This is a genomic window from Flavisolibacter ginsengiterrae DSM 18136, assembly GCF_059568575.1.
In genome coordinates this window covers 1-57,671 of the sequence record NZ_JCANTR010000002.1, presented here as the reverse complement: position 1 = coordinate 57,671, position 57,671 = coordinate 1, and the positions used below count along the sequence as shown (strand labels likewise).

Below are 57,671 nucleotides of genomic sequence, written 5' to 3'. Positions count from 1 at the left end.
CATTTCTGCACTCGCCATTGCTATAGGTATTTGCATTAGTTTCATCGCTAAGTTCCTGGTGTACCTTATAAACCTGATCACCAACCTGTCTTTTCACCACCAGTTTTCCTTTGCGGCTTCCAGCCCTGCAACCAATACCTATGGTTTGTTTGTGATCCTTGTACCTGCAATCGGGGGTGTTATTGTTGGATTGATGGCCCTCTATGGCTCTAAGGCCATCAGGGGTCATGGCATACCGGAGGCTATGGAACAGATCCTTACCAATCAAAGCAAGATCAGGCCATCCATTACCTATCTCAAGCCCATTTCATCTGCTGTTTCAATTGGTACGGGCGGTCCCTTTGGTGCAGAGGGGCCGATCATTGCTACAGGTGGTGCCCTGGGCTCCACGCTTGGACAACTTTTAAAGATCACGCATTACGAACGAAAGGTTTTGTTGGCTGCAGGTGCCACGGCAGGTATGTCAGCTATTTTTGGCAGCCCCATTGCTGCCATCTTCCTTGCCATTGAATTACTGTTGTTCGAATTTTCACCTCGTTCCATACTGCCAGTAGCATTGGCCTGCATCACGGGTTCAGCTGGACATCACCTGTTATTTGAAGCAGGCCCTGTATTTCCCATGCCCCACCTTGACATGCCGGGGAATATGGCGCTGGCAGCATATAGTGTGATCGGTATCGTAATAGGGCTGGTAGCTGCAGCGGTAACTAAGATCGTTTATTTTATTGAAGATGCTTTTGAGAAGTTGCCTGTGCACTGGATGTGGTGGCCCGCTATTGGAGGTGTTGTTGTGGGACTGGTAGGATACTTTGCGCCCCGCACCTTAGGAGTGGGTTATGACAATATCACTGATATTTTGTCTGGCAGGATGGCATTTAAGATCGTGGCTTCCCTCTGCTTTATGAAATTCATTTCCTGGGCTGTTGCCCTGGGTAGTGGAACCTCGGGCGGTACGCTGGCGCCCTTGCTCACTATTGGTGGTGCAACAGGTGCATTATTGGGTACGTTGATCATCTACCTGTTTCCTGCTTCGGGTGTAACACTTCCTATGGCAGCATTGATAGGTATGTCGGCCATGTTCGCCGGGGCTTCTCGTGCCCTGCTCACCTCCATCATATTCGCTATTGAAACCACCGGTCAGTCCAATGCCTTGCTGCCGCTTCTGGCTGCCTGTATAGCTGCCTACTTTGTTTCATTCCTGCTCATGGAAAACACGATCATGACGGAGAAGATCGCAAGAAGAGGTGTGAAGACACCGCATTACTATGAGCCGGATATCCTGGACAAGATGATCGTGCAGCAAGTGACCAAAGAGAACGGCACGGTACTGAGCGCAGATGCTACCATTGATGAAGTGCGGCAATGGCTCCAGTTGCGTAAAGATCAGCAACGCAACTATTATATTGTTGTCAATAAAGATGGCGTTTTCAATGGCATCATCAGTTCTTCCAGCCTTTTCAGCATGCACCATCCTGAAAGCAATTCCATTGGATCACTTATCAAGCGCAAGCCAGTTGCCATCACCAATGCCGATACTTTAAAAGCCGCGGTAGAAATGATGGCAAAGGAGAATGTGGATGTATTGCCGGTGGTAGGCCAGGATGATAATAAAATAACAGGTGTATTGTCATACAAGGATATTTTATCGGCCTACCGGCACCGCATGAACGATCATGAAGAAGGTGTTTCCATATCCTTAAAAAGAAGAACACTCAAAGTATTGGTTCATGGAAAGAAAAGACTGGCGGAGATAAAGGTGAAGGGGAGGAGTTGAGTCGGGAGTCTGGAACCTGGAGACTTTGGAAAATATTTCCGGCTGCAATAGGCTTTTTAATGCTGTGCATTGCCGGAAAACCGGATAATGTTGATACCTCAAAAATCCTTTTAGGTTTCTAATACAGGATCGCAATAATGTGCACTTACGACTAACCACTTCGAAATTCCTGGTTCCCTTTTCAATATTTAATATTCATTCATCTCTGTGATCCTCTGTGTCCCGCTGTCATCGTAATTCTGTATTACTTCCTGATCCTCCCGCTATACACCAGCTTCCCGATCTTGCCATTGGTACCGGCCAGGTAAACGGTGGTGCCTAATTTGGCAATGCGCACCACGTGAAAGCTCTCCGATGAAACCGGTATCCAGGTATTACCCCCATCGAAAGTGTAATCAACTCCGGTAAGTCCGCAAGTCACCAGTTGTTTTTTAGCAAGGAACTCTACGCAACTGCGGTATCCTTTAGGTGGGGTCTTTGAAGCTTTCCATGTTTTTCCCCTGTCATTGCTGTAAAAGCAATTTTTAAGCGATGAAGAGTCAGTGGAAAAATCACCACCTACGATCACTAATTTATCGCCACCTTTTTTATGGTACCTGTCCCAGACGGCAATAGAGTTGGGGCCAGTAGTTTCATTTCCCTGTATCATGGGCAGTTGGATCTTTTGATCCCTGATGAATATATGAGAGGTCAATCCCCCGGTTACAAATACCGCTTCATCATTGCTTAAAGCACGGATATTGGTGCCGCTGGCGGCGAAGCAGGCTTCCCCGCTATCAGCTACAGGCTTGTATTGGTCGGGGATCTCTTTCCAGGTATTGCCGCCATCGAAGCTGCGGGCTATAAAAAATTTGCCATTCAGTGGATCCCCGATCACAATGCCTGCGTCACGGTTCCAGAATTCCATGGCATCGAGGAACATGCCTTTTGTCTTGTTCTCATATACTACTTTCCAGATATCGCCCCCATCCACCGTTCTTAAAATATAGGCTGGATCGCCCACACCCATGATGATGGCAGTGCTGCCATCAAATGCTTCTATATCGCGGAAGTCTGTTTTTTCAAAACCCTTTACTTTCAGCCAGCGCCAGTCCTTGCCGCCATTGGTGGATCGGCCCACAGTACCATTGCTGCCACTGACCCAAACTACATTATCATTGACAACACTTAATCCGCGTAAGGAAGTTTTGGTTCCCTGTGTAAGCACGGTTAATGTGGGTAGGCCTTTTTGTGCACGGCATATAAAAAATGCGGAAGCGAGAACTGTAAATAGTAATAGTTTTTTCATCGATACCAGTTAATGATTGGCCCGACAATATACTATAGACAAAATCATTTTAAAAATCAGTGCGGAGATGAGCATTAGTGATAGAGGCAAAAGGAGGAACGAACCTACGCAGTATTATCATTTTTAAACAGGACAAAAAACTAAGGTCAAAATAAAACCCTGTAAACAGGGCTTTATAATATGCTTAGTTGTTACTCTTTAGTTTTTTAGAAAAGACCTTTTCAAACTTTTCCAGTTTGGGTCGGATAACCACCGAGCAATAAGGATTGGTATTCTTATTCAGCTCGTAGTATTCCTGGTGATAATTCTCAGCTGGATAAAATTTGGAGAAGGCAGCGATCTCAGTTACAATAGGCTTATTGTAGGCGCCGCTTTTATCCAGCTCTTTTTTATAGAACTCAGCTTTCTCTTTTTGTTCCGCATTGTGGTAAAAAATAGCGCTTCGGTATTGCGTACCCACATCAGCGCCTTGGCGGTTCAGACTTGTTGGATCATGCACCTGGAAGAATACTTCCAGCAGTTCTTCGTAAGATATCTTGGCCGGCTCGTACACCACCTGCACACATTCCGCATGTCCTGTTTCTCCCGTGCATACTTCCTTGTAGGTGGGCTTTACCACGGTTCCTCCCGAATATCCCGAAGTAACACTCAACACGCCATTGAGTTGTTCAAATACAGCTTCCGTGCACCAGAAGCAACCAGTGCCAAAAGTGGCGGTATCTGTATCTGTTCTTTCTACTGAATTGATCAAGGAAGAGCTCATCGCGGTATAGCTTTTTTCGGAGTTACACGCAAATAACGTGCAGAAACTAAGAACTGAAAAAATGGTTTTAGATATCATACAATTACTTGGGAGAACAAATTTCCATCTGAAAGTATATAATGAAATCCCAACAAAAAAGTTTTAACACAAGCTTGGAAGCGCTTTAACCCAATTTTAGAACAAATAGAGCCTTTACCTTTGACAAAACCTGATTATTAGCGTATTTGCATGAAACTATATCCAGAATCGGCATCGGTACAGTTGGAGTTTGACAAGATAAGATCATTGCTGCATGAGAAATGCCGTTTTGAATATTCCAAATCCAAGGCAGATGACCTGCGCATACATACCCGGAAGGAATTCATTGATCGGGAGCTGAGGCAATCTCATGAGTTTCGCCAGTTGTTACAAAATGGCATTTATTTTCCGAACGATTATATATTAAATCTCTCTAGAGAGATACGCCTGTTACAGATAGAAGGTGCTGTACTTGCCGGTGAACAACTGGTGGCCCTGCGCAAACTGGCGCTGACCATGGAAAGTATTTTTCGCTGGTTCGATCCCGAAAGACGGGAAGCCTACCCCGGTCTTTTGGAAGTAATATCCGGCACCTATTACGAAAAGGCCATCCTGAAGATGATCGATGATGTGATAGATGAAACAGGTACGGTGAAGGATAATGCAAGTGATGAACTTTCCTCCATTCGTATGGGCCTATACCGCAAGCGCAATGAATTGCGCAAGGCCTTTGAAAAGATCATTGGTAAATTGAACAAACAGGGCTACCTGGCCGATATAGAAGAAAGCTTTATGAGTGGCCGCCGCGTGGTAGCTGTCTTTGCCGAACAAAAAAGAATGGTGAAAGGCATCCTTCATGGTGAAAGTGACAGCCGTCGTACGGCTTTTATAGAGCCTGAAGAAACCATTGACCTGAACAACCAGCTGCACGAGCTGGAAAATGCCGAACGAAAGGAAGTGTATCGCATATTGAAGCAGTTAACCAAACATTTATCTGCGTATGCGGCATTGCTTTCTGTTTACCATACTGTGGCAGGAGAATATGATTTTATCAGGGCCAAGGCCGCATTTGCCATTGACATCCGGGGCGAATATCCACTGGTGAGCGATAAGGCCCTCGTGCACCTGGTGAAGGCTTATCATCCCTTATTGTATTTGTATAACCTCAGGACCGGCAAGCCCACTATTCCCGTTGACCTGACGCTTGATGAAAAGAACAGGGTACTGGTCATCTCGGGACCTAATGCCGGCGGTAAAACGGTGACCATGAAAACTGTAGGCTTACTACAGATGATGGTGCAGAGCGGCCTGCTGGTGCCGGTGAACCCCTCCTCCCAGTTTGGCATCTTCAAGCAGCTGATGATACATATAGGCGACACGCAAAGTATCGAATTTGAACTGAGTACTTATAGCAGCCATTTGCTCAGTATGAAACATTTCATGGAGAATGCCAATGGCAGAACATTGTTCTTTATTGACGAACTGGGAAGTGGTAGTGATCCCAACCTGGGAGGTGCATTTGCGGAAGTGATCATGGAGGAGCTGGCACGCAAACATGCCATTGGTATTGTAACCACCCACTACCTGAACCTGAAAGTGATGGCTAACAAGACGCCAGGTATTTTGAATGGCGCCATGGCATTTGATGAAAAGAATTTATTGCCTTTATATAAACTAACCATTGGCAAACCGGGAAGCTCTTATACCTTTTCCATTGCGGAAAGGATAGGGCTTGACAGGAAATTGATACAGAAAGCCAGGGCTTTGGTGGATGAAGAACATTTTAGGCTGGACAAATTATTGAACAGGACCGAGCAGGATCTGCAGGTGGTGCAGCAAAAAGAAAGGGAGTTGCAGCGGTTGTTGAAAGAAAATGAAAGGGTGAAAAAAGAAATGCAAACGGTAATGGACCAGGAGCGTCACCGCCAGCAGGTGGAGGTATTGAAGCAGCAGAATAAGGTGACTGAGGATCGCATTGCCTACTTAAAGGATATGGAACGCAAACTGCGACAGATTGTGATTGAGTGGAAAAAGACCGAAGACAAGAATAAGGTGGTACGTGAGATGGCCTCGCTGTTGTTTAAAAAGAATGAGCAGAAAGTGGTGAGTAAAAAGCAGAAGCAGCTTGATTCAAAATACGAAGAGGTGAATGGTGATATCAAGGTGGGGGATAAGGTGAAGATGAAAAAGAATTTGCAGGTAGGCGAGGTGCTGGAACTACGTGGAAAAAAGGCTGTGGTCAAGATCGGCATGTTGCCGATGCAGATAGATCTGGGAAGTTTGGTTTTGATCAAAGAGAAAGACGTTGAAGAAAAAAAATAGCCAACTATTGAAAATGATTTTGTTGGTTTCCGCCTGCCATCTATATTTGCGCCGGAGAGATGGCAGAGCGGTCGAATGCGGCGGTCTTGAAAACCGTTGACTGTAACAGGTCCGGGGGTTCGAATCCCTCTCTCTCCGCTTTTAAATATTTAAAACCCGCTACCAATAAAGGTTTCAGCGGGTTTTTCTATTTTAAGGAGCAAAAAAGGGAGCAATTATCTATTTATGAATCTTTAGTCTGAAGCAGACATTTTAAAACAACTTCCTTAATTTGTTTGGCAGCTCGTATTACCGCCGTGTGCTTAGTTTAGAAAGCATTACTCTCCCAATTTATGTCCTTCTGCTTTTTTACATCCCAGTTTAAAAGCAACAATCCAAGCCTGTTAATTGATGCAGTCTCAGCTAAGATGGTAAACTCAGATTTATGTCCAGTCGCTATATCACCAAAGCTATAAACTATGACTTTAAGTAAAGTATGTGCTGATGCGTCCTAACTTAACGCTTGAATATTTAAGTAGTAAGCCCATTTGGGGTCATCTTCACCAATTACAAACGACTCAATGTCATTTATTGTTGGAGGGAATTGATTGGCTTAACCTTGCTCCAAACTCTATGAACTGATCTGGATTGTCATAAAAATCTATTCCAATAGTACACAGTCAATTAAGAAAGTACAATTTCTAGGAGAACTTCAACCTCTTCTTGCTCTAAAACTGAAAACTTTATAAATCCATTGCATTCCGTGTTCCGTCAGTTTAAATTTATTACTAAAGTTCAGTATTAATACAATCCTTCAGCACTTATACATCAGTCACCATAATTGCAAAACCGATGTTAGTAGCGCACGAATTATAGTGTTCGATTGAAGTCATCAAACGAAAATCTCACTTTATGTTCTTCTCCACTCTTCTTTTCATTTGAGGTTAAATTCAGATGTAGCTTTTGATATTCTCCAAATTCTTCAAAATGGGAGTTATCAATGAGCAGCGGAAAAATTGGAAGATCAACATTTTTTCCTTGGAGGTGTTTGTCACTGTCTGCAAAAGGCAATGTCATTTGAAAACAGTAATTAGAATGGTATAAAATAACTTGTCTTTGTGGACACAGTCTATCTATATTATCTTTCCTTTTATATAATTGCATAAATGGCTTAGGAAACTTTGGTGGTCCTGGAATGAAATATCCAAATATTTTTAACAAGTTGCTGTCTTTAAATTGGGCATCTTTTTCACTTTGCATAATGAATTTTCTAGCATATTCATAATCTGAAACATCAGACTCCGAAAGCATACAAAGTCCTATTTTAATTATAGTTTTAGGAATATGAATGGGAATATATCCAGGTCTCTCTGTACTAACAGTCAGATACTTATTTTCCGCATCGATTTCAACCACCTCTTTTCCTTCAATCGTAGATATTTGGATACCTGTATCGGTTAGAAATACTTCAAGTCCTGTTTTGGGGTCTTTGAACTTCGGTACTTTGTTACTTTGTCCCTTAATTTGGGCGAATGTTCTTGTGATGCCAAAAAAGCTTGCAAATGAATCCTCGTATTTGCTAAATAATGCATTACAAGAATCACATTCAAAATAGGACAAAAGGTTCCTGTTTCCCATAAACTGAGGCATTACATGCGCCTCCATATAAAAAGTTACTTCTGGACTGGCTTTCTTGCAAAACCTACAAACTCTCGGTTCTTTTTGTCCTAAAAAATACTTTTTATCAGAGTCACCAATAATAGTTTCAAAATCATAAGTGTCAAAAAAGTTCTTAGCACGTTCAAGGTTTAGCTTGTCGAGATTTAAATTAAGATCTATTGTTTTGGCTGTGTCCATATAGTGAGTGTCAGATATTTGCTGCTAACGTCTATCGGCTTTCTGCTGTGCTGCACTTCTGCGTTCGGACAGCCGATATTAAAGCCGAAAGATGATTTTTTGTACAAGATAAATTCTTTTGGTGAAAGATGTTTCGTCTGACGGAACAGGCTGCTGATAGTAGCATTAAAGGTGATATTTTTCCCGTCAGCCAGCATGGCAGAAAACCACTTTTGCCTGCAGTTAAGTTTTTTCAGGGTCTACTTCTGTAGTAGTATCCAAATTTTCTGCTGGTGGTGTATGAGCTTTTAACAGTTCTTCAAACATAAATTGTGTAACCTTATCTGAGCTATCGAGACTTTCCAACTCTTGGCTTAATTTATCTACGATTTGCTTGGATACTATTTCTGAGCGTTCTCTAATGTTCTTTTTGAATTCCTCAGTCTTTTCAGAATTTTCTCGAGCTTTAAACCTTTCTGCTCGGGCAGTTTCTGCATGAATATGTGCTAAAACGCCCAAAACTGTATTATTGAAAATCTGTCTGTTGGTTGCTGAACCATTATCAAAAAAGTGCTCTTTTAAATTGTCTATTCGACTACTTATAGCTGGGGTCGTGAAATCGATTGGTTTATAATCATGACCAAATTCATTTCTAATCCTACGAATAAGGTCGAAGTCTTTTGAAATTTGCTCACTAATCAAGCCAAGGGCATAAGCCATTTTTATTTTGGAAGAGAAGGTTCCGATTGGTCCGTTAAACTCAAACATTTCATCTATCTGAGATTTAGTACCTATTAGTTTCAATCTAATAAGGCTTTCAAGCTCATTCTCAAGGAAGGCTGCTGCCATCAATGCGCAACCTCTGTCGGTCTCTTTACTGAGAGTTCTACGAAACGTAAAAACAACCTCCATATTCCTCTTTAGAAAATCATCCATATCGTTGAAGGATTAATTGCAGGCAACACGCTAATTTACTCTACTGGTCTCAGGAATGCAACCTGGTTTAAAAATGAGCTTACTTCAACATTATCAAGAAGATGCAATTGCGTTTTTTATGTTTTCAGATTAGTATAAAGCTCATCTTTAGTGTCAATCCAGAAATATAAAAAACGCAATAGTTTTAATGCCATTTTTATAGCAAGTTCACAAGCTTTCAAGGGTTAATTTAATAATTTATGGGTTTGCAGGTATATCTTTTTAAAACAGCGTCCTTAATTTGTTTGGAAGTGAATTCGCCACAGCTTTTTGCCAACTCCAAATCTATAATTCTTTTGGAACCCAGGTTTGATAATACTTATTATTGAGTTGATCGATTCTTTTTGTATAACATCATAACTTCTTTGCATTCCTCTTAGGTGAAACGATCCATTATTCTTTTCATGAAGTCATCTTATATACATTCAATTTTAATAGCCATTTACTAAACTTAGGAAGCAAGGTAAAGTTGGAGTGGTTAACTAATCTTAATTATCATAAACCTCATCCATAATTAATTATATTACATTAGTATATTATTTTATTTCAATAATGTTATTTATTGTAAAATAATCAACCTATAAGTTGATTTTATGGAATTAGTACCTATCTTTGTAAATGCTAAAACCTTAGAAGGATTGTATGCTATCCGATATGATGGAGAAGTAGATGATGAATATGTTAGGTTATTTGATCTATGGACAGATATCCAATACGTTATGATGTATTTAAGGGAAAATGAAGATTATCTGAAGGCAGATTATTTTAAAAACATCTATCGTGATGATTTAATAAATGAAATATTGGACGAGGCAGAAGAGCTAGAAAAATTAATGAACGAATATTCAAACGATGGGTTTTTTGATTGTGGAAATAATCTTCAAATGCTTTTTAGGCCCCTTAACAAAAACATATCAATCATCCCTCCTCCACACCAAAAAACAAAAGCCAGCATTAGAGATAGGAAGAACTTCCCTAAGGATATTTTAAGAGTCTATGCGTTAAGATTAGGGAAAAATACTTTTGTAATAACTGGGGGTGCAATTAAATTAGTAGATAAAATGATAAAGCACCCTGATACTATAAGAGAACTTGAAAAACTAGATGAAGCAAAAAAATTTTTGAAAAATAAAAACCTCAATACATACGAAGATTTAAATTTTTATTATGATGAGTGATTTTAAAAAAAACATTCAGAAAATTACGAGTGATAAGCCCTCAGATTGGAAAGACAGATCTAATGAACGATTAAACAAACCTTGGCTCAAGCAATATTCTTCTCAAATTGCAAGGCGTATACTTTCTTTAATAGAAGGCGATGAAGAGCTTAGTCAAGTAAAGCTTGCAAAAGCTGTAGGGGTTTCTGCGCAGCAAATTAATAAGATTATTAAAGGTCGAGAAAACATGACGCTTGAAACGATTTTTAAACTGTCTAAGGCCTTGAATTTCGAGCTTATTTCATTCCCGCCTTATAAATATAGTCGGCCTGAAAAATACTCTACATCTTATAATCTTACTATAGACTCAAAAAGTCATTTAATAAGCAAAGAAGAAATGGATAATATCTACAATTATCTAGGAATGCAATCCTTTGCAAAACAGGGATATCAAAAGGCCTCGCGCATTTCATCAGACATTGCAGAATCAAAGATTAATTTAGCATGACCGAAACATTTCAAATAAAATTTACATCAATTGACTTGGTTTCAAAATCATTGGAGCTTCCTAACACAACACAAAATTCTGAAATCGATTTTAATTTTTTGGTAGATTTAAAAGTATCCCCTGAGCTAAAAATTGCTGTTGTAATAACCGACGTAACTCTGAGTAGAGATTCAGGTCGTTCTAGGTTAGCTTTCTTTAAATTAATTTGTGTGTTTGAATTTCCAGAATTCGATCTAGTTTTTCCAAAACTAGATGATGGTAAGTTTGAAATTCCCATAAACATTGAAATATTATTGAAGTCAACTGGGTTATCCACCGTTAGAGGTGTTATATATTCAGAATTGAGGGGAACATATTTGCAAAATGCTATACTACCTTTAATAGATATATCTTCTATTGTTCTTCAAGGTCGCGATAAAAAAGAAGCGGTTAATTCTTGATGTTTCTTAATCTCTTTAATTATTATTATTTCCCTTCGGAGAATATTTCGTTAGTTATCTATTCCTTTCCCCCAGTGTAGGTCCGTCAGGTTTATTTCTTTTTGGGTTAGGCGATGACTTGGGAAATGTTGAACTCCTTGTGTATTTCTTTGGCTTAGTTGGGTTTTCTATCTGATCGATGATTGATTGAAGGGTGCGATCACTTACTCTAGGCCCTTCAACTAACTTCCAATCAATTCGCCTTTTCTTCAATGCTTTTACCTCTCTTATAAATGGCCTATTATTCTCAATAAGCAAATACTTATCAGGATTAACCATAGGAGTAACTTTATAGCGTTCAATATTTTTATCCTTGTGGATCATCTCCCAATTAAGATGATACTTCTTATAGCCCTGGTCAATGATAATCTCAGGCATAACATATTTTTTATTGACTTGGGAATCTTACTTTTTATTGGAATGCACTTACCATTTGTTTTTGTACTTCATCCGAGCTTAAATTATAAAATATAGCTCCTGCGCCTCTACCACTTTTCGCTATATAAGGTTTGTTATTTGCTTTAATCCGTGAACTATGAACAATTTTAGATGATTGGATATCAATAAAAGTCAAGTCTACTACATCTCTTTCTCCCATATGATTTGGAATGCTTCTTTCTTTACTATATTCTTGAACTATAATGGTATTGAGGTCTTTGAGGTTATATGCAATATATTTATCTGGTAGTTGGCAAATGGGTGCTAGATCGATTACATACTTACCATCTCTTTTTACAAACACTATACCCTTTTGCTTTACTGGTTGAGTAATATTCCAGCTTTCAGAAACATGCTTAGGAATTTCTGCTATACTATCAAGGTTGTAATCAAAATAACTTTTATAGGTTTTTATTTTTGACTGTTCTTCGTTTCTCCACCGCAGTTCTTTTTCATTGCTAATTTTCGAATCTTTAAAAATTCTTATTGTAAGAAACGCCCCCCAAAAAAGCATTAAAAGAATGCCGCCTAAACAGCCAATAGGTAATTGTAAATAGTTTGTCTTATTTCCTATTTTTTTTCTCATCAGCTTTATTATTTACATCCAATGTCATACAGCTAAGATCTAAATAATATTTTAAGATATATTATATAATCCAGTATTACATTAGTGTATCATTAAAGCTTAAATATGAGAATTGATAAAACAGATGAATTAAATGAATTACAGAAAAAGAAAGTTAAACTAGAAATTAATGAAATTAAAAAAAGTTGGCTTCTAAAACCTTCAGGATTGTTTCCTTTTTTAACCTTAATTGGCGTAATCATTTCTGGTGTATTTGCCATTAAGTCTGGTGTTTTTGATGCGAAATATCAAAATTTACAAGTAGAGAAAAATATATTAACCTTTCAAATATTAGAATTTACCGCACAAAGGGATTCGTTGCATTTAATTAATGATTCGCTCCAAGGACAATCAAGTTCTTTAAAAGATAGCATAAGAGTATATAATCGTAAATTATTGGATAAAGAAAATGCAATGGCAGTTTTAGATAATAAACAAAAAAGTGAATCTGAAAAAATTCAATCGTTGTTGCAAATAATTAACTCTATACAGTCTAAAAATTCAAAAGTACTTCAAGACACAATTATTAAATTGAGGGCTCAAGTAAGTGATGAGAGAGATAGATATTACAGTTTTCAAATGGCTGGAAATTACCAACAAATAAGTGAATTGAAGCAAAAATTAAAATCTTGTGAATCAGAAATTAATTTCATTAAGGGGAAAGAAAGCAAGAATTAATGATAATTATCTAATAATGTTTGATTTTTTTAAAGAACTTAGTTGTTCTTTCACGCTTTTTACAAATGATTGCAGATAGAACTCAGCAAAGTTTTCTTTGGTACAAGGCGGTGTGATGTTACCATTTTCTTCAACCTGATAATAAAAAGTTTGTTGATGACCTTTTAATACTTCCTCTAAATCAATATATGTACATATCCGAAGTTTCCCTAAGTGATTTGCTATTATAGGGACTTCACCTATTATTTGAAAACCTCTACCTAAGTAACGCCCCTTGATAATTAAATCATCAGAATTTTCCAAATCAAAAAGAGCATTTAGGTTTTTTTCCAAAATAAATTTCTTTATTGAATTCAATAAAGTTCTTGTAGTTTCTTTTAAATTATCATAAGTATCTGATTCATTTATAATTTCAGTAAGGTTCATAATATTTTAAACTTTATCAAGGTATTATATGTCGTTAAAATCAATAGTACAATGAGTATTACATAAATGATTCTGATAGTAATCCTACTTTTAGGATACCTATTATAATGTGATTTATCATATTCTTTAAAGAAGTTCTCAAGCAAACCCATGAAAATCAATTTAACCTCGCATTAAAATATTCAGCCAACCTTCTAGTAGTTTTAAACGGTCTTAGCTTTTGAATACTATTAAGCTCTTTATTATAATATACTTCTACAAAGAAACTTTTCAGCTTATAAAGTAGCACTCTGTATTCACCGTCCTCCCTGAATGCTAAGAAATTGCCATCCCATACAGCATTAGCTTTTGTTGCTTCATCCAGAGCTATAAACTCATAAAGTGTCTTAATAAAAATTCAATTTAATTGATAATTACATATCAAGAAAGTCTTCCTTTTTCACAATGTTTTTATCCGTGTTCATAATTATATAGCCTGTATCTTTTTTTACTGATTGATCCTTTCTTCTTAACTGGTACAACACTACCGCTTGATAACCTGAAACTTTACTAGAATCTGGTTTTTCACTTAGCTTAATTAAAGAATCATGAGCTTTCAAAATATCATCTCCCTTTACCGATAATTCCTTAGCATTCGCCATATACTTTTCATAATCTTCTTTTGCGTTTTCATAAGAACTTTCTGATACACCCCTCGAAACTCTCATCATATGAACTTCCAATTGAGCCATATTATTAGCTTCTTTTAATTCTTCAATAGTTGTAGATAAATCTTTTTGTAAGTTTTTTGCTTTTTCCAACCATAGCATTTTTTGATTTATCGTATCAACCCGAATTAATCTAAAAGAATCCAAAGTGTATGTTGAATCAATATCTTTTAATGAAGTTTCAAGATATTTTTTAAGGTCTTGCATTTTATTATCTGATAGTAACCTTGGAGCGGAATTTTGACAGGAAAATGATACTAATATGATTAAAAAGTAATAAAGTTTCATAGTAGATAGTTTGGTACTACAAGATATATAAAAATGTAACTAATTATATAATTTTATTATATTGTGTCTTACTAAAGCTTGCATAATGAGAATTTTATTATTCCTTTTCTTTCTTTGCCTGGTAGGATGCAAAAACCAATCTAGTGTTTCTGAAGTTAATGCTGATACTACCACATTTACAACGGACATTGATACAAGTACAGCAATTCCCGCCTTTACACAATTCCCAGAAAAGAAAGCAGATTCAAGTAAGCTTAAAGCATTAAAAAATAGGATATACATCAAAAAAGGGGAATTTGATGAACCCACATTTATTTATTCTAAGAATAGGCCTAAATATCACAGTTCAAATGCACTTTATATTTATTACAACAAAGATTTATTATCAGGTGTTAGACTAGTCGCCCAATATTATGCTGATGATTGGTTATTTATAGAAAAAATAAAGTTTTCAATTGACGGTAAAACTTTTACTTATATCCCTACCGATGTTAAAAGAGATAATGATGGGGGTTATATATGGGAATGGATGGATGAGTATATGGGAAGTGAAAACAAAGAATTGATTGAGGCTTTAGCAAATGCAAAATCAGTTAAAATTAGATATGATGGTAGGCAGTATTATGATGATAGAACTGTTTCAGCATCTAATCTTCAATCTATTAAAGATGTATATCAATACTTCAAGGCAAGTGGGGGATCTTTAGATTAATTTTTATTAAAATTATGAATACAGAAACAACAGAAAAAGTAGAAGAGACACAGCTATTTAATGTAAGTAAATTTATAGGATATATACTTTTAGTGCCTCCATCCCTAAGCGTTATATTATTTTTAGCGCAGCTATTCTCTGATGATAAGAAATTAAATAAGTTTCTATTTTCAATTTGGACTGGCGACTATACAGGAAACCCTGGAGGAGGTGGATTCACTTCGGCGTTGCCATTTTATTTTGGCTTAATGGCAATAGCTGGTGCATATCTCATAAAAGACAATAAAAGATGAAATCTATTATTCCTATAATAATTTTATTAAGCACATAAATTAAAACTCCTGGTGTAAAAACACCAGGAGTTTTAACAACTATCTATTCAGAAGAATAGCTGTCTTAGGGTTAATTATCCTAAAATCTTTATCTGCCAAATATAATGATGTATCTAAAAGATTTTCATCTTTGAAGGAGGCCTTTACATAAGCCTTAATCAAATAATAATTCTTTAGGGAAGTATCTACTTTTATCTTTTCTAGAGAATCCAAAGCTTTTCCATAATATTTTGCAGTATCTAAAATGGCTTTTCCTTCTTTTAAGGTTCTCTGAACATCTTCTTTCTTGATATCAGTAACTATATCATTACCGAACATAGATTTGTATAATTTAAACTGGCTTGTCTGCAATTCAATCAATGAAGTATTGTTTTTTGACATTGACAAGTAAGATTCGTACATATTTAAGGCAGCCTCTTTTTGCCAGTTTATAACTTCTAAATAAGAAACTGGTTCAACTTTTACAATCTTTAATTCGTGAAATATTACAGTGTCATTTTTCTTGAAAGCTTCATCAGAATAATATTTTTTTATTGATTTGAGTGCTTTACTTTGATCGCTTTCCATTGAACATGAACAGAATAAAATAAGGAGTAAAATCCATTTCATACTGTTAGAGATTTAATAAGGGGCGAGAATTCCTATAAAATAGCATATGGTGATATAAGTATCTTAACAAAGGCTATTTCTTGATTTCGTCAATTTTAGCTTTAGCTTCATTAAAGGCAGCTTCAATACCATCACTTTTGTCTATAAATAATGAAGTTCCCGAACCGTATCTCTCTAGCTTTATATACCACTTTGATTTTCCTTTTTCAATATAATACCCAACCTCAAACCCATCTTCAGATATAAATTTATTCTCTAAGTAATCTGGATTGGATGTTATATCTTTCCCTTCATCCTCCTGAAGTGATTTTATTGCTTTTATGACTTCAATTAAATCTGAATATTCTATCGATGCTGTTGAATTAGAATATTGCCCTTTTTTTACAATTTGATAGAAATATTGTGATCCACTTCCATTAGTAATTTTTCGTATTCTTGTTTCTGCATTTTCAAATGAAGCTTTTAACTTTGGTAAGTTGAAATCTACAAATTTCATTATTGAACCTGTCTTAGAGGTGAATAAATCCATTTTAGTTTTTATTTCGTCTGTTTCTTTTTTTACTTCCTGAGACCTTGCAATTTGGAGACTAAAAGTGCATAGGATGATAAATAGTAATTGAGATACTTTCATATTATGAGTTTTGGTTGTAAGATGTAATATAAAAAATATATATTATATAAACTCTGTTTAACCATAACTTTTGTGGCTCCAGCCTTTAATTCTCCCACTTTTTAAGGCTTTTAATCTTTTTAGCGTTTATCCTTTGTGAACAGTAAATACTTAATTAGGTTGATAATAAGAAGGAAGGTGATTAACGTCTAATGGTTAAATAGAGCCATTTATTTAAATTTATATTATGAAAAAAAGAAAACAAAAGGTCCAAACGGGCAAACCCCTATCCCTTAGCGACATTGTAGATTTTGGTTTGGGTAACAGGTTGCCAGTAACGGAAAAGGAAAAGGCTTTAGAAGAAGAACTGAAGCAAATGATCAAAGAAGGGAAGAGAATAGAAATTCCCAATGAACTTCCTTCTTAATATACTACCTGGAACATTCCGATGATTTCCTGAAAAATTGGATTACAGCCCTAAGCTTTCTATCCGATTACGGGACCCATTAACCAGGAAGAAAACTTAATAATTTTTGCATATTTAATCTATGTTCTTTTTCTCTTTTCAATATAGTTGCAAAATCTGGAACTGGGAAGAAGGTCATAGCTAAGGAATCTGCTTTATCTGGGCTTCTTTTTATACGCTTTTTTAAATCTTCTTTCTTTTCAATCTTAATCTTACCATCACTCATAAATTCCCATTTTGTTTCTGTTAATTCTTGCGCTAATTCTTCATCATAAGGCAGCATTGCAGTTGAATTATTAGCGGGGTTAAGCCAATCCCTCACACACCAATACATATAAGCGCGCATGTTTAAAAAGTGATGTTGGCCTGTCAAATCATGCAAAGTTTTATTTTCCCATTCAGGCTTTGTAGATCCCTTAACTGAAAAGATTTGATCTAATCTAAATCCTGGAGCCCCCTTAAGGTATCTGATATTTAATGGATTATTTTCCCTATTTGCTGGCGTTCCAGTAACTAATTCTTGTAATCTATCATAAACACCAGCACCTTCTCCAATCGTATCTACAAAGGTTTGTGAATAGGAATTACCTTTTAAGATAGAAGAAATTTTGCCCGCAATTGCCATATGTTTCATTTCTCCATTACTATTTTGAACCTCAAACTTTTCAACATAATTGCCATGTCTATAGCAAAAGCAAGTTGAATCTGTACCCATTCCAGCAACGTCTACAGCAAGTCTTAAGCATGCTTCTAACGGGGTTTTATTAGCCATATAATCATTGTGTCGCTTATTGGCTAATTCAATCCACTCCATAGGAATTAATACATCTGTGGAAACCTTTGGAGCTAATCCCAATACCTTAACCCTGAATAGATCATTAGGTCTGTAACAGTTTCTTTCTTCATTGATATCAAATTCAAAATCTCCCTCCGCTGAATTGAATTCCTTAGGATCAATCTTTACGCACCAGGTCTTAACCTTATCTAATACCCAATCATAATCAACCTGACCTGGTATTACAACTTTCTTTTTTAGAACATTGGGAGCATTGAGGCTGTTTAATCTGAATTTTTTAAACCTGGGAGACCTTTGAGAATTCGCTGCATACCCTGTACCTGTATTATTATTGAAAACAATCAATAGCCTACTATTACCTTGTAAGTTTCCCTCAATAGCACTAAATACAGATTCGCTGATACCTGAGCCTTCTGTAACTATAAACATTGTATTTACAGCGTGAAAACCTGACCATGCCTCATGATTATGTTCATCAGATACAAATCCTGTTAAGAATAGATCCTTATAGTCTGTCCTTATATCATAAGTTTGAAGCCTTGCATTGTTAGGGCATATGCCATTCCTTTTTAGCTTATGGTATAGTTTTGATACTTCAGGCATCATAATGTTCTTCACTTGAGCATCTGTTGGAGCAGTAAGTGCAACCTTTGTGCTTTCTAATTGCCCTTTCTCATCTTCCCCAGGCATCAAGTATAAAAAGCACATAGCTGCTACAGCGGCCACGAGATCTTTGCCCCTGGCTGTTCCAGAGGTAACTGATACCATTTTATTATTTTGGACAGCTCTTAATATATCCTGTTGCTCTTCATCCAGGGTTAATTCCATAGCCTCTTCAGCAAAAAGACACCAATCATTAACCCATCTTTCGATAATTGAATGATCAATTTTGTTCATCATTTTCTTTTAGCTTTTTTCTTATTTTACCAATTGTAGAGGCAAATGCATTATTGAGGCTTTCTCCATCTGTGGTTAAATCTGCGACATCTTTTAGGCCTAGGTCTCTGCTAATGATATTTGCATTCAATAAACCAGCGGCTGCACCTGTGAACTTCTGATTGAATAATACCTGTTCAATTTGCTCAATGACTTCTTTAAATTCATCACGGTGTTTATAATCATTATAGGTACTTTCTCCAATCTTAAGAAAATAACAAAGCCCCTTCATGGTATAAGCTCTCATTCTTTCAACACTTAATTTTTTACCTGTACCAAATGCTTTCTGTTCTGATAAGGGATTACTATCGCACCATTCAAAGAAGGTGCAGGCTTCCTGCCATAATATTTCTGGATTGGAAAAGATTTTATCTCTTCCATGTTTACTTCTTAATTTCCAGAATTGATTTTCTTTTTTTCCCATTTTTAATTTTTTAAGGATACGGTAAAAGGATTAATTAAATGTTTTCAATTGATTCAGCAACTATTGATAATGAGCCGTCATATGCTTCCTGCATACATCCATTATCCCCAATAACTGATAGGGTTGATAATGGATAGGTTGTGGCCTTTAGGAAGGCGACCAGCTTTTTATGACTTGCTTTAACTTCAAGCATAAGGTTATAAAATTCAACTTGCTGTTCAGTTGTAAGCCTTAATTCATACTTGCGTTTTATGGCCTCATAATTTAGACTTGGTTTACCATTTGTAACCTGTATATCTGACCATTCAATGTCTGGATATCCTGCTAAAAGTTGCGATTTATTGCTCATTTCTGCATATACAGCTTGCAATTCTGTATTGACCTTATTCAACCTATCATCTAAGTCCTTAATGGTTAGTTCAATAATGGATTTGCTTTTGAATTTGGACAGGTCCTTATTTATTATTTCAATTTGCTTGTTCCTAATATTCTTAAGCCCATTATTCATTAGGTCATTGAATAATTTTTCATTTAATACTTCCCCAGTTACTTCATAATAAACTTTTGATAGGTTTTGAATTTTGGGAATCAATAGCTTTTCAGCTCTGTGAATTAAAGTATTAAACTGAAGTTCATAGAATTTAACTACATCCCCTAGTTCTGCCCTTTGGAAGGTTGGTTTAATTAATTCTTGTTTGTGGTTCATTTTTTTGTTTGGTTGTTTTAATTTATTAAAATGAATGAAGCATTGATATATTTCCTAGAATCCCTGTCATTGCCATTTGCAGCCTCATTACAGGCCTCCTTTGGTTTAATAAGGGTCAACTATAGAATCAAGGGCTTACCATAATTTACCGCCCCTTTTTCCAAAAGGTTCCAGGGCCTTGTAAATTCTTTTTCATAGTTTTTATAAGGGTTCAAATCACTGTTCCTCTTATATTTATTGATATTTAATATTGATAATCAACATATTATATTTATAGGGGAGTAAGTAGTGGAGCAAATACCTGTGAGAATTCGTGTATTTTTTCATTTCAAGCTCACCGCTCGCAGCATCACCTATATTTTCATTCATTTTCATACTTTAAAACACTTTAATGAGTTCCGAAAAATCATTTTTACTTCTTTTCAAACTATCTAGTGCAAAGTGCAATTCCCCCTATACACCCCCTGCACCTTACACCAGTGCAGGGTAGTGCAAGGTTTGTGTTTACTGCACTAGTGCAACACCATTGCACCACTCCTTATTTACTTGATAATCGAAAGCTATAGGATAGCCTGGTTCAATTAGTGCAATTCCAGAGCTTGCACAGGTTGTTAACAGGATATCAGCTATATCAATCCCTTTCTTTTTCTGTTCAATTGGTAAAGTCTTTTCCAGGTAATCAGATACCGTTAGCTCACATCTAATGTTTTTACTCAAAACATCTGCTTTCTGTTTCCATACTTCAAAAGCATCTGAATCGGGGTAAAGGGTTACTATCCGATCAATTAAAACACGGCTTACTTCTTTGTCAAACCATCGGCACCCAGCTTTGCCACCTGTAGCTATCCAGATAAATTGAGGGAAATAGACAGAGCTTATAATAGCTGTCTTTTCGCTTTCTACTATACATACTTCATGATTTGGGAATTCTGATAGAAGATGCTCCCCGAAAAAGCATTGCTTATAGTTAAAATCAGCCATTTTAAGAACTTTGTGAACCCAGTTAATATGATCGAAACGGTCACGGGTTCTTTTGCCTGTAATGGGACTGTAATGCATTATTTTGCCTGTCCTTATTCTTTCCTTATTATCTATCTGCCAGAAGATATTAGCACCAGGCCAATGTTTAGAAGTTCCTATTAAATACCTTTTATACAAATCAAGTGCAGCGACTTCACCAAATAGTTTGCACAGGAATAAAAAGAAGTTATTCTTACTATAGCTACTTAATGATTTTTCAAGTATTTCTATAGGAAGATAATTAGTTGGTTTTACTGGCTCTGGCATGTTTATTCTTTTTAAAGGCTGGAATGATCCTTTATCCTCAAAGAATTGCTTTGCGCTATAGTGATACCCACACTTTAATTCATTATTACATCTTCCTACATGATCTGGTAATAGCTCCCTTGTGACATTGTCTATATAGGGTGCAAACTCTCTTTTATCTCCACAAGAAGGGCAAGTTTTACGGCTTGAAGGGCCACTATAAGGAAGTAAGGCATATCTGTATCTCATATAGATTTCCTCCAGTTTTTATCTGCACCCTGGGTTACTAATTCAAAAGATTGTATTTCTTTCCATCTGGTTACTGCTGTACGGTGAGAACATTCGTAATGCTTCATTAATTCATCAATGATCTTAGTATAACCTAAAGCCTTTGGAGGGGCAAGGCTGGCATCTATTGCATCCTGTAGCTTGGTTTTGATGCCTGGCTTAGTAGAAGATTCTGTCTTAGTGCCACAACAGACATGATAACCCTTATGGGTATCATAAGTGAAAAGGATAGTTGGTACTTTCCCTCGGCCTGCATTCCTTAGATATTTAGGTTCTAAATAGGTAACATCTCCTTCAACCTTTACTGATAGTACACTTGCCGCTTTCCTTATGCATTGGCTTCCTAGATTGCCTCTTTCTTTGTCTCCCCCAGGATTAGTATGAATAATAGCCAAAACTGGGCAATCGTATTCCATAGCTATTTGTTCAAAGTATTTTACAATTGAATTGCTTTCTTCTGTATTATTTGGATCTGATATATAATCTGCTATACCATCAATAACAATCATATAGATTTTACCATGCTTTTTTGTAGCAGCTTTAAGTATAGCAGTTGTTGTAGGCCTGTATTCTTCAAGGTTTAATTGCTTGATATTGTATGAAAGCAGGTTTTCAATATTATCTTCTACAAAAAGTCTTTTCTTAATCCCTTTAATTTTTTCCTTATGCTTACTTCTGCTTTGCTCAGTATCAATATGAACAGTTACATACCCATTTATATTTGGCATAATCCACAAGTCCACAATAGGGTCTTTTATTTTTCCATCAACGGTCAGTGCAGCTGCAATAATTGGATCTTGCACTGAGCTTTTACCAGTCTTTACTCCTCCGCTAAAAACAATTAAATCACCATTAGTAGCAATAGTTTCATCAGCGATTTTGATTATAGGAACTTGCTCTGGAATTTCTGTTGAATCTGTAATCCTTAGATGTTCAAAATCACTTAACCGATTTGATTTAGCTATGTGTTGTATAAGTCCTCTCTGAGATGAAAATATATTATCTTCGTGCCTGTAGTTTTCCTTCTCCGCCTCTGCTACTGCTACAACAGTAAAGGGGGCATTTTCATTTAAAATCATCTTATTCAAGATTTTTGGTATTGGAAGGATTTATGGTGGTGGAATTGTTTTGTTCTTATCTATAAATAGATTGTGATTCCAATGCCAATACAACTGATGGCCAGTTATATCTGACATTGCTGCCAATACGCATTTCTGGAATAATCCCCTTCTTTCCCCAGGTTATAGCTGTTGGTTCAGATATACCTAAACGTTTAAGAAGTTCAGGCCGATCAATAACTTCTGTGGGGGGAGTCGATGATGACTTTAAAGTAGATATTTGTCCTTTGATCTCAGTGAGTTCTAAAAGGATTTCTTCAAAAGGATTCGACATATTTTAATCGCTTTGTGTTATTGCTTCAGTTGCAATACAAAGAGACTAAAACAAGCTAAGATGATGGGGCGAAGTAACGATGTAGTAACGACAAAGTAACGACGTTACTTTTTTAGTTTTCCTTTTAAAAACCTTTTTGCAGCATCTAAAGAAGGTTCATAATCCTTGTTTCTTTTGGAGAAATCTGTGTAGTCAGTTTTAAGAAATCCATTAAAATATATAAGAAGCTGTTTTTGAGAAGGGTTTTCTATGTTAAACATAGCATAAGATGACATAGCGTCAATGGCACCTGTGAGTTTTCCAATTCTACCTTTAGGTAAGATATTTATACCATCTTTAATAATATCTAATTCTTCCATTAATTCAAGGCATAAATTATAATAAGTTTCATTCTTAAAGATGCTTCTTAATTTAATTATAGGCGTATCTTTTGATTCATAATTACTTACTCTATCATTTAATATGGCAACCATATCATTCAATGTCTCTATGGTAGAGTTATAATTATTTTTCATTCTTTCTTCCAATCCTTCATTAACAGTGAATTTTTTGCCGTCTTGGACTACTTCAAACTCAGATAGTACAGTAACTATATCAGGATTGTGAGGATTATTCATGTCTTTCCTAAGCTTAAAAATTAATCTTAAGATTTGACTTCTTATATCTTCTAATTTTTCAATATCATCTTCCTGGATGGCTTCCTCGATTGCTTTTTGGAAACGCGTAACAGCGTTTCCCAATTGATTAGTTATTGTTTTATAGGTCTCTTGCGCTTCTCTTTGAAGTTCAATATGAAGACCCTCAAATCCAGGTTCATTATCCTGGTTATCCATATTATTGGTCTCTTGGGATTCTCTTTGAGGTTCAATATGAAGACCCTCAAATCCAGGTTCATTATCCTTGTTATTCATATTATTTGATTTTTACAATTTTAGACCCCCAAGCATTGTTCATTGCTTTTATGGAAGCATCATCTGTTAAATTCATGTATCGTTTAAAGCTTTTATAATCTTTCCAGCCACCAATTTTCATTACATGTTCCGCAGGCATACCATGTTCTAATGAAAGGCTTGCAAATGTTTTACGGCCACAATGCATTCTTATAAGGTCATATTTTGGATAAACGGTAACCTCTCTATGTGCTCCATATTTACGTACAATCTCAATAGGTTCATTTATCCCTGCCCAATCACATATTTTACCTAAATGCTCATTTGATCGCTGGTTGCTTATAATTGGTAATGGGCGAGGGGTGCCTTCATATTTCTTAAGAATTGCTTTAGAGTATGGATTAAGTGGTATTTTAGTTTTATGACTTGTTTTGATGGCTGTAAGGTCTATAAAATCAGTTTTTATATGCTCTCTCTTTAACTGGTATAAATCCGAATAACGTAGTCCAGTAGCACAAGAGAATATAAATACATCCCTTACCTGATCCCATGCAGGGCGCTTAGATAGGTCTAATGTATAAAGAGTTTCAAATTCTTTCTTAGTAAGGGCAATAACTTCTAAATCAGATTCCCTTTTAATTTTAAAAGATGAATACTTTATGGATACATCTATTCCCTGGGCTTTCGCATAATTGAGGAAAGTTTTAAGGGTAGATAGTTGTTTTGCAATAGTGATATTATTTAAAGTCTTTACAGTTTTTCCCTGCTTATCTTTTTTAGTTAGGCTTACTAAGTAATTTTGAAAGGATTGAAAGAAGGAATAATCTATTTTATCAAAAGTTACCTGTTTGCCTGTTGTTTTCTCGTAGCCTTCTAAATGTGATTTTAAAGACTTATAAACCGTCAAGCTGCCTTTTACTCTTGTAAATTGATGATCAAGTATGTACTTATCTATGAAAGCAAATAATTCCTTATTAGAGCTATCTTTTTTAAAAACAGGTTGTTTAGTTGCTGATAACTCATTAATCACCATTTCCACATTATAAATAATGCCGTTTGCTTCAAGTCTCTCCTCAATTTTTTCAATTTCTCTTTTTAGGTCATTAAGTTTATTATTTATTTTTTTTACATCAAGTTCTAAAAGGTTTCCTTTTTTTACATACATGGCCAGCTGTGCATCTTCATTCCAATTTGTTTCAAATGTCTTTTCCTTAGTACTGTAATATTTACGGTCCCCCTTTATTTGGTAAATAATACGGATTGGGGCTTTCCCATCTTTATCAACTTTTTCCTTTCGTAGTTCAAAACGTATAGTACCCATAGTTTAAATATTTGCCCGCAATTACTCCCAAGTTAGGGTTCAATTTACAGGGTCTCTTACTGCTTTATAAAGGTACGAGGGAGCAAAATAGGGAGCAAATAATTCTTTTATTGGGTTGTGCGGATTTTAGCTTCTTTTAGTGTAAGTCAATGTGGTAAAGCATGTTATGGTTTTGGAGCTTAAATTGGTATAATGGCAAAGGGTATGGGTTCGAATCCCTCTCTCTCCGCAAATTAACAAAAGCTGCTCCCAAAGCGGCTTTTGTCGTTCGAAATGTCCCCTTCAGTTCCCTTTTAAAGAAATTCAGAAATTTTAAGACGGAAGTTCTCTTTTTGAGAACTTGGTAGTATATTTGCTACATACATGAAGGTTCATCTTATCAAAAGGCAAACCATTGAAGATTTTGTAAAAGCCAACGTTCAGAGCAAGAGTTCCTTTGAAGACTGGTTAGAAAAAGTAAAGCATGCTGATTGGAAGTTGCCTGCAGATATGCAAGCCACCTATGGCAGTGCTGATTTGTTAGGTGATGGTTCTAATAGGATTGTCTTTAATATTGGAGGGAATAACTACAGAATGATTTGTAAATATGTTTTTGGAGAGAACCAAGTGCATTTATTTGTTTGCTGGATTGGTACTCATGCCGCCTATGACAAGTTATGCAATAAAAAAGAACAGTACACAGTAAACATCTATTAATTATGGAAACACTTAAATATAAAGTCATTAAATCAAAAACTCAGTACAATCTATATTGTAAGGAGTTGGGAAATCTGCTGGAAAGAGGTGGAAAAGGAGTGCAGGATGAGATTGATCTACTGACCTTATTAATTGAGAAATGGGATAATGAACATAATACATTTGAAGAGATAGATCCAATACGTCTGCTCACGTCTTTGATGGAAGAACATAATCTGAAGCCAAAAAACCTAGTAGATCTTTTAGAAATAAGTAAGGGTTACGTTTCTGAAATTTTGCATTATAAGAAAGGATTGTCAAAAGATGTCATTCGAAAGCTAGCAGATTATTTTAAAGTTTCTCAGGAAGCTTTTAACCGACCTTATAAATTAAAAGTGGCTGAGAACTCTCGATTCAAAAACGCTAGCGTGATGAATACAAAGAAGAAATTAATCCATGCTTAACCTGCTTATAAAACTAACTATTGCTTTCAAATCTTCAACTAAAACGTTCGAAGCTGTCCCTGATAGCCCGCAAAACGAAACAAAACTGGCCCCGATTTTATCGGGGCTTTTTTTATTTGAGCTGACTGTGTAAAGTTTACATTGCAAAAGGAGGCGAAGAATAAAAAGGCGATAGCCAGTTTTTGTTTCGTTTTTAGCCTCCCACTTCAGGGATCAGTGCAGCTAACCCCTCTTCTTGGAGCGTTGCCAGGCTTGCCTGAACAAAAGCGCAAAAACAAAAATGAACGGCACCATAGTGCCGGAACATTCATTGGCTTGAAGACTCCCCTTTAAGGGATCAGTGTAACTAATCTCTCTCTCTCTCCGCCTCCGCCCGCCGAAGCTTTAGTGAAGGCGGGCTTTGCTTTTTTTAGCATTCCGTCTTAATTCCCGGGGGGCTACGGCGGACGATGTCCGCTATTGATTTAGAACTCTTGCAATTTCGTTCATGCCTTTCTACATTTAATCCATGCATTATGTTTATATTTTACAATGTAATGATGGTTTCTCGTACACTGGTTGTACAGAAAATTTAAAAGAAAGATTACAAAGGCATTCCAATGGTTATGTTCTGGCAACGAGTTCAAGATTGCCCGTTGAAATAATATTTTACTGTGCTTTTAAGGACAAATACAAAGCTTTTGCATTTGAAAAATATTTGAAGTCAGGTTCAGGTAGGGCATTTATGAAGAAAAGACTTATAGTTTAGGACCTTACAATAATCAGTGATTAAATTATGTTGCGGAATATACATTGAATTGAAATTTCATAGTAAAGCGATAATATATAAGAATCCTATTCTTCTTATTCCAATTATTCCAACCTGCCAGCCTACTTATAAGATTAAAAGCTCATAAACTTTCTGAAGTGCCCTTTAATTCACCTGATACAAAATGGAGATACAAAAAAGGTGGCCTTTCAACCACCTTAAACAATTTAACCAGGATTTTTTTTAGTTTGTCTTTAGGATTTTAATTCTTTTTCGATTTTCACCCTGGACCATTTCTACAATATACATGCCTTGTTTATACCCTTCACCCAGCTGTATGCTTTGTCCATGAGAAAGATTTCTCTTCATATCCACGACCCTGCCAAGTTCATCGTACACAACTACTGAAATAGGTTGCTTATTGTTTGTACTCATGACTTTGACGGTAAACTGTGTGATCACAGGATTAGGATAAACCTGCACATTAAACTGTGAAGTTTCCTGAATTACATCAACCTGTCGGGTGCCTACTGTTAATGCCGCTGTACATTTTGCGTTGACAGTTATAGCGCCTGAAATATTGCTGGTCAGTGTACCACAATTGCCTGATACTACACAATAGTAGTAGGTAGTTCCCCCAACATTTGTAGGCGGTACATAACTGTTACTCGTTGCGCCCCCAATCAACAAACCATTGTTTGTTTTGGCCTTAGTGTTTGAATACCACTGGTATGTCAGGTTGGCACCTGATGCTATAACAATCAATGGTGTGGCAATGGAATTCAGGCAGTAGATGACTGCTTTGTTACCTGGCTGTTGGGTGATGGCTGTGGCTGCACTGATTGTTATGGTACCGGAAACATTGCTGGTGGCTGTACTACAAGAACCGCTTACAACACAATAGTAATAAAACGTGCCAACCGTAGAAGTTGCGGGCTTGAAACTGGTTGCTGTTGCTCCCTGGACGGACATGCCACCAGTGTTTGCAGGAATTGTATTACTGTACCATTGATACTTCAGGTTTAAGCCTGTTGCGCTTATACTCAATGCAGTAAGATTAGTGGTATTTTGACAATAGGACATTGCATTGATGTTGGGATGCGAAACAATAATGGTCGCAGGATTTATTTGGATAGCCCCCGAAACATTACTTGTTGTCATACCACAGTTTCCAGATATAACAACATAGTAATAGAGAGTTCCACGCGTTGCCGTTGATGGAATGTATGTTGCACTTGTTGCACCACTGATACTGTTGCCTCCTGTATTGCTCACAGTGCTATTACTATACCATTGGTACATTAAACCTGAACCACTTGCTGTTACGCTTAATGCACCCGCCGTTTGTCCCTGGCAATAAGTCGATTTGTTTGTGCTGGGCTGGGAGTTTATTGTAGGGACAAGACCTGGTGTAATAAATAAGGCCTGCGACAAATAGGAACCACAAGAACCAATGACTGCGACCTGGTAGCTTCCTGGGGCTACGACCATTAGTGTCTGGCCTGTTTCACCAGGTATCAGTAAACCGTCTTTATACCATTGATTGTTAATTGATGATGAGGACCCTATAAGTAAGGAAGTGCCCGGGCAAATAACGGTACTTCCGGAATAAATTATTGAAGGTGCTACACATGGTATAATAGTAAGCGTTGCCTGTTGGCTGCCCGAGTAGTTGTCTTCATTGATCGTTGCCACAACATTATAAGTTCCTGCGCTTGTAGGCAATATGCTTGTACCATCATAGGTGACAGCATAATTTAGATTTGAAGGGGTTGTGACCACAGTGACTGCTTTTTGATTGCCGTCGTAAACCTGTTCCGTGTTGGAGATTATGATACTTGCAGGTGCTTTTTCGATTATATCTGTAAAAGTTGTTGATCCAATGGAATTATAGTTCTCATTTCCGGCAAAAGTCCAAAAATCGGAAGTGTAGTTTCCTGCTTTAATATGCGTTGTGCCAGAAAGTTCCAGCAAATTGCTTAAATCTTCTTCTTTGACACCAATGGCTGTGCCAATGGCGGTATGAGAATTTCCGTCGTAAGTGACCGAATATGGAACTACGTTGATCAGTGCATAGGCCTTTGTAATTACATTGTCCACACTGCCATTGGTATTATTATAATTATGATTGCCTTCAAACGTCCAGTTGTCTCCGTTATAGACTCCCGCATTTGTATGGCTTGTAGCATTCACATCCAACAAAGCAGTAAGGTCTTCACCAGCTACCCCGATTGCCTGCGCAGCTGATAAATGAGGATCACCCGTATAAGCCGTTGTATAAGGTATGACGGTGATGGTTGCATTGGCTTTTGTAATAGTGAAGCTTTTACTATCACCGGAGCCTGAATAATTGTTATTGCCATCAAACGAAGCATTGACAATATATTCACCAGCATCTGTAGGAGGCGTTGTTGATTCTGCATAAACAGTACCATTGATTGCGCTGTAGGTAATGAAAGCTGACTGGTTCAGACCGGCTGCGCCAATAACATAAGCTAAAGCAACATATGGAGAACCATTATACGGGCCATCATTTACAGATATAGTTGTAGTGGTGGATGCCTTCTGAATGATATTGTTTACGTTTCCTGATGCATCATTGTAATTTCCATTAATATCTGTAAAAGTCCAGGAATCATTTTTATAATCGCCCGCATCAGTGTGCTTGGTTGCATTAAGATTTAACCCATTGAGGGCCTCTCCTAAAACGCCGGTGACGGTTCCTGTTGCCGTGTGTTCATTTCCGTCATAGGTAACATCATAATGGTTGACCGTGATGACGGGATCAGCCTTGCTGATGGTTAAGCTGGCATTATCGCTCGTCACACTTGAACAGCTGTTAGTTATCACAACGCGGTAAATTGAGCCGCTCATTGACACAGCAGGGTTACTGATCGTTAAAGTTGATGTGTTTTCCCCTTGAATATCGGTAAATCCGGATCCTTTATTAACCTGCCATTGATATGTTGGTATTGGCATCCCGGATGCAGAAACAACGAAACTTATATCACCTCTACCATACATCATGGTTTGATCCAAAGGTTGCAGGTCAATAGTTGGTGCTGTGTTTACCACTATGCTCAACGGCTCTATTACGGCAGCAGTGGTAGTTGTTAAACAATTCCCACTATTGTTTTCTATGCTGATGTCTGCTGTAACAGAATGGGTTCCGGCTGGCAGCGCAGTAGTATAAGTATTAACTGTTGAACTTTGTACACTAATCCCATCCACCTTGAAATTGTAAATTACAGTTCCTTCACCAGTGTTCAATGCTGTTGCTGTAAAAGTCGTGGCATTTCCAACGCAGCCTGGATTTGACCCTTCTGTCTGCAATAAGGTTACAGAGGGTGTAAGTGCCGAAGTAACCTGAAGACTCACGGCATCCGAGATTACATTTGCGGCACAACTGCTGCTGACAATAGCCCGGTAGAGGAAACCATTTATAGAGGCAGTTGGATTGGTGATTGTTAACTGCGATGTTGCAGCACCGCTGTATACAGATCCATCATTAAGATTTGTAAAACCGCTTCCATCGTCTGCCTGCCATTGGTATGATAATACATCGTCCTGTGATCCTGTGGCCGTTACACTGACTGTTCGTATTCCGGAACCATCGCAAATGGCTGCAGGTACTGCCGGCTGTGTAGTAATGGTAGGAGGGGTGCACTGTGTACCCAAAACGAAATTGCTAAATCCGGTAATGCCGGTTGCTGTATAATCGTTTCCTTCCAATGTTGCCGGAAAAACCGTTACTGTTCCTGCATTTTCTTTTACAATCACCGGTGTAGTGGCATTGCCTGGTATAAAACCTGATCCATCGACGGCGAGATTATAATTCAATGCTGTTGCCCCTGTTTGTCCGATAGACCAGTATCGCCCTGTAAAAAGAGAAATATTGGGTACGGAAGCCGGAAATGATGACGTAAACAATTCAGCAAATACTATACTTGGTGCATCCAGAGATGTATAGGTTAATGTTGCTGGTGCAAAAACACCGGCTTTGCCTATAGGAAAATGTTTGCTGCCTATGAAGCTGTATGTTTGAAAAAGCTTTCCATTAATGTACGAAGTTGATGATCCACCAGTTATTGATCCGGTTCCGCTAATTAAAATGGATTTGTTAGCCGCAACGTCAATTACACCTTTAGACAGGGTAAGCACACCGTTAATAACGATATCATTGTTTAAAGTAATGCCACCAGTTGGTTTATTGATTAGCACCCCCCCCGTTACCTTCCTTGCCAAATTGAGTCCCATTTAAACCACCAATTTGCTGCACCCCTGTTCCATTGAGAGTAATAGTTTCCGTACCAGGTAAATAACTGCCATTATTGATCCAGTTGCCTGACAAATTAAAATTACTGTTGGATGAAATATTGGTAAGTGAACCGGCGAGAGTAAGATGATTGAAATTGTAAATGCCCGCTCCTTCTAAAGAAACAGCTCCTGTAACAGTTACGGTGTTTGTTTGCCCATTGAATGTTGATCCTGGGGAAACTGCAAAACTGCTGCCGTTGATCCTGATGTTGTGGCTACCGGCATTTACTGTTGAATTGTTTGCCAGGTTGATATTTCCAAATATGGTTGTGCCTGTACCCGAAAGGGTCTGGATCTTGCTACCTTTAAAACTAACAGTGGTGGCGGCATCAGCAGTCATGTTACCATTATTTGTAAAATTCCCATTGATATTGACAACACCGCTGTTCGCTGGAATAGAAACCAGGCCTGTATTGCTGATAGTGAAATGATTGAAGTTTTTCTCACTGCTTCCATCTATACTGCATGTGCCTGTAAAACTTACAGTGGATGTACCCGCATCCATTATACCAGCACTATGGAACAAGTTCCCTGACATACTAACTATAGAAGAACCAAAGCTTTTCGTTCCAGAACTGTTTATTGTTAGATTGTTAAATACAACATTCGAACCTGATATAGTTTGATTGACACCTTCCCCATTGAGAACAACTGTGTTGCCGGTAACAATGAAACGGCCTGTAGTAAAACTGGAATTACTTGTGCTGAAATTACCGGCAACGCTGATTGTTCCGGGGGCCATGGTTACGTTTCGGGTTGTTCTGTAGCCACTAATGTTTAAATTATAATATGGAATAGCTGGAATCGTTTGAATGCCGTTCCCATTGAAATCTACGGTACTTCCTGTAATGATAAAATTATTTAAAGAGCTATTGTGATTAAAATCACCTTTGATATAAATAATTCCCGAAGGCGAAAGCGTGATGTTTCTGGGAGTTGTTGCTGAAACCGTCAGAAAATAGTATTCTCCTGGAAAAACAGTTTGGTCACCTGTCCCATTATATTCAATGGTTGCAATCGCATTATTTGCACCTCTGAAAATATCCAGATTTGAAACTGCTCCGCTAATTTTTACGACACGGTCGTATGTAAGATTGTGGGGCCCGATGCCACCTGCTTTATTAATGGAATTGCAAACAACATTATTTCCGAGGTTAAGCCAACCGCTGCTTGTGCTGGTTGTGCCACTTTCTATGCTTACGGCATTTGTAGTTAGCGTGCCATTTCCTGTTATGTTGGCTGTTGTAGTTGAGGTCCATTTGGTAGTTAAACTACTGGTTGTGCAGTTGGGATTAAGATATAGCGTGTTTCCCGTCTGAATGGTAATGATACCTGTAACAGTTAATGCGCCTAAGCCATCTATATAGGAGTTTCCGGCATTTGCTGTTGTTATAGAAGCAAAAGTTTTGGCTACATCCATATTCAAATGTCCATTCGCATTAATGGTTACAGTATTACCGGTTGGAATTGAACTGGCTTGCAGGGTTATTCCAGTGGTGATAGTTGTTTGTCCAATGGCTACACTTGAAAAGAGTAGCAGTACGAGTGCCAGGAAGAATATTCCCGGTGACCATTTTTGTGTCGAGACTTGCATAAAAAACATTAGTTTATGGTTAAAAAAGAATTGTCATTTTCAAATGAGTTTCATTAAAAAACAGGTCAGGTAATTAGCTCTACAATCATATAGTTTTCCGTACAGGTTAGCTTTCAATAATCGGGGAATAGCAAAGCAAAACGTAATGTTTGTTTTGCTATCAGATTGAAGAATATGCATAACAATGAGAGGAGTGGCATAGGCAATCCTTACCCATCATTAGGTATATCCATTCATAATCTATAAATCCAAATAAAAAGGGAGCGATACCGTTATGCGCATTAACATGTATTAACCTGGTAGCGGAACCTCAGTGTACGGTGAGTGTAGTATATTCGTTTTCTTTACATGTATTGCCCATAAATTGCATCGTGGTGCAATACAAGATTTTCCTGGAGATTGAAAAGTGCTTAATCCTTTCGGGGTATTGGAATTTTATAGCAAAACGAAAAGGAACAAAGTGCCTCTAAGGTATGGTCGTAAAATCATATATTTTATGATTTTAATCAGTGTTGTTCTCCTGTCTTCCTGGCAAATTTCCCATCTGTATGAGAAAGTGTTATTCCTTTATAATACAGTAAAAATGTTTCGTAATCATGGAAGTTTTATTTTAAGATTACCCCCTAACTATTAACCCACATTTGGAGCAATTCGCTAAGTATTTTTCCATTTATTAAGATGCAAATCAAGAATATATCCCAATGCAAGTGAACTCATGTTTAGTCGACTGCCCGGCATTATCCATTCAATGGACAAGGAGAGGGTAGTTTGAATTAATACTCTTGAATCACGATTAGCCATTAAAATAGCTAAAATACCTTTGAGGTATTGTTATACCATATTAATGGCCGGGCTTGAATGCCGAAATGCTTCATCTTTAAAATCTTACATTATGAATAAAAGCAACCGGTTTTATTATACCTTTCTACTTATACTTATTGGAATGGTTACAGCTTTTTCTAATCAGACATTTGCCCAATATAATAGTCCCTATGTCCGGATTGCTAAAATTGTAATTGACAGTACACAATTGGAAAATTACAGGGCTGCTTTGAGAGAACATGCCCGGGCTGCAGTTGGTAATGAACCAGGCGTAATTACCATGTATGCGGTTTATGATAAAGAACAGCCAACGCATGTAACTGTTTTTGAGATGTATGCCGATGTACCTGCCTACCAATCACATATCCAGACACCACATTTTTTAAAATACAAGTCGGTTGTTAAAGACATGGTGAAATCTCTTGTGCTGACAGATGTTGTGCCTATAGCCCTTGAAACCAAACTAAAGTAAAAACAAGATAGAACACTCTTAAGAAAGATAGTACGATTATAGGTAGATATCGTGGTTTAGATAATCAAAAGAGGATATTATTTTATTGGATCAATCAATATAAAATTAAACATATGGAATCAGTAAGAACAACGCCAGAAGGGACAACCACCATTAAAACGAAGGAAGTAAAAGCATTCGGCACCAGGGCTGCAGATGCACCCTTAAACCTATTGAATATTCATCGCAGGAAACCTAAACCGCATGATGTTGAAATTGAAATCCTTTATTGTGGTGTTTGCCATTCAGACCTGCACACGGCAAGAAATGAATGGCATGGCACGATCTATCCCTGCGTGCCTGGGCATGAAATTGTGGGCAAAATTGTCAGCGTTGGTGATCATGTGACAAAATTTAAGGTCGGTGACCTTGCCGCTGTAGGTTGCATGGTAGATAGTTGCCGTGAATGCGATTATTGTAAAGAAGGATTGGAACAATATTGCGAAGAAGGAAATACAGGAACCTATAACTCTCCCGACAAATACCTCGGCACACAAACCTATGGTGGCTATTCAGAAAGTATAGTCGTCACCGAGTCTTTCGTTTTGAAGGTGCCCGGTAATCTTGACCTGGCAGCAACCGCACCCTTACTTTGTGCAGGTATTACTACTTATTCTCCATTAAAGCATTGGAATATTGGTCCGGGTAAAAAAGTAGGCATTGTTGGTATTGGCGGCCTGGGACATATGGGTGTTAAAATCGCAAAGGCGATGGGTGCTGAAGTTATTGTATTTACCACCTCTCTTTCCAAGGTGGAAGATGCCAGGCGCCTGGGTGCTGACGATGTAGTGCTTTCAAAAGATGAAGAGCAAATGGCGCGCTATGCCGGTAAACTTCATTTTGTCCTTGATGCAGTTTCAGCCCAACATGATATCAATGCATACCTAAACCTGTTGAAAGTGGATGGATCATTAGCCCTGGTGGGAGCGCCCGAGCATCCGCTACCGGTAGCTGCCTTCAGTCTCATTCCTTACAGGAGAAACTTTGCTGGTTCTATGATTGGCGGTATTGCAGAAACACAGGAAATGCTCGATTTCTGTGGTAAGCATAATATTGTTGCAGATATAGAGATGATCAACATCCAGCAGATCAATGAAGCATATGAGCGTTTATTGAACGGTGATGTGAAGTATCGCTTTGTAATTGATATGGCGTCTTTGAAAAAATAAGAAACAGGATTCAAACTATCAGCTTTAAGCCGGGGTTGCCTGGCAGAAGGGAAAGATGTAGCCAGGCTGTTCTGCCAAAAGGAATGCTAAATCAAACATAATCAATAGTCAAAATCATTCTCCATGGAAATTTCAAGAATAGGTACGCAGCCTTCTGCCAAAGGACCTGAAGATTGGTTCACAGGAGCTGTTCGGATAGATCCTTTGTTTTCGGCCAATAATGCCAGGCGTGCCGCGTCCGCCAGCGTTACATTTGAACCGGGCGCCAGGACTGCCTGGCATACTCATCCACTTGGTCAAACATTGATTATTACTGCAGGTTGTGGCTGGGTGCAGCGGCAGGGTGGTCCGGTTGAAGAAGTGCACCCGGGCGACATCGTCTGGTTTGAGCCCAATGAAAAGCATTGGCATGGAGCAACGGCGAAAAACGGAATGACACATATTGCCATACAGGAAAATCTAAATGGCAAAGTAGTTGACTGGATGGAAAAAGTAACAGACGAACAGTATAACATTTCTAACTAACAAAAAGGACAATCTATATATAGCCAATTGTCCTTTTATTTTTTGTAGTGCCGGCGTAAAAAAAGGCTGATATGTAAGTGAAATGGTTTGTGGTTTACAATCAAAAGATAAGATCGATGAAGAAACCATATGTAATCTGCCACATGGCATCAACAATTGATGGTAGAATAATTTCTGGCAATTGGGGCGATCCCGAAAAAAGAAAAACATTTAGCAGGATCTATGAAAGGTGTCACGAATCATTCATCAGCCAGGCCTGGATGGTTGGCAGGGTTACAATGGAAAAGGATTTTACCAGGGGCCAGCAACCACAGCTTTTAGCACCAGGAGGTTTCATAGCTAGGGATGCTTTTATTGGCGATGTCAATGCTTCATCTTTCGCTATAGCTGTAGATGGTCATGGAAAACTGGGCTGGCAAGGCAATGAGATCAGCGGTGATCATATTATTGAGGTGTTGACTGAGCAGGTTAGCGATACATACCTCCAATACCTGCAAGGAAAAAATATCTCTTACATTTTTGCTGGCAAAGAAGCATTGGACTTTAGATCTGCCTTAAGTCAATTGGCCGGATTGTTTCCCATACAAACCATTATGCTGGAAGGTGGCGGCCATATTAATGGTTCATTACTCAATGATGGTTTGATAGATGAAATAAGTATTTTGTTATTGCCCATAGTAGACGGCACACCTAAAGCATCCACAAGTTTTGAAGTGAGTGAATTTTTGAAGAAAGAAGCAGCTACTTCGTTAGAACTGGCAGATGTGCTTCAACTGGAAGCTGGGGTATTGTGGTTGAAGTACAGGGTGCTCAAAAAATAATTCGCGCTTCCTGGTTTATTGATGTAGTGAATTCATTCCATTGCTTCATGGCGACATGCAGTCTGCAACCCTGCTACAAACATTGTTTAGTATCTGAAGTATGTGTTGATTTATCTTTGAGCCAATTGAAAAACTTTTTGGTTCTCATATTGTTGATTATAACGGCTGCAGGGACATTCTTTCCCTGCTGTACTGTTGATGAATGCTGTGCAAACCAGTTGGCTGCAACCTCCGGTCATGAGAAGCACCAGCCTGAAGGCAATTGTTCACCTTTTTTTGCCTGTGCTACCTGCCCCGGCTTCGTCGGATTGTCTAAACCTATACAATTGGTTTTACCGGTAACTGAAAAGCAAATGCATCATGAAAGGATCCTGAACTTCCATCTTACTTCCTACGCTTCCTCGTTCTGGCAACCGCCGCACTTTTGTTAATGTCTCTATTGTTGGTTTGAAGATCAAACCTGTTATTCTAATCATTCATTAATACAATCCAGGCATTACCATATGCGTCTATTCATATTATTTCTGTTATCCGGCATCAGCTTTTTGAGCAAGGCTCAACAAACCCTCCATATTCAAATAACCGGTGAAGACAAATCTCATGTACCAGCCAGCATCGCAATAAAAGGAACAGGCAATGGGTATACAGCCGATTCGACGGGCCACTTAATAATACCTTTCCCTGCTAACGGTGAATATGTTTTAATGATCACCGCGGCAGCTTATCAAGAAAAAGAAATCAAATTAACTATTCCACATAGTTCAGATACTCTTGAAATAGTAATGGAAAGCAGTGAGCACGAGATGGAACAGATCATTGTGCAATCTACCAGGACAAGCAGGGCTATCGCTAATGTACCTACAAGGGTAGAAACTATCTCCCTTGAAGAGATCGACGAAAAGACCAATATGAGGCCTTCCAATGTGGCCATGATCTTACATGAAAGCACGGGCATCCAGGTACAGCAAACTTCAGCTACCTCGGGAAATGCCAGTGTCAGGATACAGGGTCTTGATGGCAGGTACACCCAATTGTTAAAAGATGGCTTCCCCAATTTTGGCAATTTTTCCAGCGGGTTAAGTGTGCTGGAAATACCACCTCTTGACTTAAAACAGGTGGAAATCATCAAGGGGCCTGCATCGCCCTTGTATGGAGGTGGTGCCATAGCAGGTGTGGTAAACTTTATTTCCAAAACACCAGGCACAAGACCTGAATACAGTTTAATCCTTAACCAGTCAAATATTGGTCAAAGTAATATCGGGGGGTTCGCTTCAGCGCGGGGGAAGAAGTTGGGTTATACCCTGCTTGCTCTTTATAACCGGTCTAAGGCTTTTGATGTGGATAAAGATGAATTTACCGAAGTACCTAAGTCCAATGAGATTGTAATTACCCCAAGACTGTTCATTTACCCCAATGAAACGACTACCATAACCATCAGTAACAGCTTTACTGCCGGAGAAAGAACAGGTGGAGATATACAGGTGATCAGGGGAAAGGCAGATGCCTCGCACCAGTATTTTGAGAAAAACAAAACCCTGCGCAATAGCAGCAGTTTTGAACTGGACAAGAAGATAGGAGACAGGAACAGGTTGGTAGCCCGGCAAAGTTTCAGCCTATTTGATCGATCAATAAACATTCCTGCGTACACATTTGCTGGTGTTAATTACAATAGCTTTTCAGATGTTTCCTGGGTAAGCAATGGCAACCAACATGCTTTTGTGCTGGGTGCCAATTTCATTTACGATCAGTTCAACGATAAAAACAAAGACAACAACAAAAAAGACAATACTGTAAGAACTGCAGGCCTCTATGGGCAGCATACCTGGGACGCAACGGGTGCAATAAAACTGGAGAGTGGCCTTCGTGTTGATGTTGCCAATTATAAGAATGCCGTATATTCCAAAACGGAAGTATTTGCATTGCCAAGGGTTTCCCTATTGGTGAAATTCAACCCTCAATGGTCTTCAAGGGTGGGTGCAGGCATGGGATATAAAACACCAACCTTATTTACGGAAGAGACGGAAACCATGCAATACCAGGACCTGGCACAATTAAGCAATGTAAGCTCGGAAAAAAGTTACGGTGGAACAGCTGATGTAAACTTCAGAACGAATCTCGGCGAAGACCTGGTATTTTCTTTCAATCATATGTGCTTTTATACATGGATCAGCAGACCCCTGGTAGTAGAGAAATTTATGCCTGGCCAATACAGGTTCATCAACGCATCGTCACCGGTGCAGAGTGCAGGCTTTGAAACCAATGCAAAATTTATATTCAAACAGAACTACAAGCTTTTCCTGGGCTATACATTTACTGATGCCAAAGCAAAATACCTTACAGGAGCACAATATGTACCCCTGGTGCCACGGGATAAACTCAACACGGCGTTGATCTATGAGCGCGAAGGCTCTATAAAATTGGGGTTGGAAGGTTATTTTACAGGTAAGCAGTATTTGCATGATGGAACAAAAACACCTTCATTTGCAGAGTATGGCTTTATGGCCGAGAAGATCTTTAGAAAGTTTTCTTTATTTGTAAACCTGGAGAACTTTACAGATACCCGCCAAAGCAGGTATAAAAATGTGGTGAATGGCTCACGTATCGAACCGGTTTTTGACGAGATCTGGACACACACGGAAGGATTTGTTGTAAATGGTGGCATCAAGATAAAACTCTAAAAATGGAACATTCACATAGTCATGGTCATGCTCATGCAGTGCAGATCAATAAAAACAATCAAAATGTTTTTCTGATCGGCATAGGCCTGAACTTGGCATTTGTGGTAGCGGAGTTGGTAGCTGGACTGATCTACAATTCTATGGCTTTACTTACGGACGCGGGACATAATTTGAGTGATGTGGCGAGCCTTGTTATATCATTGGTGGCTTTCTGGATGGCTAAAAGGAAATCAAGCGCTGTATATACTTATGGTTATAAAAAAACAACAGTGCTGGCAGCCCTGTTGAATGCGGTTGTTTTATTGGTTGCCATAGGCATCCTGGGTTATGAAGCCGGCACCCGCTTAATAAGACCTGAACCGGTGCAGGGCAATGTGATTGCTTGGGTGGCGGGCCTGGGTATCATTATCAATAGCGTTTCCGCATTTCTATTCTTCAGGCAAAAGCATGAATTGAACTCAAAGGCTGCTTACCTGCATTTACTGGCAGATGCGCTGGTGTCTTTAGGCGTTGTGGTCGCGGGCATAGTCATTTCACGTACCCATCTCTATTGGATTGACCCTGCTATTGGAATTGTGATCATGGTTGTGATTTTGATAAGCACCTGGGGTTTACTAAGAGACAGTTTTAAAATGACCATTGATGCAGTTCCCATTGGCATACAACTGGAGGCCATTAAAAAACTAATTAAAAGTGTACCCCATGTAAAACATGTGCATCATGTGCATGTGTGGCCATTAAGTACAACAGAAAATGCATTGACTGCCCATGTAGTGATCGATGAACAGTTATCCTTTACGCAAAAGCTGGATGTTATTAAGGAGATCAAACACGAACTGGAACACAATAATATTCACCACAGTACAATTGAAATGGCCAGCGAGGCACATTAGGATAAATAAATATTGTTCGCGGGAGTAGATTATTTTCATAGGCGGTGAAGGAAAAAAGCCGAAAGGCAACTCTCATTTACAGGACTGTTAAACAATACCCGGTATCCTGCCAGGTTCAAACAGCTTCATCCAGGTCAACGCTTTTCATTGATATATGTCAATAGCATTTCTTATCCCATAACAATGGAGGGGGGCATGGTGTTGCGGTAGCTTTGTGTGATCAATTTAAAGATTATGCAAACGAAACAAACCATAGCAATAATAGGAGCCACGGGTAACATGGGTTCCGCCATTGCAAGATCAATTGCTAAAGGTCCCTACAGGTTGCTCTTAAAAGGCAATAAACAGGAAGACCTGGATATATTGGTAAAAGATATTACAACTAAAAATGTTAACGCCGATGTTGAATCAGCAGTTTGTCCCACAGAAGCCAGCTGGGAAGCAGATATCATCATCCTGGCCGTGCCGTTTGGAGCGGCAAAGGAAATTGCCCCAAAGATCAGGGAAGTGGCCAACCAGAAGATCGTGATATCTATTGCCAATCCACTGAACGAAACCTACAATGGTTTGGTAACCCCAACCGATACGAGTGCAGCCGAAGAATTGCAAAAACTGCTGCCGCATTCTAAAGTAATCAAGGCCTTCAATACCACGTTCGCGGCGGATTTTTCCACACCGGTCATTAACGGAATCCAGGCTGATGCATTCATTGCCGGCAATGACAAAGATGCCTTGCAAACTGTTGCAGAATTGGTGACCACTGCAGGCTTTAATCCTATTGTGGCAGGTGATCTTCCTGTTAGCAGAACATTGGAAAACATGCAGCTTTTACTGATACAGCTTGGTATGAAATACAATTACAACTGGTTAGCCGGCTGGAAAATTTTACATAATTAAACTTTCAATAATTAAAACAAAAAAAACAAAATGAAAAAATTAGCACTGATTCTCGCAGCAATTGTTACGTTAACGGCTTTTACCACAGTTTTACCAACATGGCAGAATGATGATCCGCATTCACAATTAGGATTTACCGTGACACACCTTGGTATCAATGACGTTTCAGGAACCTTTAATGACTTTGATGTAACAGTACAATCTTCAAAGCCTGATTTTAGTGATGCCAGCATTGAGATGACAGCTAAAACTGCCTCTATTGACACAAGAGTTGAAGCGAGAAATAACCATTTGAAAAGTGCAGACTTTTTTGATGTGGAAAAATACCCCACATTGAATTTTAAAAGCACTTCTGTTAAACCCGCAGGTAAGAACAAATACAAACTAACAGGTGACCTGACTCTTCATGGTATTACCAAATCAGTTACAATGGACCTGTTGTACAAAGGAACTGTTGAAAACCCAATGAGTAAAAAACAAACAGCAGGTTTCCAGGTATCAGGCACTATCAAACGTTCTGATTTTAATGTAGGTCCAAAATTCCCTGCACCAATGATCAGTAATGAAGTAAAGATCAAAGCTGACGGCGAGTTTGTTCAAAATGAAACCAAGTAAAATCTATATCAATGAAAAAAATAGTAAGTATAAATAAAGCAGATAACGTAACTGACATGGCCTTGTTAATCGCAAGAGTGGGTATAGCAGGGCTGATGTTAACGCATGGTATTCCAAAGTTGCTCATGCTTTTATCAGGAGGTCCCATACAATTTCCACCAATGATGGGCATGAGCCCGGAACTTGCCTTGGGTCTTACCGTTTTTGCAGAAGTTGTTTGTTCCATATTGATATTAACAGGCTTAGTCACAAGGCTGGCAACAATTCCCCTGATCATTACCATGTTGGTAGCAGTGATCATGGTTCATGGATCTGATCCTATAGGCATAAAGGAGCCTGCTTTACATTACCTGCTGGTATACATCGTATTGCTGTTGGCAGGCAGCGGTAAGTATTCAATCGATTATTTACTGCAGGGCAAAAAGTTGAATACTAATTATGCCGTCAAAAAAGTTCAGGACCCGACATTAGCTATTTACCAATAAACTCATTTAAAATGAAAGTTGCATTAATAGGTGCGTCCGGGTTTGTAGGGACTGCCATTTTAAAAGAATTGTTACAAAGAGGTCACCAGGTTACGGCTATAGCCCGTAACCCTGGTAAAATACCACTTGCTGAAAATGTTAAGTCGCTTTCTGCAAATGTTTTTAATGTGCCTGAAATAATTGATGCGGTAGCAGGATCTGATGCGGTAATCAGTGCTTACAATGCAGGATGGACAAATCCCGATCTGTACACTGAATTTTTAAAAGGAGCCCAAACTATCCAGGAAGCTGTTTTGAAGTCAGGCGTAAGGCGATTGATCGTAGTAGGAGGTGCGGGAAGTTTATTCATTGCTCCAAACCAGCAGATTGTAGATACGGAAGGCTTTCCTGCAGAATGGAAAGCCGGGGCACTGGCAGCAAGGGATTACCTTAATATGCTTAAAAAAGATACAGAGCTTGAGTGGACATTTTTGAGCCCGGCCGTGGAAATGCACCAGGGTACTTCCGGAACAAGGAAAGGAACCTATAGAACAGGATTGGAGAACCCGGTCTTTGATGTAAACAGCAGAAGTATCATTTCAGTTGAAGACACCGCCGTTGCCATTGTGGATGAATTGGAGAAACCAGCACATATCCGCCAACGTTTCACGATAGGCTATTGAGCAATTCCTGGTAATAATTAAAAGAGTATTATAATGGAGAAACTATTAAGGTTTGCCGCATCACTTTATCATACAGGTATTCATCTTGTACGGATAGGTTTGGTAGTGGTCCTGCTTTGGATAGGTGGGTTAAAAGTCTTCAAATATGAAGCCGTTGGTATCGTCCCTTTTGTTGCCAACAGCCCGGCCATGAATTTCTTTTATACCTATGATGCACCCGAATACAAAAAGCACATGAACAAAGAAGGTGAGTATAAGCCGGAAAATATAAACTGGCACAAGGAGAACAATACCTATATATTTTCTTATGGTTTAGGAATAGTCATTGTGCTGATTGGGTTACTCATTGCTTTGTATCCTGTTTTTCCGGCAGTATCGGCATTAGGAAGTTCGCTTGCTTTCATCATGTCTTTGGTAACGCTTTCTTTTTTAGTAACCACACCCGAAACATGGGTTCAGCCATTAGGAGATAATGAATTTGGCTTTCCTTATTTAAGTGCTGCCGGCAGGTTAGTGATTAAAGATGTAATTATGATGGGTGCAGGGATAGTTACTATGTCACAGGCTGCAAAAAAATATTTTGATGATAAAATAATTGCGGGTCAACCAGGAAAATTTAAAGCATAAAACTGTTGTATGAAAGAAAATATAATTGGAGGGATGAGTTGTGATACAGAAACAGGAATTTGTGAAATCCCCCGGGATTTTACGGATAACAAACAGGGAATCGTAAACAAGCCAGTCAGGCTTTTATACTTTACCGATCCCATTTGTTCTTCCTGTTGGGGTATTGAACCTCAGCTTCGTAAGTTGAAGCAAGAGTACGGGGAATATTTTCATGTAGAATATAGAATGGGAGGGTTGCTCAAAAGTTGGAGCGATTATGGGGGAAATGATGTAAGCGGTCCGGGAAGTGTAGCACAACATTGGGAAGAAGCCAGTGCATACTACCAGATGCCCATTGATGGGGAAGTGTGGAATGAAGATCCGTTACATTCATCTTTTCCGCCAGCTATTGCATTCAAAGCTGCACAATTGCAGGGCAATTATAATGCAGAACGATTCCTTAGAAGGATTAAAGAAATGGTATTCATTGAAAAAGTAAATATCTCTAAAATGGATAACCCGGTAAAAGCTGCGGAAAATGTTGGGTTGGATATAGTACAGTTTCAATCAGATGTAGAAGATGGTGCAAAGCAATTATTTGAAGAAGACCTTTTGATGACAAGAGAATGGGGTGTCAGAGGGTTTCCCACTATAAATTTTATTGATGAAGAGGACAACCGTTTTAAAGTGTATGGAAGTAAGCCTTACCATGTTTATGAGCAAGCCTTACTGAAATTAGTCACGGGACCGGTTCACCGAAATACCGCTTCTTCTTATGAAATTATTTTCACCCAATATAATACAGTGACATTAAAGGAGTTCGCAGTATTTTATGAGGTGGATTTTGAAAAAGCAGAAAATATTTTGCATGAGCTGGAACAGCAAAAGGTAGTGAAGAGAATGGTCACTAATGCAGGTTCCTTATGGAAAGTCAATAATTGATACATGAAAAGAGATCAATTCATTACAACATTAATAACAGGAGCAATAGGTATGACAACAATATCAGCATTCAAAACATTTACCAATGGCCTTGGCGAACAGGAGCAACAGATGCCTGTCCTGTTCATAGGTCATGGTTCGCCGATGAATGGAATTGAAGACACGGAATTTAGTCGCAGGTGGACAAAGATGGCCAAAGAGATCCCAACGCCCAAAGCAGTTCTGGTAATATCAGCCCATTGGTTTACAAAGGGTACCCAGGTAACCGCCATGGACTTTCCAAAGACCATTCATGATTTTGGTGGTTTCCCGCAGGCTCTTTTTGATGTCCAATACAAAGCACCCGGGAACCCGGTATTGGCAAAAGAAACGGCCGACCTTTTGCATTCAGCACATGTCGAATTGGACCATGACTGGGGTTTGGACCATGGCACATGGACGGTGGTAAGGCATATGTATCCTGAAGCCAACATCCCGGTATTGCAATTAAGCATTGACTATACAAAAGGTCCCCAGTACCATTATGACCTGGCAAAAGAGTTATATGCGCTTAGGAAAAAAGGTGTACTGATCATCGGTAGTGGCAACATGGTGCACAATCTGAGAATGGTGGCATGGGATAAATTGAATGATGCTGCATATGCCTATGATTGGGCGATACAGATGAATGAAACATTCAAGGAGCTGATACAATCCGGAAACCATAAACCCCTGATCAATTACTCCAGTTTGGGCCGGGAAGCAATGCTTGCCATACCTACCCCGGAACACTACCTGCCCTTGATGTACACGTTGGGCTTAAAGACCAATAAAGATGAAGTTTCTTTCTTTAATGATAAAGCAGTGGGTGGTTCACTTACTATGACATCAGTGAAATTGGGTTAATGGTGTTCATGTAATGTGTTCCTGAGCTGTTGATCTATTTTTTAATTCAACAAAATATTCAGATGACACGATCTATAATTGACACAACCGCTGACCACAAAACAGATTTATCCTTAACATACCTGGTAAGGGAACCTATACAGGCATCAAATAAAGCCAGGGCCATTATTTTATTACACGGCGTTGGCAGCAACGAGGAAGACCTCTTTGGTCTTGCCAGCCAGTTGCCTGCTGACATGTATATCATCAGCCCAGGAGGTCCTTTTATATTAGGTCCCGGCAGGTATGCCTGGTACAATGTAGATTTTTCCACGGGCCGGCCCATCATACAATCAGCACAGGAAGCCGCGAGCAGGGAAAAGATCCTAAGCTTTATTCGTGAAGTCAAAGAAAAGTATCTTATAGACGAGTTGTACCTGGGCGGATTCAGCCAGGGTGCCATTATGAGCTACAGTATCGGGCTTACACATCCCGGCGCAGTGCGGGGCATTATATCTTTTAGCGGCAGGATACTGGATGAGGTTCGGCCCCTGGTGCAAAATGATAATTACCTTCAACAGTTGAAAGTGCTGGTTGCACATGGCGTACTGGATAATACCTTGCCCATTCATTATGCCAGGGAAGCTAAAGTGTACTTAGAAAGCCTCGGCGTTCAGTTAACCTACCATGAATACCCGATAGGACACCAGCTTAGCAACGAAGTGTTGCCTGATCTGAATAACTGGCTGGGATGATCCTTATCCGTTCCTATTATTACCCTTAACATTTTAAAAAAATCATTATGAAAAGTTTTGAAAATAAAGCAATCATCATTACCGGTGCGGCAATGGGATTGGGTCTTGCTGCTGCAAAAGAACTGGCAGCCATGGGTGCTCAGTTGACACTGGTGGATTACAATGAAAAAAGCCTGCTACAGGCCCGGGAAGATATCAGCAAACAGTTTCCTGGTAGTAAAATCATTACTGTTATTGCCGATGTTTCCAAGGAAGAGGATGTAAAGAATTATGTGGATCAAACAATAAAAGCATATGGTCGTATTGATGGATTGTATAACAATGCAGGCATTGAAGGTCGGCAGGCAAGCATGACGGAGTATGACCTGGGAGTTTTTAGAAAGGTAATTGATATTAACCTGATGGGTGTGTATTTCGGAATGCGTTATGTTATTCCGGTCATGCAAAAACAGAACTATGGTCGCATTGTAAATGTGGCTTCTGTAGGCGGTATACGTGGTGTGCTCAATCAATCAGCCTATGTTGCCACCAAGCATGCCGTTTCTGGTATGACCAAGAACGCGGCATTGGAATTTGGAAAATATGGCATCACAACTAATGCCATTGCACCCGGAGCTATTTTGACACCCATGGTTGCAGAAGCATTCAAACAGGTAAACCCGCAGGATCCGAAAGCTGCTGAAACAGAATATGCCAAGGCAAATCCTACAAAGCGCTTAGGTCTTCCTGAAGAAGTGGCCAAAGTGGTAGCCTTCCTTTTAAGTGATGACGCTTCTTATGTAAGCGGGCAAACGATTGCCATAGATGGCGGACAATCGAATAGCTACGGAATTGTATAGAAGTTTATGATTTATAACCAATAAAGAGGCTTCCTATTTACTATAAAGCCGAAAGAAAATTGGAGAAAATAACCATGAAGCAAATAAAAGGGGTACACCACGTTACAGCCATCACCAGCAGTGCAGAAAAAATATATACTTTCTTCACCACGGTGTTGGGGATGCGCTTAGTAAAAAAGACAGTGAACCAGGATGATATACAAACCTATCATTTGTTTTTTGCGGATGATAAGGGAAGCGCAGGAACGGATATGACCTTCTTTGATTTTCCTGGTATGTCAAAAGGTGTGCATGGCAAAAATGAAATATCAAAAACCTCCTTCCGGGTTCCAACTGATGCTGCCTTAGCCTATTGGATAAAAAGATTTGACCGCCTTAATGTGGCACATACCGGTATTGTAGAACAATTTGGTAAGAAAACTCTTTCGTTCTCTGATTTTGATGACCAGCAATACCAATTGATTTCTGATGAATTCAATAAAGGGATAGCATCTGGTACACCGTGGCAGCAAGGTCCGATTCCGCTGGAATATGCCATTACAGGACTGGGGCCGGTGTATGTACGCATTTCCAATTTTGCTGCTCTAAAAGCAATGCTGTTATCGGCCTTACAATTTAAAGAAACAGCACAGGAAGGCTCGTTTCATTTGTTTGAAACAGGGCAGGGAGGTAATGGGGCTTCTGTTATTGTGGAACAAAATTCAGAACTGCCCGAGGCAAGGCAAGGGTTTGGAACAGTACACCATGCGGCTTTCCGTGTAGAGGACAAACAGGAATTAGAAGAATGGATCGCCTGGTTAAACCAGTTAAGATTGCCGAATTCCGGATTTGTAGATCGTTTCTTTTTTCAATCCTTATACGCAAGAGTAGCACCGCAGATCTTGTTTGAATTTGCCACAGACGGTCCAGGCTTTATGGGAGATGAGCCATATGAAACCCTGGGTGAAAAGTTATCATTACCCCCGTTCCTGGAGCCGCAACGTGCAGCCATTGAAAAATCAGTTCGGCCCATTGATACCACCAGGAGTACAAAAGAGTTCATTAAAGAATAAAATACAGCAACAATATTGGCATGTATAAAAAAGACCGGTTTCGGAGCCAATAATGGAAGGACAATAAACGCAGGTATATAGATAAATTCATACCACTCATTCTTTCAAACTATGCATCAAAAAAAATTCATAACTGCAGGTAGGGAAATAGCTCCCTCTAATAAAGTGCTGATCATGTTGCATGGGAGGGGAGGCAGTGCAGAGAATATTTTGTCGCTTTCTTCGCATCTCGATGTTAAGGATTACGCATTGATTGCCCCACAGGCAACGAACAATAGCTGGTATCCGTATTCTTTTCTTGCACCGCCTGCCCAAAACGAACCCTGGCTTTCCTCAGCCCTGCAACTGATCCGGGAACTGGTAGATGAGATCATTACCAAAGGCGTTGCAACAGGGAATATTTACTTCGCCGGCTTTTCACAGGGAGCTTGCCTGGCACTTGAATTTGTAGCCCGTAATGCAAATAGATACGGCGGTGTGGCAGCCTTCACCGGTGGATTGATTGGCGATAAGATCTACAATGAAAATTACAAAGGCGATTTTCAACATACCCCTGTGTTTATTGGTTCCAGTAATCCAGACCCTCATATACCTGTTGAAAGAGTTTACGCTACAACCAATATTTTGAAGCAAATGCATGCTGTTGTTACTGAAAAAATATATTCCAATATGGGACACACTATCAACCAGGATGAAATTGACCAGGTAAATAAGTTGATTTTTACAAAATAAAAAAAAAGACATGGCCAACCATTCCCGGAATGTTGAACTGGTATCCGTAAGGTTTGTAAACTATGTGAACAATGATTGCGCTTTAGCGAAAAAATGAAGTTTTTATAATTAATGTTGAGGGTGTTTATTACTATAACAATTAGGAACAAAGGCAATATCTTCACGCCCGAACTATCAGCATAAGCTTTGTAGTTACACTAATACTTACCTAATATCGCAACATGCAAACAATTATTGGTTCAGGTGGAACAATCGGGCTACCACTTGCCAGGGAACTGAAAAATTATACCAGTCATATAAGGTTAGTAAGCCGAAACCCGGTTAAGGTGCATGAGTCAGATGAATTGTTCCCGCTGGATGCAAATGACCTGGGAAGAATTGGTGCTGCTGTTTCGGGGAGCGAAGTTGTATATGTAACCATCGGTTTTACCTACAACTTAAAAGTATGGCAGTCAATTTGGCCTCCATTTATGCAGGCGGTTATAAATGCTTGCAAACTGCATCAGTCAAAGCTTGTTTTCTTTGACAATGTGTATATGTATGCAAAATCAGCTATTCCCCATATGACGGAAAATTCACCATTAGATCCTCCGGCTAAGAAGGGGATGGTGAGAAAACAACTACATGACATGATCATGGAGGAAGTTGAAAGATCTGGTTTTAAAGCTCTTATTGCACGGTCAGCAGATTTTTATGGTCCTGATACCAGCAAAAGTGTACTTGCCGAAACGGCAGCCAAAAACCTTTTAAAAGGAAAGAAAGCCCAGGCATTTGGTGACATGAATAAAATTCACACCTATACATTCACACCCGATGCAGCAAAGGCAACAGCCATCCTGGGAAATACGGATGATGCTTACAACCAGGTTTGGCATGTACCCACCACTAAAGAGAAATTGACAACTAAGCAATGGATTGAATTGATAGCCCATGAACTGGGCGTTGCGCCCAAAATTCAGAAAATACCTACCTGGATGCTGCATGTTTTGGGATTATTCATTCCGGAGTTGAAAGAATTTCCGGAAATGATATATCAATACGAAGACGACTACATTTTTGACAGTAGCAAATTTGAAAATAGATTTGGGATCAGCGCGACACCACCCAGGGAAGGAGTGAAGATCATGATCGACTATTTAAAATCAATCAAGTAGCCGGGGAAGGGAAGGGAATGAGCGTTGCATAGATATACAAAGCTAGTTGTATGCCGGAAAGAATTCTCGCAGAGCTGTGAAAGCAATAGAAGTCCTGCAGGATTATTATTTAGCCCTTTCTTTTAAATGATTGGTAAGAGGCTCAGGTAGATTCCAATGATAGCGAAGAGACAACATTCTTAACAGGAAACAGGTGCTCAATCCAATGATGGAAACCCAATCATTAGCTAACCATTTCTGGTAACTTCCCAACACTACAATCAACGCACCTGTTAAAGCGGCTGATGCATATATTTCTCTTTCCAGGATAACAGGGATCCGGTTGAGTAAAATATCACGGAGTACTCCGCCACCCACAGCTGTTGTAATTCCTAAAAGAATGGCCACCTCGCCATTATGACCATAGGAAAGTGCTTTTTGTGCACCCGTTATGGCAAATAAGGATAAGCCTGCAGCGTCGAAAAGAAGCACAGGCTGATTGATACGTTGAACTATAGGATATAAACTAACAGTCATGACAGCAGCAATTAATGCTGTGGCCAAATAATACCAGGTTGTCATACCTGCAGGAGGAATGGCTCCAATGCAAAGATCACGGATGATTCCACCGCCACAGGCAACTACATAGGCGATGGCACAAATTCCAAATAGATCAAGGTTTCGTTGCCTGGCAGCCGTGGCACCGCTGATGGCAAATGCAAAAGTTCCTGCCAGGTCAAGAAAAATATATAACGAATGCAGTTTATCCATTTGTAAATACAAAGTTGCTTATTTGAACCAGGCAAAGGCTGCAGTCATCATGGCCTGCAAACCCGTCTTTAATGTTGGATGTATGACTGGGGCAAATTTGGGAGAATGATTACTGGGTATAGAATTAATAGTATTGTTCTTTTTAGCCTCTCTGTATGTTTCAGGATCTGTTCCACCAACAAACCAGAAAACATAAGGTACTTTCCAGTTTCTGCCAAACACGCTAAAATCTTCACTGGCAGATGCCGGCTGGGCTTCATACGACCTGTTGCCAAATTGAGCATGAAAGGCCTCCGCTAGTTTTACTGTTGCCTCTGTATCATTGTCTGTAATAGGATAACTGTCAAGAGTGGTGAATTCAGGATCCTTTGGTGCATTGGATGCAGCGCATTCTGCACAACAGATTCGTTTTACTGCAGAAAGGATATGGTCTCTTACCCCATCATCAAATGTGCGGATGTTCAATTTCAAAGTAGCATCTTCCGGAATAATATTCTCTTTTGTGCCTGCCTGTAGCGCACCAATGGTCAGCACAGCATTTTCAATAGGAGCCACCTCCCGGGATATAATGGTTTGCAGGCGCAGCGTTGTTGCTGCAGCCATGATCACTGGGTCAATAGAGGTTTGGGGAGAAGAACCATGTGCACCCCTTCCAAATAATTTCACCTTAAGACTGTTGCCTGCTGACAATATAGGACCACTACGATAGCAAACAGTACCTGCTTCGCCTACCATTACATGCTGGCCCAATATGATTTCCGGTTTCGGGAAGCGGGACATCATGCCATCATCAATCATGCCCTGCGCGCCACGACCAACCTCTTCCCCTGGCTGAAAAACAGCCATCAGGGTTCCGTTCCATTGATCCCTATGTTCTGAAAACAACCTGGCGATACCCATTAACCACGTAACATGCAGGTCATGTCCACACACGTGTGAAACGCCTACCTCCATCCCTTCCTCATCCCTGGCCACTTTCGTACTTGCATATGGCAAACCGGTTGTCTCGGTAACAGGTAGCGCATCCATATCTGCCCGAAGCATTACTACAGGACCATCACCATTCTTCATGATGCCAACCACTCCTGTTATTCCTATGCCGGTTGAAACCTCATATTGATACCTGGATAAATAATCTGCCGCTATTTTAGCCGTTCGGAATTCCTGCATGGACAACTCAGGATTGCGATGAATGTCTTTGTATATACTTTCTAACTCCGGAAGCAGCTCATCAATCAACTTATCCATTTGATCGTTCATTTTCTTCACTTGACTAATTTCCATTGTTGCATTTTTATAATCGGAATTAAATTTTGGCGTAATAATTCATGTTGGAATGACTTGCAATATTGTGGCCATGAGAATAACGGGTAGTAACACTTTATAAATGACTTAACTCATCCTTACATGCTTACTATTCATATTCTCTTTTCAATGGTTGAGTAAATAGTAATAACTTTATTTACTCCATTTTTATTATAAGTATCTATCTGTCTCTTTAGAATTAACTACGCAATGACAACTATCAATAGTTCCATCCAGGTCGTCTGCAAACGCATATTCCCACACACAAAAATTCTCTGCAATGGTAAAAACAACAATTATTCTTACTGCTTTAGTTTTATCGTTTACGGGTTTGATATCCTGCAATAGTGGTTCCAACACTACCGCTAAAACTTCAGAAAATAATCCGGGTAACGAAAATGTATCCGCTAATAATGATCAATTGACGCAGGAGCGTTTGAGACGTTTCGACTCGCTTGACTTTCAATTTTACAGCCACCAGGAATGGGATTCATTTGCTGTTAGCCACGATGCCAATATCAAAGTCTATTATCCGGATGGTACAGTAACTACAGGATTGTATCCACAGCATATAGATATGCTCACACCCATGTTTGCCTTTGCTCCTGACACAAAGATTACGAGTCATCCAGTAAAGTTTGGGGCCGGCGACTGGACAGCCGTTATTGGAATTATGGAAGGCACATTTTCAAAACCAATGAATGTGGGTAATGGCAAAACTATTCCACCAACAGGTAAAAAATTTAAGCTGAGTATGTCCACCATCGGGCATTGGAAGGATGGCAAAATGATAGAAGAATACCTTCATTGGGATAACCAGTCATTTATGAAACAGATCGGTTTAGGGCAATAAAATCTTCTGCCATTCCTTAATGATTCCTCAACTTAATGGACATTGAAAAAATAATAAAACCAGGAGGTAACACATGAGAAAAAGAATAGTGCTCCCTGTAAGGGTGATTCTTGTCTATATGGCAACCATACTTTTGGTATTTCCAACTATTGCGCAAAATATAAATGTTTCAATAGCTGACTGGCCTTCCTACAATAGGACACTCGCATCAGATCGTTTTTCTCCGCTCAATCAAATCAATACTGGCAATGTGAGTAAACTGCATTTGCTGCATAGCTTTGACCTTGGTAATGATGTAGGAAGCCTGCAAACTGGTTTGGTGGTAATTGATGGTATCATGTATTTTACCACAGATACTTCAACCTATGCTATTCATGCTGAAAGCGGAAAACTTAAATGGAAATCAACCCGTCCCTTAACAGAACAAAGCATGTTAAAGGTCAATCGTGGTGTAGCCTATTTTGATGGTAAACTATTCAGAGGTTCTTCAAATGCACATGTATATGCACTTAACGCAGCCGATGGTAAACAATTATGGGATATAAAACTGGACGTTGCCGCTCCGGGCATCACAACTCCTATGGCGCCAATAGCATGGAATGGCATGGTGTTCATTGGCAATGCAGGCGGTGACAATTCAGGAATTACGGGCCATGTGTACGCGTTGGATGTCAATGATGGGCATGTGATCTGGTCGTTTAATGTGGTGCCTGAAAGCGGGCCTGCAAAAGCCACCTGGCCAGCGGCTGCTAAAGGTATTTCCATTTCCGGGGGCGCATTCTGGACCAGTTTTTCATTAGATGAAGAAAATGGCGTGCTGTATGTTCCTGCAGGTAATCCTGCCCCTGATTTTGATGTAAAAGTGCGGGAAGGAGACAACTTATACTCCAACTGTGTGATTGCACTGGATACAAAAACTGGTAATTTATTGGGATATGTTCAGTTGGTTCGCAGAGACCTGCATGACTGGGATGTTTCTACTGCCCCTGCGCTGATCATTACAAAATCGGGCAGGAAGATTATTGCTTCTGCTAATAAGGATGGAGTGCTTTCTGTTATTGACAGGACTGGAGTAAAGACTTCCGCTTCAACTTCAAATATCGAAGATGCCCTACAGTTTATGTATGCAGTTCCAACTACTACCCGTGAGAATTCAGATATTGAGTTATCGCGGGAACAATTTACACACTTCAAACCCGGTGTATTAGGCGGATCGGAATGGAACGGAGCAGCTTATTCTCCAGCCCTGGACCTGATTTTTGTAGGTGCAGTAGATTGGGGGGTTAAAGGAAAAATGCCTCCATTAGATTCAGCTAGGATGGCCCCTGAACCTGGCGGGGTCTGGATGGGAGGCACATATGTTTTTGATCCACCTTCTGAAGCAAAAGGATGGCTCAATGCATTCAATGCCAAAGATGGCAGTGTTCGATGGAAATTTCAAATGCCAGCTCCTGTTCTTGCTGGTGTTACGCCAACAGCCGGTGGCCTGGTATTTTCCGCGGATCAAAAAGGCGGATTCTATGCTTTTAACGCACAAACCGGGAAACTTCTTTGGAAAACTTCAACGGGACTTCCTAATGGTGGAGGAATAATTGCTTACTCCGTAAATGGTAAACAATATATCGCTATAGCGGCAGGAATGAAAGCGTTGGTATGGCCCGGCGCTTCTAAAAAAAGTGAAATTCAGATATATGGCCTTTAATGATGGAATGTTTTCTATTCACTCTTTTAATACAGAGACATGAAAAAATTACTGGCAGTTGTAATGATCCTGGGATCATCCAATATTTTATGGGCCCAGGCCACTTCCTGGAAATCAGATCCATGGCATTCTAAATTAACCTTTACAGTTACGCACAAAGGGTTTTCGTCCATCTTTGGATTGTTTCAAAAATTCGATGCAACCGTGACATCCACAAAAACGGATTTCAGTGATGCCATGTTTAATCTTTCGGTTGAAGTTGCATCTGTGAACACAGAAGTAAAAATGAGGGATGATGATTTAAGAAGCCCGAATTTTTTTGATGTGGCTAAATACCCTGAAATGACTTTCAAGTCTACCTCCATAACCAACACAACAGGAATGAAAGACAGATTTAAAATTACCGGCAACCTTACCATGCATGGCGTTACTAAACCTGTAACGATGGATCTGTGGTTCAGGGGTGTGATTTATGACTCCATGTCTAAAAAAAATAAAGCAGGTTTTCAATTAACAGGAATTCTAAACCGTACAGACTTTCATGTTGGCCCTCCCGATCCATTGGATATCAGTACAGATGTTATGATAAGAGCTGATGGAGAATTTTTTAAGCAGTAGATCAGGTAAAGAAATGTTTATTACTGATCAAAAAATGTCCGTGAAACCATCATTCACTTTAGTTAAAATACTTACTGTTGTAATGAAGAATAGAAAGATCCTGGCAGGCATATGCTGAGAAAGGGTACCTGGCTTATGATAAAGATACTTCCTGAGTTTAAATATTTTTTTGCTGTGATTTGGGGACGCGTGGTAAGATCAGTAGCAGCAATGCAATGATTACATTGAACAGCAATAGGATTGAAACACCTATGTTCACCAGGTTATATACACCAGCATATATTAATGGATCTCTCACTACACGTTCATTTGGATATTGATTATAATGGTTTATTTGCGATTGAAAGCTTTTTACCAAAGCAGGGCTGATATAGGAAGCCCGCTTCAAAATCGTGTCCTGGAATGCTTCAAACTCGTAGGGGAAACCATTTTTTTGAAAATGCTTACCAAGTGGTTGATAAAATATAAATCCTGTGAAGACATCTTTGTAAAACACATTTGTGCCTTTATAAAACGCAGCATCAAACTGTTCCTCACCAAACGGGCTGCCAGTTAAGTTAAATCCTGTATTTGGATCATCTGCCAATGCAAATGCGCGATCCCATTTGCCATTTTGCAAAGGGGTAAACATATAACCATATTGGATAGAAATAGAATGGAGAAAAACATTGGCGACCTTACCCGGGTGCAACTTCATCAGGTAAGCTGTTGTACCCATATATTCCCTGGCAAACCTATCATTCTTATTTTCTTCCAGAAGTCCATAACCGTGACGGGTATTCATGATCACCAATGCTTTGTGCCGCTTCTGAAATACAATAGTTTTATTGTACGGTAAAAGAACATGGAGGGCCATAAGGCTGTCGCGATAAGGATTGGTATAAGCATTCAGAAACTTTTGGTGGGTCATTACCCGCCAATCTACAGGCAGGTCCGTAAAATACCAGTTGATCTTGCTGCTGTCATGTAGTTTACTATTAATTTTATTTACGGACTGCAACAGGTCAAATAAGTTGGTATTTGTCCAGAGTGGCCACACAGCATTGCTGTTGCGTTGCAAAATGGCTGTGGCTTTATTAAGTGCGGCTTCAGAATTAAAAGTAGAATGCAGGTACGAGTTTAAGCTGTCCTGATAGCTGATAGAACCACATTCGGTGAAAAGGTTACCGATGCTATCTGTAAATCGTTTATCTGCTACAATTCTATTAATTAATTCGTACTGTGAATATTCAGAATGAACCCGCTCTGAAAGAACCACAATGTCATGCGTTTTGAAAAGATCGAATACGTAATCTACCGGGTCTTCCTTATGTTGCTTAATGAATCGCGCGTAATCTTTGACTTCTTTTGTGTCTGGGTACTGGGGGAACTCTTTAATGGCGCTATTAAAATGTACAAATTTGGAATAATTGCTTACAGATACTCCTGAAATGATCAATAGGAAAATTGAGAGGAACGCTGCTTTTTTGCACCGGGGAGTGGAATAGTCCCGGATGGTTATCATACCTGAAAAAACTTCCCACCACTGTTTTTTTACAACTATAAAGAACAAAGAGGAGATCAGGAAAATTATAACGCCCACTATTGCCGCATTTATAACAGACCAAATGGGGAAAAATAGCTTGATGATAAAGAATGGAACCATAATTCCAATAAACCATTTTAGAATGATCTCCCGCAATAGCATATTCCTTACCGTAATGGTATTGTTGCCCAGGGTGGTAACAGAAAGGTTTGTAAGGAATTTGGCAAGTGTTTTTCCTTTAAAAAATAAATAGCAAATCAGGTAATAAAACAAAAATGTGCTGGCAAAAATGATTGGAAAACCAATAAAAGTAAATTCCCAAATAAGCATTTGCAACAGCAAAGACAAACTATAAACAACGGAAAGATCAATGAGTGCGGACCATATTCTACTCCAAAAAAACAGTTTTGGTTTCATGAAGAATGAGTAAATCCAGTTTCTTATCAATTGAATTTACTGACTGTTAAGGTCAAATAATTCCTATATAAATTTTATGACCATAGTCATTGAATATTAAAATCCTATTCTTCAAATAGAATTAACGTTTACCAACAATGAACAATTAGGAATTGCCCTATTCCATAGGGACCCCATAATGCTCTATAACCTAAAGCAATGGTTTGACCTATAGAAATGTCTGCATATAATAGTTCCGTTTAACCTAAAGAACTACAAACTACACACTACACACTACAAACTTCCTTAAACAGCATGTTTAAGGAGAAAGAAAGGTACCTGGTAATCCGCTGGAAAGTCTCCCTCAAACCTGATGGTCCAGTCATAATCATCCATGTACAATTGTAAGTACTCGGTGTCTTCTGCACTCAGGGGTGCTTTCACTGTAATCTCCAGCTTGTTCTTCATCTTCTTTTCCTTTTGCGGCTTTGGCTCTTTGAGCCTTCCTGCCAGCTCCTGTTCAAAGGAAGAGAGCAAAAGGGTAAACTGCTCATTGGTTAAGGAAGTACGCTTTTGTTCTGTAAGGAAGGTATGCAGGGCTGTGAATACCCCTGGTTTATCCATTCCCTGCTTTAAACAAACGATGGCTATGGTCCTTACCTGTTTAAACAACTGCCTGTACCTTCTTTTAAC

The 57,671-nt window shown here is 39.0% G+C and carries 57 protein-coding genes and 1 tRNA gene (1 of these 58 running past the window's edge); 34 read left to right on the top strand and 24 right to left on the bottom strand.

The features are described from left to right. Positions 1 to 1,774: the 3' portion of a chloride channel protein gene (locus BP74_RS02185; protein WP_496370613.1), read on the top strand. 113 nt of this gene lie to the left of the window's left edge; the window shows 1,774 of its 1,887 coding nt (coding positions 114-1,887); its start codon lies beyond the left edge, outside the window; it ends in the stop codon at positions 1,772 to 1,774. Between the two features lie 244 nt (positions 1,775 to 2,018). Here BP74_RS02185 and BP74_RS02180 read toward each other — a convergent pair whose 3' ends face one another. Then, a complete protein-coding gene (locus tag BP74_RS02180) occupies positions 2,019 to 3,062 on the bottom strand; it encodes a WD40/YVTN/BNR-like repeat-containing protein (protein ID WP_496370611.1) in 1,044 nt (347 codons plus the stop codon). A 184-nt stretch (positions 3,063 to 3,246) separates the two neighbouring features. Then, a complete protein-coding gene (gene msrA / locus BP74_RS02175; protein ID WP_496370609.1) occupies positions 3,247 to 3,825 on the bottom strand; it encodes a peptide-methionine (S)-S-oxide reductase MsrA in 579 nt (192 codons plus the stop codon). A 228-nt stretch (positions 3,826 to 4,053) separates the two neighbouring features. On the opposite strand from msrA, the gene BP74_RS02170 reads away from it, so the two are divergent. Both BP74_RS02170 and BP74_RS02165 read left to right on the top strand, forming a co-directional pair. Then, positions 4,054 to 6,165, top strand: a complete 2,112-nt coding sequence (locus BP74_RS02170; protein ID WP_496370607.1) for an endonuclease MutS2 — start codon at positions 4,054 to 4,056, stop codon at positions 6,163 to 6,165. Positions 6,166 to 6,218: 53 nt separating this feature from the next. Beyond that, a tRNA-Ser gene (locus tag BP74_RS02165) sits at positions 6,219 to 6,303 on the top strand. Positions 6,304 to 7,014: 711 nt separating this feature from the next. Here the strand turns inward: BP74_RS02165 and BP74_RS02160 are convergent. Next, positions 7,015 to 8,001, bottom strand: a complete 987-nt coding sequence (locus BP74_RS02160; protein ID WP_496370605.1) for an HNH endonuclease — start codon at positions 7,999 to 8,001, stop codon at positions 7,015 to 7,017. Positions 8,002 to 8,223: 222 nt separating this feature from the next. Further along, complete coding sequence (locus BP74_RS02155; RefSeq protein ID WP_496370604.1) at positions 8,224 to 8,916, bottom strand: MltR family transcriptional regulator; 693 nt, start codon at positions 8,914 to 8,916, stop codon at positions 8,224 to 8,226. Positions 8,917 to 9,548: 632 nt separating this feature from the next. On the opposite strand from BP74_RS02155, the gene BP74_RS02150 reads away from it, so the two are divergent. The 3 genes from BP74_RS02150 to BP74_RS02140 are packed head-to-tail and all read left to right on the top strand — an operon-like array spanning position 9,549 to position 11,060. Then, positions 9,549 to 10,133, top strand: a complete 585-nt coding sequence (locus tag BP74_RS02150; protein WP_496370602.1) for a hypothetical protein — start codon at positions 9,549 to 9,551, stop codon at positions 10,131 to 10,133. Then, a complete protein-coding gene (locus tag BP74_RS02145; protein WP_496370600.1) occupies positions 10,123 to 10,620 on the top strand; it encodes a helix-turn-helix transcriptional regulator in 498 nt (165 codons plus the stop codon). Before BP74_RS02150 ends, BP74_RS02145 begins: the two co-directional genes overlap by 11 nt. Further along, positions 10,617 to 11,060 (top strand): hypothetical protein, encoded by a 444-nt coding sequence (locus tag BP74_RS02140; RefSeq protein ID WP_496370598.1) that lies wholly within the window; start codon positions 10,617 to 10,619, stop codon positions 11,058 to 11,060. The genes BP74_RS02145 and BP74_RS02140 overlap by 4 nt, the downstream gene beginning before the upstream one ends. Before the next feature lie 54 nt (positions 11,061 to 11,114). On the opposite strand, the gene BP74_RS02135 is transcribed toward BP74_RS02140, so the two are convergent. Beyond that, on the bottom strand, positions 11,115 to 11,477 hold the full coding sequence (locus tag BP74_RS02135) for a hypothetical protein (RefSeq protein WP_496370596.1): 363 nt from the start codon (positions 11,475 to 11,477) through the stop codon (positions 11,115 to 11,117). A gap of 34 nt (positions 11,478 to 11,511) precedes the next feature. Continuing rightward, positions 11,512 to 12,123, bottom strand: a complete 612-nt coding sequence (locus BP74_RS02130) for a hypothetical protein (protein WP_496370594.1) — start codon at positions 12,121 to 12,123, stop codon at positions 11,512 to 11,514. Between the two features lie 105 nt (positions 12,124 to 12,228). Between BP74_RS02130 and BP74_RS02125 the strand changes: the two genes are divergently transcribed. Then, positions 12,229 to 12,840, top strand: a complete 612-nt coding sequence (locus BP74_RS02125; RefSeq protein WP_496370592.1) for a hypothetical protein — start codon at positions 12,229 to 12,231, stop codon at positions 12,838 to 12,840. 6 nt (positions 12,841 to 12,846) lie between these two features. On the opposite strand, the gene BP74_RS02120 is transcribed toward BP74_RS02125, so the two are convergent. Both BP74_RS02120 and BP74_RS02115 read right to left on the bottom strand, forming a co-directional pair. Further along, on the bottom strand, positions 12,847 to 13,266 hold the full coding sequence (locus tag BP74_RS02120) for a hypothetical protein (protein WP_496370590.1): 420 nt from the start codon (positions 13,264 to 13,266) through the stop codon (positions 12,847 to 12,849). 413 nt (positions 13,267 to 13,679) lie between these two features. Further along, positions 13,680 to 14,261 carry a hypothetical protein gene (locus BP74_RS02115; RefSeq protein WP_496370588.1) on the bottom strand — a complete coding sequence of 194 codons (582 nt, stop codon included), beginning with the start codon at positions 14,259 to 14,261 and terminating at the stop codon, positions 13,680 to 13,682. 85 nt (positions 14,262 to 14,346) lie between these two features. Between BP74_RS02115 and BP74_RS02110 the strand changes: the two genes are divergently transcribed. Continuing rightward, entirely contained in the window at positions 14,347 to 14,973 is a 627-nt protein-coding gene (locus tag BP74_RS02110) for a hypothetical protein (protein ID WP_496370586.1), read from the top strand. Positions 14,974 to 14,987: 14 nt separating this feature from the next. Further along, complete coding sequence (locus BP74_RS02105) at positions 14,988 to 15,266, top strand: hypothetical protein (RefSeq protein WP_496370584.1); 279 nt, start codon at positions 14,988 to 14,990, stop codon at positions 15,264 to 15,266. A gap of 78 nt (positions 15,267 to 15,344) precedes the next feature. Here BP74_RS02105 and BP74_RS02100 read toward each other — a convergent pair whose 3' ends face one another. Then, positions 15,345 to 15,914 (bottom strand): hypothetical protein, encoded by a 570-nt coding sequence (locus BP74_RS02100; protein ID WP_496370582.1) that lies wholly within the window; start codon positions 15,912 to 15,914, stop codon positions 15,345 to 15,347. Positions 15,915 to 15,987: 73 nt separating this feature from the next. Continuing rightward, the gene (locus BP74_RS02095; RefSeq protein WP_496370580.1) at positions 15,988 to 16,545 is read right to left on the bottom strand and encodes a hypothetical protein; all 558 of its coding nucleotides are present in this window, start codon (positions 16,543 to 16,545) and stop codon (positions 15,988 to 15,990) included. A 226-nt stretch (positions 16,546 to 16,771) separates the two neighbouring features. Here BP74_RS02095 and BP74_RS02090 point away from each other — a divergent pair, with 226 nt between their 5' ends. After that, a complete protein-coding gene (locus BP74_RS02090; RefSeq protein WP_496370578.1) occupies positions 16,772 to 16,951 on the top strand; it encodes a hypothetical protein in 180 nt (59 codons plus the stop codon). Between the two features lie 79 nt (positions 16,952 to 17,030). Here BP74_RS02090 and BP74_RS02085 read toward each other — a convergent pair whose 3' ends face one another. From BP74_RS02085 to BP74_RS02050, 8 genes are all read right to left on the bottom strand, one after another. Next, positions 17,031 to 18,683, bottom strand: coding sequence for a hypothetical protein (locus BP74_RS02085; RefSeq protein ID WP_496370576.1), 1,653 nt, complete (start codon positions 18,681 to 18,683; stop codon positions 17,031 to 17,033). Next, positions 18,670 to 19,146, bottom strand: coding sequence for a terminase small subunit (locus BP74_RS02080; RefSeq protein WP_496370574.1), 477 nt, complete (start codon positions 19,144 to 19,146; stop codon positions 18,670 to 18,672). Before BP74_RS02080 ends, BP74_RS02085 begins: the two co-directional genes overlap by 14 nt. A 34-nt stretch (positions 19,147 to 19,180) precedes the next feature. Beyond that, on the bottom strand, positions 19,181 to 19,852 hold the full coding sequence (locus BP74_RS02075) for a hypothetical protein (RefSeq protein WP_496370572.1): 672 nt from the start codon (positions 19,850 to 19,852) through the stop codon (positions 19,181 to 19,183). A gap of 504 nt (positions 19,853 to 20,356) precedes the next feature. After that, entirely contained in the window at positions 20,357 to 21,367 is a 1,011-nt protein-coding gene (locus BP74_RS02070; protein WP_496370570.1) for a DUF6371 domain-containing protein, read from the bottom strand. Continuing rightward, positions 21,364 to 22,494 (bottom strand): hypothetical protein, encoded by a 1,131-nt coding sequence (locus BP74_RS02065; RefSeq protein WP_496370568.1) that lies wholly within the window; start codon positions 22,492 to 22,494, stop codon positions 21,364 to 21,366. Before BP74_RS02065 ends, BP74_RS02070 begins: the two co-directional genes overlap by 4 nt. Before the next feature lie 46 nt (positions 22,495 to 22,540). Beyond that, positions 22,541 to 22,798, bottom strand: a complete 258-nt coding sequence (locus BP74_RS02060) for a hypothetical protein (protein ID WP_496370566.1) — start codon at positions 22,796 to 22,798, stop codon at positions 22,541 to 22,543. A 104-nt stretch (positions 22,799 to 22,902) separates the two neighbouring features. Then, positions 22,903 to 23,709 (bottom strand): hypothetical protein, encoded by an 807-nt coding sequence (locus BP74_RS02055; RefSeq protein WP_496370564.1) that lies wholly within the window; start codon positions 23,707 to 23,709, stop codon positions 22,903 to 22,905. 1 nt (position 23,710) lies between these two features. Then, positions 23,711 to 25,009, bottom strand: coding sequence for a site-specific integrase (locus BP74_RS02050; RefSeq protein WP_496370562.1), 1,299 nt, complete (start codon positions 25,007 to 25,009; stop codon positions 23,711 to 23,713). Between the two features lie 363 nt (positions 25,010 to 25,372). Here BP74_RS02050 and BP74_RS02045 point away from each other — a divergent pair, with 363 nt between their 5' ends. The 3 genes from BP74_RS02045 to BP74_RS02035 all read left to right on the top strand — a co-directional run bounded on the left by BP74_RS02045 (position 25,373) and on the right by BP74_RS02035 (position 26,896). After that, positions 25,373 to 25,705 (top strand): type II toxin-antitoxin system HigB family toxin, encoded by a 333-nt coding sequence (locus BP74_RS02045; RefSeq protein ID WP_496370560.1) that lies wholly within the window; start codon positions 25,373 to 25,375, stop codon positions 25,703 to 25,705. A 2-nt stretch (positions 25,706 to 25,707) separates the two neighbouring features. Further along, positions 25,708 to 26,148 (top strand): helix-turn-helix domain-containing protein, encoded by a 441-nt coding sequence (locus tag BP74_RS02040; RefSeq protein ID WP_496370558.1) that lies wholly within the window; start codon positions 25,708 to 25,710, stop codon positions 26,146 to 26,148. 508 nt (positions 26,149 to 26,656) lie between these two features. Further along, positions 26,657 to 26,896, top strand: coding sequence for a GIY-YIG nuclease family protein (locus BP74_RS02035; protein WP_496370556.1), 240 nt, complete (start codon positions 26,657 to 26,659; stop codon positions 26,894 to 26,896). 243 nt (positions 26,897 to 27,139) lie between these two features. Here the strand turns inward: BP74_RS02035 and BP74_RS02030 are convergent, their stop codons facing one another. Beyond that, positions 27,140 to 31,153 carry a DUF8696 domain-containing protein gene (locus tag BP74_RS02030; RefSeq protein WP_496370554.1) on the bottom strand — a complete coding sequence of 1,338 codons (4,014 nt, stop codon included), beginning with the start codon at positions 31,151 to 31,153 and terminating at the stop codon, positions 27,140 to 27,142. Continuing rightward, complete coding sequence (locus tag BP74_RS02025; protein WP_496370552.1) at positions 31,104 to 32,807, bottom strand: beta strand repeat-containing protein; 1,704 nt, start codon at positions 32,805 to 32,807, stop codon at positions 31,104 to 31,106. Before BP74_RS02025 ends, BP74_RS02030 begins: the two co-directional genes overlap by 50 nt. Before the next feature lie 892 nt (positions 32,808 to 33,699). On the opposite strand from BP74_RS02025, the gene BP74_RS02020 reads away from it, so the two are divergent. The 18 genes from BP74_RS02020 (at position 33,700) to BP74_RS01935 (ending at position 49,829) form a co-directional block, all read left to right on the top strand. Further along, positions 33,700 to 34,101, top strand: a complete 402-nt coding sequence (locus tag BP74_RS02020; protein ID WP_496370550.1) for a putative quinol monooxygenase — start codon at positions 33,700 to 33,702, stop codon at positions 34,099 to 34,101. A 113-nt stretch (positions 34,102 to 34,214) separates the two neighbouring features. Then, a complete protein-coding gene (locus BP74_RS02015) occupies positions 34,215 to 35,309 on the top strand; it encodes an NAD(P)-dependent alcohol dehydrogenase (RefSeq protein WP_496370548.1) in 1,095 nt (364 codons plus the stop codon). A 123-nt stretch (positions 35,310 to 35,432) separates the two neighbouring features. Next, positions 35,433 to 35,834 (top strand): (R)-mandelonitrile lyase, encoded by a 402-nt coding sequence (locus BP74_RS02010; RefSeq protein WP_496370546.1) that lies wholly within the window; start codon positions 35,433 to 35,435, stop codon positions 35,832 to 35,834. A gap of 116 nt (positions 35,835 to 35,950) precedes the next feature. Beyond that, entirely contained in the window at positions 35,951 to 36,655 is a 705-nt protein-coding gene (locus tag BP74_RS02005; RefSeq protein WP_496370544.1) for a dihydrofolate reductase family protein, read from the top strand. 503 nt (positions 36,656 to 37,158) lie between these two features. Then, positions 37,159 to 39,333, top strand: a complete 2,175-nt coding sequence (locus tag BP74_RS02000; RefSeq protein WP_496370542.1) for a TonB-dependent receptor — start codon at positions 37,159 to 37,161, stop codon at positions 39,331 to 39,333. A 2-nt stretch (positions 39,334 to 39,335) separates the two neighbouring features. Beyond that, complete coding sequence (locus BP74_RS01995; protein ID WP_496370540.1) at positions 39,336 to 40,226, top strand: cation diffusion facilitator family transporter; 891 nt, start codon at positions 39,336 to 39,338, stop codon at positions 40,224 to 40,226. Between the two features lie 234 nt (positions 40,227 to 40,460). Continuing rightward, positions 40,461 to 41,123 carry an NADPH-dependent F420 reductase gene (locus BP74_RS01990; RefSeq protein WP_496370538.1) on the top strand — a complete coding sequence of 221 codons (663 nt, stop codon included), beginning with the start codon at positions 40,461 to 40,463 and terminating at the stop codon, positions 41,121 to 41,123. A gap of 30 nt (positions 41,124 to 41,153) precedes the next feature. Further along, positions 41,154 to 41,738, top strand: coding sequence for a YceI family protein (locus BP74_RS01985; protein ID WP_496370536.1), 585 nt, complete (start codon positions 41,154 to 41,156; stop codon positions 41,736 to 41,738). 11 nt (positions 41,739 to 41,749) lie between these two features. Continuing rightward, the gene (locus tag BP74_RS01980; RefSeq protein ID WP_496370534.1) at positions 41,750 to 42,223 is read left to right on the top strand and encodes a DoxX family protein; all 474 of its coding nucleotides are present in this window, start codon (positions 41,750 to 41,752) and stop codon (positions 42,221 to 42,223) included. Between the two features lie 11 nt (positions 42,224 to 42,234). Then, positions 42,235 to 42,885, top strand: coding sequence for an NAD(P)-dependent oxidoreductase (locus BP74_RS01975; RefSeq protein WP_496370532.1), 651 nt, complete (start codon positions 42,235 to 42,237; stop codon positions 42,883 to 42,885). A gap of 33 nt (positions 42,886 to 42,918) precedes the next feature. Then, positions 42,919 to 43,512 carry a DUF417 family protein gene (locus tag BP74_RS01970; RefSeq protein ID WP_496370530.1) on the top strand — a complete coding sequence of 198 codons (594 nt, stop codon included), beginning with the start codon at positions 42,919 to 42,921 and terminating at the stop codon, positions 43,510 to 43,512. Between the two features lie 9 nt (positions 43,513 to 43,521). After that, positions 43,522 to 44,433 (top strand): DsbA family protein, encoded by a 912-nt coding sequence (locus BP74_RS01965; protein ID WP_496370528.1) that lies wholly within the window; start codon positions 43,522 to 43,524, stop codon positions 44,431 to 44,433. A 3-nt stretch (positions 44,434 to 44,436) separates the two neighbouring features. After that, a complete protein-coding gene (gene ygiD / locus BP74_RS01960; protein ID WP_496370526.1) occupies positions 44,437 to 45,318 on the top strand; it encodes a 4,5-DOPA-extradiol-dioxygenase in 882 nt (293 codons plus the stop codon). 62 nt (positions 45,319 to 45,380) lie between these two features. Continuing rightward, on the top strand, positions 45,381 to 46,052 hold the full coding sequence (locus BP74_RS01955; RefSeq protein WP_496370524.1) for an alpha/beta hydrolase: 672 nt from the start codon (positions 45,381 to 45,383) through the stop codon (positions 46,050 to 46,052). Between the two features lie 47 nt (positions 46,053 to 46,099). Further along, positions 46,100 to 46,891: a glucose 1-dehydrogenase gene (locus BP74_RS01950; RefSeq protein ID WP_496370522.1), complete on the top strand. Its 792-nt coding sequence runs from the start codon at positions 46,100 to 46,102 to the stop codon at positions 46,889 to 46,891. 74 nt (positions 46,892 to 46,965) lie between these two features. After that, positions 46,966 to 47,943, top strand: a complete 978-nt coding sequence (locus BP74_RS01945; RefSeq protein WP_496370520.1) for a ring-cleaving dioxygenase — start codon at positions 46,966 to 46,968, stop codon at positions 47,941 to 47,943. Positions 47,944 to 48,054: 111 nt separating this feature from the next. Beyond that, positions 48,055 to 48,675, top strand: coding sequence for an alpha/beta hydrolase (locus BP74_RS01940; RefSeq protein ID WP_496370518.1), 621 nt, complete (start codon positions 48,055 to 48,057; stop codon positions 48,673 to 48,675). 221 nt (positions 48,676 to 48,896) lie between these two features. Beyond that, positions 48,897 to 49,829, top strand: a complete 933-nt coding sequence (locus BP74_RS01935; protein ID WP_496370516.1) for an NAD-dependent epimerase/dehydratase family protein — start codon at positions 48,897 to 48,899, stop codon at positions 49,827 to 49,829. Positions 49,830 to 49,934: 105 nt separating this feature from the next. Here BP74_RS01935 and BP74_RS01930 read toward each other — a convergent pair whose 3' ends face one another. Beyond that, a complete protein-coding gene (locus BP74_RS01930; RefSeq protein WP_496370514.1) occupies positions 49,935 to 50,579 on the bottom strand; it encodes a trimeric intracellular cation channel family protein in 645 nt (214 codons plus the stop codon). An 18-nt stretch (positions 50,580 to 50,597) separates the two neighbouring features. Next, on the bottom strand, positions 50,598 to 51,863 hold the full coding sequence (locus tag BP74_RS01925; RefSeq protein ID WP_496370512.1) for a M20 family metallopeptidase: 1,266 nt from the start codon (positions 51,861 to 51,863) through the stop codon (positions 50,598 to 50,600). Positions 51,864 to 52,164: 301 nt separating this feature from the next. On the opposite strand from BP74_RS01925, the gene BP74_RS01920 reads away from it, so the two are divergent. The 3 genes from BP74_RS01920 to BP74_RS01910 all read left to right on the top strand — a co-directional run bounded on the left by BP74_RS01920 (position 52,165) and on the right by BP74_RS01910 (position 55,057). Further along, positions 52,165 to 52,737: an ester cyclase gene (locus BP74_RS01920; RefSeq protein WP_496370510.1), complete on the top strand. Its 573-nt coding sequence runs from the start codon at positions 52,165 to 52,167 to the stop codon at positions 52,735 to 52,737. 73 nt (positions 52,738 to 52,810) lie between these two features. Continuing rightward, positions 52,811 to 54,439 (top strand): pyrroloquinoline quinone-dependent dehydrogenase, encoded by a 1,629-nt coding sequence (locus tag BP74_RS01915; protein WP_496370508.1) that lies wholly within the window; start codon positions 52,811 to 52,813, stop codon positions 54,437 to 54,439. Between the two features lie 39 nt (positions 54,440 to 54,478). Continuing rightward, entirely contained in the window at positions 54,479 to 55,057 is a 579-nt protein-coding gene (locus BP74_RS01910; RefSeq protein WP_496370506.1) for a YceI family protein, read from the top strand. Between the two features lie 157 nt (positions 55,058 to 55,214). Here BP74_RS01910 and BP74_RS01905 read toward each other — a convergent pair whose 3' ends face one another. Together BP74_RS01905 and BP74_RS01900 are read right to left on the bottom strand one after the other, a co-directional pair. After that, positions 55,215 to 56,999 carry an RDD family protein gene (locus BP74_RS01905; protein WP_496370504.1) on the bottom strand — a complete coding sequence of 595 codons (1,785 nt, stop codon included), beginning with the start codon at positions 56,997 to 56,999 and terminating at the stop codon, positions 55,215 to 55,217. 285 nt (positions 57,000 to 57,284) lie between these two features. After that, the coding region (locus tag BP74_RS01900; RefSeq protein WP_496370502.1) for a hypothetical protein at positions 57,285 to 57,671 on the bottom strand (387 nt) is incomplete at its 5' end.

Coding starts and splice junctions, on each gene's coding strand:
- BP74_RS01920 (WP_496370510.1), top strand. CDS start 52,165: ATGGTAAAAACAACAATTATTCTTACTGCTTTAGTTTTATCGTTTACG.
- BP74_RS01910 (WP_496370506.1), top strand. CDS start 54,479: ATGAAAAAATTACTGGCAGTTGTAATGATCCTGGGATCATCCAATATT.
- msrA (WP_496370609.1), bottom strand. CDS start 3,825: ATGAGCTCTTCCTTGATCAATTCAGTAGAAAGAACAGATACAGATACC.
- BP74_RS01950 (WP_496370522.1), top strand. CDS start 46,100: ATGAAAAGTTTTGAAAATAAAGCAATCATCATTACCGGTGCGGCAATG.
- BP74_RS02080 (WP_496370574.1), bottom strand. CDS start 19,146: ATGGGAAAAAAAGAAAATCAATTCTGGAAATTAAGAAGTAAACATGGA.
- BP74_RS02000 (WP_496370542.1), top strand. CDS start 37,159: ATGCGTCTATTCATATTATTTCTGTTATCCGGCATCAGCTTTTTGAGC.
- BP74_RS02135 (WP_496370596.1), bottom strand. CDS start 11,477: ATGCCTGAGATTATCATTGACCAGGGCTATAAGAAGTATCATCTTAAT.
- BP74_RS02130 (WP_496370594.1), bottom strand. CDS start 12,123: ATGAGAAAAAAAATAGGAAATAAGACAAACTATTTACAATTACCTATT.
- BP74_RS02120 (WP_496370590.1), bottom strand. CDS start 13,266: ATGAACCTTACTGAAATTATAAATGAATCAGATACTTATGATAATTTA.
- BP74_RS01970 (WP_496370530.1), top strand. CDS start 42,919: ATGGAGAAACTATTAAGGTTTGCCGCATCACTTTATCATACAGGTATT.
- BP74_RS02105 (WP_496370584.1), top strand. CDS start 14,988: ATGAATACAGAAACAACAGAAAAAGTAGAAGAGACACAGCTATTTAAT.
- BP74_RS01980 (WP_496370534.1), top strand. CDS start 41,750: ATGAAAAAAATAGTAAGTATAAATAAAGCAGATAACGTAACTGACATG.
- BP74_RS02070 (WP_496370570.1), bottom strand. CDS start 21,367: ATGAGATACAGATATGCCTTACTTCCTTATAGTGGCCCTTCAAGCCGT.
- BP74_RS01955 (WP_496370524.1), top strand. CDS start 45,381: ATGACACGATCTATAATTGACACAACCGCTGACCACAAAACAGATTTA.
- BP74_RS02150 (WP_496370602.1), top strand. CDS start 9,549: ATGGAATTAGTACCTATCTTTGTAAATGCTAAAACCTTAGAAGGATTG.
- BP74_RS02085 (WP_496370576.1), bottom strand. CDS start 18,683: ATGAACAAAATTGATCATTCAATTATCGAAAGATGGGTTAATGATTGG.
- BP74_RS02010 (WP_496370546.1), top strand. CDS start 35,433: ATGGAAATTTCAAGAATAGGTACGCAGCCTTCTGCCAAAGGACCTGAA.
- BP74_RS01965 (WP_496370528.1), top strand. CDS start 43,522: ATGAAAGAAAATATAATTGGAGGGATGAGTTGTGATACAGAAACAGGA.
- ygiD (WP_496370526.1), top strand. CDS start 44,437: ATGAAAAGAGATCAATTCATTACAACATTAATAACAGGAGCAATAGGT.
- BP74_RS02060 (WP_496370566.1), bottom strand. CDS start 22,798: ATGTCGAATCCTTTTGAAGAAATCCTTTTAGAACTCACTGAGATCAAA.
- BP74_RS02160 (WP_496370605.1), bottom strand. CDS start 8,001: ATGGACACAGCCAAAACAATAGATCTTAATTTAAATCTCGACAAGCTA.
- BP74_RS02050 (WP_496370562.1), bottom strand. CDS start 25,009: ATGGGTACTATACGTTTTGAACTACGAAAGGAAAAAGTTGATAAAGAT.
- BP74_RS01905 (WP_496370504.1), bottom strand. CDS start 56,999: ATGAAACCAAAACTGTTTTTTTGGAGTAGAATATGGTCCGCACTCATT.
- BP74_RS01990 (WP_496370538.1), top strand. CDS start 40,461: ATGCAAACGAAACAAACCATAGCAATAATAGGAGCCACGGGTAACATG.
- BP74_RS02025 (WP_496370552.1), bottom strand. CDS start 32,807: ATGCAAGTCTCGACACAAAAATGGTCACCGGGAATATTCTTCCTGGCA.
- BP74_RS01985 (WP_496370536.1), top strand. CDS start 41,154: ATGAAAAAATTAGCACTGATTCTCGCAGCAATTGTTACGTTAACGGCT.
- BP74_RS02055 (WP_496370564.1), bottom strand. CDS start 23,709: ATGAATAACAAGGATAATGAACCTGGATTTGAGGGTCTTCATATTGAA.
- BP74_RS01915 (WP_496370508.1), top strand. CDS start 52,811: ATGAGAAAAAGAATAGTGCTCCCTGTAAGGGTGATTCTTGTCTATATG.
- BP74_RS02100 (WP_496370582.1), bottom strand. CDS start 15,914: ATGAAATGGATTTTACTCCTTATTTTATTCTGTTCATGTTCAATGGAA.
- BP74_RS02020 (WP_496370550.1), top strand. CDS start 33,700: ATGAATAAAAGCAACCGGTTTTATTATACCTTTCTACTTATACTTATT.
- BP74_RS02180 (WP_496370611.1), bottom strand. CDS start 3,062: ATGAAAAAACTATTACTATTTACAGTTCTCGCTTCCGCATTTTTTATA.
- BP74_RS01975 (WP_496370532.1), top strand. CDS start 42,235: ATGAAAGTTGCATTAATAGGTGCGTCCGGGTTTGTAGGGACTGCCATT.
- BP74_RS01935 (WP_496370516.1), top strand. CDS start 48,897: ATGCAAACAATTATTGGTTCAGGTGGAACAATCGGGCTACCACTTGCC.
- BP74_RS02115 (WP_496370588.1), bottom strand. CDS start 14,261: ATGAAACTTTATTACTTTTTAATCATATTAGTATCATTTTCCTGTCAA.
- BP74_RS02110 (WP_496370586.1), top strand. CDS start 14,347: ATGAGAATTTTATTATTCCTTTTCTTTCTTTGCCTGGTAGGATGCAAA.
- BP74_RS02015 (WP_496370548.1), top strand. CDS start 34,215: ATGGAATCAGTAAGAACAACGCCAGAAGGGACAACCACCATTAAAACG.
- BP74_RS02005 (WP_496370544.1), top strand. CDS start 35,951: ATGAAGAAACCATATGTAATCTGCCACATGGCATCAACAATTGATGGT.
- BP74_RS02045 (WP_496370560.1), top strand. CDS start 25,373: ATGAAGGTTCATCTTATCAAAAGGCAAACCATTGAAGATTTTGTAAAA.
- BP74_RS02035 (WP_496370556.1), top strand. CDS start 26,657: ATGCATTATGTTTATATTTTACAATGTAATGATGGTTTCTCGTACACT.
- BP74_RS01930 (WP_496370514.1), bottom strand. CDS start 50,579: ATGGATAAACTGCATTCGTTATATATTTTTCTTGACCTGGCAGGAACT.
- BP74_RS01995 (WP_496370540.1), top strand. CDS start 39,336: ATGGAACATTCACATAGTCATGGTCATGCTCATGCAGTGCAGATCAAT.
- BP74_RS02030 (WP_496370554.1), bottom strand. CDS start 31,153: ATGGGACTCAATTTGGCAAGGAAGGTAACGGGGGGGGTGCTAATCAAT.
- BP74_RS02095 (WP_496370580.1), bottom strand. CDS start 16,545: ATGAAAGTATCTCAATTACTATTTATCATCCTATGCACTTTTAGTCTC.
- BP74_RS01945 (WP_496370520.1), top strand. CDS start 46,966: ATGAAGCAAATAAAAGGGGTACACCACGTTACAGCCATCACCAGCAGT.
- BP74_RS02075 (WP_496370572.1), bottom strand. CDS start 19,852: ATGAACCACAAACAAGAATTAATTAAACCAACCTTCCAAAGGGCAGAA.
- BP74_RS02125 (WP_496370592.1), top strand. CDS start 12,229: ATGAGAATTGATAAAACAGATGAATTAAATGAATTACAGAAAAAGAAA.
- BP74_RS01925 (WP_496370512.1), bottom strand. CDS start 51,863: ATGGAAATTAGTCAAGTGAAGAAAATGAACGATCAAATGGATAAGTTG.
- BP74_RS02155 (WP_496370604.1), bottom strand. CDS start 8,916: ATGGATGATTTTCTAAAGAGGAATATGGAGGTTGTTTTTACGTTTCGT.
- BP74_RS02140 (WP_496370598.1), top strand. CDS start 10,617: ATGACCGAAACATTTCAAATAAAATTTACATCAATTGACTTGGTTTCA.
- BP74_RS02090 (WP_496370578.1), top strand. CDS start 16,772: ATGAAAAAAAGAAAACAAAAGGTCCAAACGGGCAAACCCCTATCCCTT.
- BP74_RS02040 (WP_496370558.1), top strand. CDS start 25,708: ATGGAAACACTTAAATATAAAGTCATTAAATCAAAAACTCAGTACAAT.
- BP74_RS01940 (WP_496370518.1), top strand. CDS start 48,055: ATGCATCAAAAAAAATTCATAACTGCAGGTAGGGAAATAGCTCCCTCT.
- BP74_RS02145 (WP_496370600.1), top strand. CDS start 10,123: ATGATGAGTGATTTTAAAAAAAACATTCAGAAAATTACGAGTGATAAG.
- BP74_RS02170 (WP_496370607.1), top strand. CDS start 4,054: ATGAAACTATATCCAGAATCGGCATCGGTACAGTTGGAGTTTGACAAG.